The sequence below is a fragment of the Kribbella sp. NPDC048915 genome, assembly GCF_040649595.1.
Classification (GTDB): Bacteria; Actinomycetota; Actinomycetes; order Propionibacteriales; family Kribbellaceae; genus Kribbella.
In genome coordinates, this window is the sequence record NZ_JBEZFT010000029.1 from 31,352 (window position 1) to 76,973 (window position 45,622).

Genomic DNA, 45,622 nt, shown 5'->3' on the forward strand with positions numbered 1-45,622 from the left:
GCACGGTCAGCGCGGCACGGTCAGCGCGGCACGGTCAGCGCGGCACGGTCAGCGCGGCACGGTCAGCGCGGCACGGTCAGCGCGGCACGGTCAGCGCGGCACGGTCAGCGGCGGCGCGCGGCGGGGCGAGGGTGGGGTGGTCAGTGGGTGGTCGGGGGTTGGGCGAAGGGGTGGCGGCGGATCCAGGCGTGCATGGCGATCGCGGCGGCGGCGCTGGCGTTGATGGAGCGGGTGGAGCCGTACTGCGCGATCGACAGGACGGCGGTGCAGATCTTGTGTGCCTCGTCCGTGAGACCCGGGCCCTCCTGACCGAAGAGGAGGACGCACTCGCGCGGCAGGTCGTAGGTCTCCAGCGGTACGGAGCCCGGGAGGTTGTCGATGCCGATGACGGGCAGGTCGTGGGCGGCGGCGTACGACGCCAGGTCGGCCAACGTCGGGTGGTGGCGGACGTGCTGGTAACGATCGGTGACCATCGCGCCACGGCGATTCCACTTGCGGTTGCCGACGATGTGGACTTCCGCGGCGAGGAACGCGTTCGCCGTCCGGACGACCGAGCCGATGTTGAGGTCATGCTGCCAGTTCTCGATCGCCACGTGGAACGGGTGCCGTTGCCGGTCCAGGTCCGCGACGATCGCCTCGAGTTTCCAGTACCGGTACTTGTCGACGACGTTGCGCCGGTCGCCGCCCGCGAGCAGCTCGGGATCGAGCCGCGGGTCGTCGGGCCACTCGCCCTCCCACGGGCCGACGCCGACCTCGTTCGGGCCCACCATGTCTGCTCCCCGCAGGTCGCTGTTCAGCTCACGCACAGGTTGGGACGCTACCCTGTCGGCGTGCTTCCTCTTGTCGCGATGCTGATGCCCAGCTGGATGGACCCGGAATACCTGCTGAACTGGCTGGGTGACTGGGCGCTGTGGGGCACGCTACTGGTGGTGTTCATCGAGTGCGGGGTGCTGTTCCCGATCCTGCCCGGTGACTCGCTGCTGTTCGCGGTCGGGCTGTTCATCGCGCGAGGCACGATCGACGTGCCGCTCTGGCTGGCCTGTGTCCTGCTGACGGTGGCCGCCTTCCTCGGCAACGTGTCCGGTTACTACATCGGGCGATTCCTCGGTACGTCGTTGTTCACCAACCCGAACGCCCGCTTCCTGAAGCCGAAGTACATCGAGCAGACGCACGAGTTCTTCGCCCGGTACGGCGCTCGCGCGCTGGTGATGGCCCGCTTCGTGCCCATCGTGCGGACGTTCATCACGATCGTGGCCGGCGCCGGGCGGATGGATCCGAAGAGGTTCTTCCTGTGGACCGCGATCGGCGCGGTGATCTGGGCGCCGGGGATCACGCTGCTCGGGCATGCGCTCGGCAACGTGCAGTTCATCCACGATCACCTGGAGTCGGCGCTGATCCTGCTCGTGGTGGTCTCGCTGGTGCCGATGGCGGTCGAGTATCTGCTGGCCCGCCGGCGCAGTCGCGCCGCGGGCGCCGACGCCAAGCACGGCGCCCCGAAGCACGCCGCCACGAAGCACGCCGCCACCCGCGACTGAACCACGCCGACCGCGAGCTCAGAACGGATCAGTGCCCGAACGGGAAGTGCGGCTCGGACCAGACCCAGTCGGTGCCGAGCTGAGCGACGTCGGCGACCTCCACCGGCCCGGTCGGCAGTGGGCCGACCACCCGGCCGGATCCGAGTGAACATGCCACCCGGATCCGGTCCGCCGCCTGGTACCAGACCAGCGCCCCCCGTGGCGCCGCCCCTTCGCGGAGCAGGGTGTGGTGGTCGAGCCAACGAACCGCGTCGGCGGAGTCGTGCCAGCCGCTGTCGTGCGCGTAGCCGAATGCCATCCGCTGGAACTTCAGCGGCCAGTCCAGCCAGGCCGCCGAGCCGACACGCTCCAGCTGCCAGTTGAGTGCTGCCTCGGTGTCCCGCGGGTTCGAGACCCGCGGGACATTCCGGCGTTCCACGACAACCTCCCGCCAGGCCATAGGTCCTCCCCGTTCCCCCGTCCTCGGCCTGAGCGCCGTGGCATGGTGTCAGACTGCCCGCTCGCGATACAGCCGCCGTACATTCCCCCGATGTCCACGGCCCCGGCAGCCCAGCGCCTCAGCTGACGGCCGCGTCCGCCGCGGTCTCGGCGAGCAGGCTGCGGCAGCGCGCCACGGCGTCGGCGTTCCCGGCCTGGTGCCACACCCGCGCCGCCCGCTCGAGCGTCCGGCGCGCGTTGTCCAGACTGCCCGTGGACAAGTAGAGCTCGCCCAAGTGCTGCGCCGCCTCGCCCTCGACGCTCCGGTCGCCCAGCCGGTGACCGATGTCGATCGCATCCAGCAGGGTCTTACGCGCCGCAGCCACCTCGCCACGCTCCATCAACGCACGCCCGAGCAGCGCCCGTGTGTACGCCGCGCAGTGGTCGTCACCCATCCCGTCGAAGATCGCCAGCGCCGTACGCAACTGCCGAACGGCTTCGTCGTGCCGCCCCTGCCGGACCCGCAGACCGGCGATCCGCCGGCGCACCTTGGCTTCGCGGTGCGCGTCCGCTCGGCGGACCGCGATCAGGAAGGCCTGCGCCAGGTACTCCCGAGCACGCGTCAGCTCACCGCGGGCCATGTAGACGTTCCCGGCAGCCGTCCGCGCGAGAGCTTCGGCGTTCGCGTTGCCGCCCTCGACGAACGCCTCGATCGCCTTCTCGTACTGCTCGAGGCCCTTGTCCCGCTCGCCACGCTCCCGCAGCCAGGTGCCCAGACCGACGGCGGTGATGCCTTCGCCGAGCCGGTCGCCGATCTCCGCGAACGTCCGCGCGGCCGCGTCGAGGTGCCGGCGGGCGACCTCCCAGTCGTCCTGGTACAGCGCCAACTGACCGAGGTTTCGGTGCATGATCGCCTCGCCGCGCCGGTTCCCGCAGGCGATCGCGCTCAGCAGGCCCTGCTGGTGCGAACCGTTCCAGTCGTCGAAGCCGGCCCGCAGGTCGAGGTACGGCCCCCAGGCAGCGGCGATCCGCCACGCGTGCTCGTGCAACCCGTTCTGCGCCGCGGCCCGGATGGCCGGCACGAACGTACTGCGCTCACTGTCGAACCACGCGATCGCATCGGTCTCGGTGAACGGCGCCGGATCGGGCGCGGTCAGCGGACCGGTGTGCTCCAGTACGCCGAAGTACTCGAACGACAGCGCGTTGTTCGCGCGCCGGATCTTGTTGAGGATCGCCTCGACCACGGTCTCGACGTCGCGGACCGCCTGTGCCTTCTGCTCCTCGGTGCCGACGCCGAGCGCGTGCAACCGCAGCAGGTCGTGGACGCGGTACCGCGCCGTACCGCGGTGGTCGACGGAGCTGATTCGAACCAGGTTGACCTCGATCAGCCGGTCCAGAGCGCGTCGAACGGCGGCCGGCGACGCGACGGCCTCCAACGCGCGCGCGGAGAAGACGCCGACCGCGAAGTGGCCGATCAGCCGGTACAGCCGGGCTTCTTCGGGGCTCAGCGCGTCGTAGCTCAGGTCGGCACTGGACCGGACGGCGAGCTCGCCGATGCTCAGCTCGTCCAGCCGGGACGCCTCGTCCCGCAACCGGCGCGCCAGCTCGCGCGGACTCAGGTCGGGCCGCTGGGCGAGCCGGCTGCCGACGATCCGAATCGCCAGCGGGAGGTTCGCGCAGGCAGACAGGATCTCTTCGATCTCAGGTGAGGTCGGGTCGATCCGGTCGGGGCCGGCGACCGACGACAGCAGGCCGGTTGCTTCGTGGTCGTCGAACGTGTCGAGCGGCGTGCTGTCCGCACCGGCCAGGTCCATCAACCGGTTGCGGCTGGTGACCACCACGGCCGACGCGCCGGTTCCGGGCATCAGCGGGGTCACCTGACTCGCGCCGGCGACATCGTCGAGGATGATCAGCACCCGCCGGCTCGCCAGCTCGGACCGCAGCATCGCGGACCGGCGCTCCGGGTCCGTCGGGATGGCTGTGTCGGGCAGGTTGAGGCTGAGCAGCAGATCGGTGAGCGCAGCCGCCGGATCGCGCGGATGTGTCGCGCCGTGCATGTCCAGGTAGATCTGCCCGTCCGGGAAGTATTCCCGAACCAGATGGCCCAAGCGAACGGCCAGCGAGGTCTTGCCGGTCCCCGGTGCACCCGAGATGACGGCGACGGGCGGCCGGACCGGGTCACGGCCGCACACGAGGTCACGCAGCCGCTCCAGTTGCTCCTCGCGACCGCTGAAGTCGGGGAGGTCCAGCGGCAGCTGGCTGGGCGGCCGCGGCGGGTCGATGAGCTCGGGCGCAGCCATCGGCCCTGGCGAAGCAGCCGGCTCCGCACGGTCCTGGCGGTCAGCTGGGTCGGTCGGAATGCCGGGATTGGGCCAGTTGGCCGAGCGACCGTTCTCGGCGCGGGCACCGGCGGCCTCCAGCTCCGGACCGGGTTTGACGTCCAGCTCGTCCGCCAGCGTCTGCACCGCCCGCGCGTACGCCGCGCGCGCCTCACCCACCCGGCCCGCAGCGAGCAACGCGTCGATCAGCCGTCGCCAGAGCTGCTCGTCGTACGGGTCCTCGGTGAGCCGTGCACTCAGCAGTACGGCGGCACCGCTCGCGTCGCCGTACTGGAGCCGCAGGTCCAGCAACGTGTCGACGAGGCCGCGGTGCTGCGCCTCCAGCCGCGAGATCGAGCCCTCCCACGCCGCGGGCATCGGCAGGTCCTCGAGCGGACGGCCGCGCCACAGCGAGTACGCGCGGGACAGCACCTGCATCGCCTGGCGGCCCTCACCCGCGTCGCGCAGATGACCGCCCTCGGCGAGCAGCGACTCGAACAGGCTGGCGTCGAGCTGGTCGACGCCGACCTCGATGCTGTAGCCGGCCGCCGACGTGTCGATCGGCGCGGGCAGGCCGGCGTCCTGCAGCACACCCCGCAGCACCCGGACGTAGGTCCGGATGTTCGCGGTGGCAGAGCGTGGCGGGCTGTTCTCCCAGAGCGCGTCCGCGATCAGATCGGTCGAGACGAAACGGTTCGGGTGCAGCAGCAGGGTGGCCAGCAACTGACGTGGTTTGGCCGCCTTGAGCGGCTGCCCCTGGACGTGAACCAGGCGCAGAGGTCCGAGGATCCCGTACCTCAGACTGTCCACTCGTCAGACCTTCCCTTGCTGGAACCGCCCTATCGTGGCATCCGGCCGCACCCGTTCGGAAGGCCGATGTACGCCGGATGTATCTCCGTCCGGCAGTGTTGGTCGTAGGTACCGGGGGGAGGCAGGCCCGGCGGTGGCGACCTGACCGCCGTCACACCGGGCCTGGCACTGGAGGAGAGTCCGGGGTCGGGGGTCCTGGACTACGGGGACCGGTGCCTACTGGCCACCGGTGAATGGCGGCTGTCCGTCCTGTGGCGCGGGGGAACCCGCAGGCGGCCCGCCCACCGGTGGCTCTCCCTGATGCTGCTGCGGCGGCTGCTGCCCTTGGTACTGCGGCTGTCCTTGATAAGGCTGGCCCTGGTACGGCTGCTGGTAGCCCTGCTGGTACCCACCCGGAAGCTGCTGCTGATAGTTGCCGTCGCCCGGCATCTGCGGGTGGATCTGCCCCGAGGACGGCGCTCCCGGGTGCATCTGCGGCGGCGCCTGCTCACCGGCGACCTGGCCGATGGTGCCGAACGACACCTGCGGCACCGCGCGGACCTGCTCGTCGTTGACCTCGAAGTAGCCGGCCTTCTCGAACTTGAACATGTTCGCGATGACGTTCGACGGGAACGCCTCGATCCGGGTGTTGTAGTCGCCGACGTTCGCGTTGTAGAACCGGCGGCCGGCCGCGATCCGGTCCTCGGTGTCGGTCAGCTCGCGCTGCAGCCCGAGGAAGTTCTGGTTCGACTGCAGCTGCGGGTACTGCTCGACCGAGATCATCATCTGACGCAGCGCGCCGGACAGCTGACCCTCCGCAGCGGCCCGCTGCTCGGGGTTGGCGCCCTGCACGTTCACCGCCTGGGTCCGCAGCCGGGCGACCTCTTCGAAGACGTGCCGCTCGTGCGCGGCGTACGCCCGGACCGTCTCGACCAGGTTCGGGATCAGGTCGTACCGCCGGTGCAGCTCGACGTCGATCTGCCGCCAGGACTCCTGAATCAGGTTCCGTTGCTTGACGAACCTGTTGTACGACGTGACCAGCGCGATCGCCGCGACAGCGACGACCAGCAGGATCACGATGATGATCCAGACCATCATTTCCCAGCTCCCGAGTCATTGGCAGTGCTGGGCCCGACTCTACGGGTACGTCGGTCCGTTGGGCGGCTGTCCGACGCGGGGGTCGACGCCCGCGTAGTCGCGCCAGACGTACCCGGGGACGTTCAGCACGACCTGTTCGAGCAGGGCCAGCCGGTTCAGCACCTCGGCCGGGTCGTGGGCACCCTTGTCCCAGCCGACCAGCGAGTTTCCCTCGATCCGCCAGCCGATCTCGCCGCGTTGCAGCAGCAGCTCCATCATCCGCGGGGTGATCAGCGCGTGGCCGAACCGCTCGTCATCGGCCTTGACCCGAAAGGCCCGGTTGAACTGGTCGCTCTCGAATTGGATGTCGCGGAAACCGAGCGCGTTCGCGACCGCGCCACCGAAGATCCCCTCGTGGGTCACCTCGAGGTGCGGCAGCGGGCCCGGCAACTGCAGCACGACCACACCGAAGTGGTGGGTCGTCGTCCGCCGTTGGCCTTTCCCGTTGCTGGTGTGGGTCTGGAAGCTGTAGTCGAAGGCAACCATCGGATGACCGTTGTACGCGCCGGACAGCACGTTCCGGACGCGCCAGTTGTCGCCGGTACCGAACGGCGTACCCATCCATTGCCGCGCCAGCGAGTTGTCCGCGGGCAGGTACGACCAGCCGTGCTGCGCGGCGAACCCGGCGAACAGCTCCCGCCGCTTCTTCGCGCGGTAGTAGTTGAAGTAGAAGAGACCGACGCCGACGACGATCGCCAGTAGGACGGCCAGCAGCGTGCTGCTCTGCATCAGCCGAGGCCCAGGTCCTCGAGACCGAACACCGCGCGGTACTCCAGTCCCTCGGCCTCGACCCGCTCCTTCGCACCGGTCGACCGGTCCACGATCACCGCGACCGCGACCACCTCGGCACCGGCCTCCCGCAACGCCTCGACCGCGGTCAGCACCGAACCGCCGGTCGTCGAGGTGTCCTCGACCGCCAGCACCCGCCGGCCCTTGACGTCCGGACCCTCGATCCGGCGCTGCAGGCCGTGCGTCTTCTCGGCCTTGCGGACGACGAACGCGTCGAGGGTCCGGCCCTGCTGGGCGGCGGCGTGCAGCATCGACATCGCGACCGGGTCCGCGCCGAGGGTCAGTCCGCCGACCGCGTCGTACGCCAGGTCCTTGGTCAGCTCGAGCATCGCGGGACCGATCAGCGGCGCCGCGGCCGCGTCCAGGGTGATCCGGCGCAGGTCGACGTAGTAGTCGGCTTCCTTACCCGACGCCAGCGTCACCCGGCCGTGCACGATCGCCTTGCTCTTGACCTGCTCCAGCAGTTCGTCCCGGTCGTAGCTCATGAGCCTTGAGCTTAGATCACGGCCGGACCGCCGCTCACTCACCAGTTCCGGCCACGATCCCGAGTCACCCGGCTACGCTCCGCGCAGGTCGAGTGTGCAGTTCGGCTGCAAAGGCTGTGCACGACGTGTCGATGGACGCCGATGGTTGCCGCGGACGACGATGTGGGCATGAAGGCGCTCGTGAAGGCCGAGGCGAAGCCCGGCCTGTGGTTGCAGGACGTACCGGTGCCGAAGATCGAGGCCGACGAGGTCCTGATCAAGGTGCTCCGGACCGGGCTGTGCGGTACCGACCTGCACATTCAGAGCTGGGACCACTGGGCGCAGAAGAACGTGCCGGTGCCGATGGTAACCGGGCATGAGTTCTGCGGCGAGGTTGTCGAGATCGGCGTCGGTGTCCGCGACGTCGCGGTCGGTGACCTGGTCAGCGGCGAGGGTCACCTGGTGTGCGGCCGCTGCCGCAACTGCCGGGCCGGTCGCCGGCACCTGTGCATCAAGACGCGCGGACTCGGCGTCCACATCCCGGGCGCTTTCGCGGAGTACGTCGCGCTGCCCGCCGGCAATGCGTGGGTTCACAAGGAACCGGTCGACCTCGACGTCGCCGCGATCTTCGACCCGTTCGGCAACGCCGTACACACCGCACTGTCGTTCCCGCTGGTCGGCGAGGACGTCCTGATCACCGGCGCCGGCCCGATCGGCGTGATGGCGGCCGCGGTCGCACTGCACGCCGGCGCGCGGAACGTGGTGATCACCGACCTGTCGGAGTACCGCCTCGACCTGGCCCGCAAGATCGGCGTGACGCGCGCCGTGAACGTCGCCGAGGAGTCGATCGCGCAGGCCCAGCAGACCCTCGGGATGCGGGAGGGGTTCGACGTCGGCCTGGAGATGTCCGGGCAGCCGGCCGCGCTGCGGGACATGATCGCGAACATGACCCACGGTGGGCGGATCGCGATGCTCGGTCTGCCGTCGGACGAGATCGCGATCGACTGGAGCACCGTGGTGCTGAACATGCTGACCATCAAGGGCATCTACGGCCGGGAGATGTTCGAGACCTGGTACTCGATGTCGGTCATGCTGGAGCGCGGACTCGACCTGACGCCGGTGATCACCCACCGGTTCGGGTACGGCGACTTCGAGCGCGCCTTCGACGTGGCGCGGCAGGGACAGTGCGGCAAGGTGATCATGGACTGGACGACTGAGACGCTGGAGGAGAAGCACTGATGTTCGGGCGGATGCGGGACGACCTGACGGCGACCATCGGCGAGATCCGGGACGCCGGGCTGTACAAGTCCGAGCGGGTGATCACCTCACCGCAGCAGGCGTTGATCTCGGTTGCCACCGGCAACGAAGTACTGAACTTCTGCGCCAACAACTACCTCGGCCTGTCCGACCACCCCGAGGTCGTGGCGGCGGCGAAGGACGCGCTCGACCGCTGGGGGTTCGGCCTGTCCTCGGTCCGCTTCATCTGCGGTACGCAGCAGATCCACAAAGACCTCGAATCGGCCCTGAGCACCTTCCTCGGCACCGAGGACACCATCCTCTACAGCTCCTGCTTCGACGCGAACGGCGGACTCTTCGAGACACTGCTCGGCGCCGAGGACGCGGTCATCTCCGACGAGCTCAACCACGCCAGCATCATCGACGGGATCCGGCTGTCGAAGGCCCGCCGGTACCGGTACAAGAACCGCGACATGGCCGACCTCGAGGCGCAGCTCAAGGACGCGGCGGACGCGCGGTACCGGCTGATCGCCACCGACGGCGTGTTCTCGATGGACGGGTACGTCGCGCCGCTCGACGAGATCTGCGACCTGGCCGAGGCCTACGACGCGCTGGTGATGGTCGACGACTCGCACGCGGTCGGGTTCGTCGGGCCGGACGGGGCGGGTACGCCGTCGCTGTTCGGCGTGAAGGACCGCGTCGACATCGTCACCGGCACACTCGGCAAGGCGCTCGGCGGCGCGTCCGGCGGGTACGTGTCCGCGCGCCGCGAGATCGTCGAGTTGCTCCGGCAGCGCTCCCGCCCGTACCTGTTCTCGAACTCGCTCGCCCCGGCGGTGACCGCCGCGTCGCTGAAGGCGCTCGAGCTGATCGAGGGCTCCAGCGACCTGCGCGACAAGCTCGCCGCAAACACCAAGCTTTTCCGGACCAAGATGACCGAAGCCGGCTTCGACGTCCTCCCCGGCGACCACCCGATCTCCCCGGTGATGATCGGTGACGCCGCCGAGGCCGGCCGCCTGGCCGACAAGCTCCTCGACCTCGGCATCTACGTGATCGGCTTCTCCTACCCCGTCGTCCCGCAAGGCAAGGCCCGCATCCGCGTCCAGCTCTCCGCCGCCCACTCCACCGAGGACGTCGAACGAGCCGTCCAAGCCTTCACCGAAGCCCGCGCCGCCCTCGCCTGACCCGTGACTTCGCCTGGGCGCGACTGGTAGGGGTCGGGCGACGCCGCTAGGGTTGGGCGGTTCGCGCGCTGGGTGAGGAGCTTTATGCGTCAGGTGGCGGCCGTTGTTGTGGTGCTGGGATTCTTGGGTGTCGCGGGATGTGGGGCTGACGACGGGCCTGGGGTGACGGCGCCTTCTCCGATGGCCTCCGCGCCCGCCTCGGTGACGCCGTCCGCGCCGGATGGGGCGTACGGGCCGCCGTCTTCGGCGCCGAGCGCTCCCGTGGTGCGGGCTTCGGCGCCGCCCGCGTTGACAGTGGCTGCTGCCGGGGCGAAGTACCTGCAGATCACCCGGCCGTACAACGTCGCGCTGGAGCGGTTCGAGCAGGCGGCGAACGAAAACATGTCGCTGACCACCCTGCAGAACAGGGCCAAAGCGGTCGCCGCCGCCAACCTCGCCGAGTACACCGCGCTGAGGTCGGTCGTCTGGCCGGCCAAGGTCTCGACGCAGATGCGGGCGCTGGCGAAGGCGGACCTGGCCGCGCGCCCGCACTGGCTCGCGGTCGCCGCGAGCAAGAGCAACGACGAGATGGCCGACCACCTCAAGCGCGCCACGGCCGCCGGCGGCAAGGCGCCGTCCGCGCAGATCCGCAAGCTCCTCGGCCTCCCGAAGTACGACGAGAAGGACTACAGCTGAACTTGTCGGCGCCGTACGCGAAGATGCGTGCATGGCGGTGATGAGCGGACGGGCGGTCAACCGGGCGACGTTGGCGCGACAGGGGTTGCTGGCGCGCGAAGCGGTGCCGGCCGTCGAGGTGATCGAGCGGCTGGTGGGGATGCAAGGGCAGGAGCCCAAGCATCCGTACGTCGGGTTGTGGACGCGGATCGACGGGTTCGAGGAGGCCGAGCTCGACCGTGCCGTCACGGCGAAGACCGTGGTGCGGGCGACGATGTTCCGCGGCACGCTGCATCTGCTGACCGCGGCGGACTACCTGCGGTTCCGGGTGACGATCGCGCCGGTGCTCGAGGCAGGGCTGCGCGTGCTCGGCGATCGCGGTCAGGGCCTCGAGCCGGAGAAGGTCGTGGTCGCCGCCGAGAAGCTACTGGCGAAGGAGCCGCTGACCTTCACCCAAGTACGGGACGCGCTGCAGGAACAGTTCCCCGACGTGAACGAGCGCGCCCTCGGGTTCTGCACACGGATGCTGGTCCCGTTGGTGGTGTACCCGACGGACGTCCGATGGTCCTGGACGGCCAATGCCCCGTTCACCCCGGCCGAGCAATGGATCGGTAAGAAGCTGCACCGGCGTAACGAGCTCAAGGAGCTGGTCACCCGCTACCTGGCCGCGTTCGGCCCGGCCACCCCGCAGGACTTCCAGACCTGGTCCGGTCTGCAGAAGGCGAAGCCGGTGTTCGACGAGCTGGACCTCGAGACGTTCACCGACGAGGACGGCAAGCCGCTGTACGACGTACCGGACGCGCCACGCCCCGACGCGGACACGCCGGCGCCGGTGCGCTTCCTCCCGGAATTCGACAACGTGCTGCTGTCGCACGCGAAACGGCAGCGGATCATCGCCGACGAACACAAACCGGCCGTCTTCACGAAGAACCTGCGCGTCAAGGCGACGTACACCGTCGACGGTCGCGTCGCCGGTCTGTGGACCGCCGCGAAGAAGCGTGCTGTGGCGACTCTCACCCTGACGCCGTTCGGCCGCACCACCAAGAAGTCGCTGGCTGAGCTCGAGCGGGAAGGCGACGGGCTGCTCCGGTTCCTCGAGCCCGATGCGACCACCTACGAAGTGGTTACGTCCGGTTAATGAGGTAGTTGTCACACGTCGGATGACTGGGCCAGCAAGCCTTTCCCGGGTGGAATGGGTAGATGAGCACAGTCCCCACCATCACTCTGGACAACGGCGTCGAGATCCCGCAGCTGGGCCTGGGGGTCTGGCAGGTCGAGAACGACATCGTGACCGACGTGGTGACGACCGCCTTCGAGACCGGCTACCGGCACATCGACACCGCCGCGATCTACGGCAACGAGGAGGGCGTCGGACGCGCCATCGCCGCGGCGGACATCCCGCGCGACGAGCTGTTCATCACCACCAAGCTGTGGAACTCCGACCAGGGCTACGACAGCACACTGAAGGCGTTCGACACCAGCCTGGGCAAGCTCGGCCTCGAGTACGTCGACCTGTACCTGATCCACTGGCAGTCGCTGCAGCGTGATCTGTACGTCGAGACCTGGAAGGCGTTCGAGCAGCTGTACGCCGACAAGCGGGTGCGCGCGATCGGCGTCTCGAACTTCCACGAGCCCGCGCTGCGGCGGATCTTCGAGGAGACCACGATCCGGCCCGCGGTGAACCAGATCGAGCTGCACCCGGCGCTGCCACAGGACGATCTGCGCGCGTTCAACGCCGAGAACGACATCGTCACGCAGGCATGGAGCCCGCTGGCGTCCGGTCAGCTGATCAAGCACCCGGTGCTGGCGGCGATCGGCGAGAAGTACGGCAAGTCGCCGGCGCAGGTGATGATCCGCTGGCACCTGCAGCTCGGCAACGTGGTGATCCCGAAGTCGGTGACACCGAGCCGGATCAAGGAGAACTTCGAGGTCTTCGACTTCCAGCTCGACAACGACGACATGGCGCAGATCGCCGATCTGGAAACCGGTCAGCGCACGGGCGGCGACCCCGACATCTTCGGGTGAGCGTGTCAGGTCGACAGGACGTGTCGGTCGGTGGTTGGTGCAGCTGAGCGTGAATCGGTCGGGCGGACAGCGTTTCGGCGGTAGACGTCCTGTCGAGAGTGCACACCACCGCCCTGGATCGGCCCTGGATCAGCCCTGGATCGGCCCTGGATCAGCCCTGGATCGGCCCTGGATCAGGGCTGAATCAGGGCTGAATCAGGTCCAGGAAGCGGGCCAGGACGGGTGAGCGGTTGTCCGGCGACCAGGCGACGGAGAGTTGCCAGGGTGGAAGGTCGTCGGACAACTCGCGGTAGACGACGGCGTCCGGGTTGGACGGCGGGGTCGGGGCGATCAGCAACGAAACGCCGAGCCCGGCCGTGACCAGCGAGATGATCGTCTGCACATCGGCGGCCTCCTGCTCGATCCGCGGAGTGAAGCCGGCCGCCCGGCAGAAGCCGACAATTGTGTCATGCACGGCCGGCCCGCTCGGCCGCGAGTAGAACACGAACGGCTCCTCCGTCAGGTCGGCCAGCCGCAGCCGTTTGCGCCGCGTCAACCGATGCCGCGCCGGTAGCACGGCCACCAAGGCATCCTCGGCGACGACCCGCGACGCCAGCTTCGGCTCCAGTTGTACGACGGTATTCGCACCGGCCGGCGTACTGGGCCGGAGCAGGCCGACGTCGATCCGTCCGTCGAGCAACGCCTCCGTCTGACGCAGTGTCGTCCACGACTCCAGGTCGAGCACCACCTCTGGGTACGCGTCCCGGAAGGCACCGAGCAACCGCGGCAGCGTCTCGAACGTCGCCGACTGCACGAACCGCAACCGCAGTGTCCCGAGCTCACCGCGCTGCGTGCGCTGCGCCGTACGCACCGCCTCCTCCGACCGACGCAGCAGGTCGCGCGCCTCGGCCAGGAACGTCTCCCCCGCCGCCGTCAGCACGAAGCGGCGCTTCACGCGCGCGAACAACTCGACACCGAGATCGCGTTCGAGCGCGGCGATCTGACGACTCAACGACGGCTGGGTCAGGTGCAGCCGCGTCGCCGCCCGGCCGACGTTCAGCTCCTCGGCGACCACCACGAACGACCTGAGCTGCCGGAGTTCCATGACACCTATCATGCACCAGACACATCAACTCTGCGCAAAACTTTCATTGGACGTATCAAGCCACGGTTCTTAGTGTCGAAGTGTCGAAAGGAAACACCGTGATTTACGTCCCGTACAACGTGCTCAAGACGATCCACGAAGAAACCCACTCCGCGATGCCGGACGCGCCCGTGCGTCCGTGGGTGCCCAAGCGGCACCCGATCCGGGACGCCGTCCGCCGGTGGCGCGAGCGCCGTACGCCGGAGCCCGCCACCACCGCCGCGACCACCGCCCGGGGGCACCAGGTCGCCACCCGCAGCACCGGCCCGACCGCCGCCCGGACCGCAAGCGTCGTCGCACTCAAGCCGGTCGCGAACAACGTGTGCGAAGCTGAGGCTCGTGATCGAGGTTCGGCGCCTGAGGGTGTTGCGTGCGCTAGCTGACCACGGCACCGTGACCGCGGCCGCCGAGGTGCTGCATCTGACGCCCTCGGCGGTCTCGCAGCAGCTGGCGGCCCTGGAGTCCGAGGTCGGCCAGGAACTGCTCGAACGCCGCGGCCGCCGGGTCGCGATCACCTCGGCCGGCCGCCTCCTCCTCGCGCACGCGGACACCATCCTCGCCGACGTCGAGCGGGCCGAGGACGCGATGCGGCTGCACGCGAACGGCGCGAACGGCGAGGTCCGCGTGGTCGCGTTCGCGACCGCGATCACGCTGCTCGTCGCGCCGGCACTGACCCGGTTACGCGAGACGTCCCCGGGCCTCGACCTCGTGGTCCGGGACGCCGAGGGACCGCAGGGCATCACCGCTCTGCTCGACGGCGACGCGGACCTCGCGATCGCCGTCGAGCACCGCGGGTCACCGCGTCCCGACGACCGGCGGCTGGCCCGGATCCCCTTGTACGCCGAGCCATTCGTCGCCGTTCTGCCGCCGGCGCATCCGGCCGCGGACCGCGACACGATCGAGCTGTCGATGCTCGCGGACGACGACTGGGTGACGACCTCGCCCGGTAACCCGATCCGCGACGTCGTCCTGCTCGCCTGTGAACAGGCGGGCTACCAGCCGCGGATCGTGCACCAGTCCGACGATTTCCGCGCCGTCGCCGCGTTGGTCGCGGCCGGTGGTGGCGTCTCGCTCGTCCCACGTCTCGCCGTGCCGGAATCGACGCTCGCGCTCACCCGTCCGCTGTCCGAGCCGGCTCCGGCACGTCGCGTGTACGCCGCCGTCCGGGCGAGCCGCGCCGACCATCCACTCATCACCGCAACCCTCGGCGTTCTCACCGAAGTCGCCGAGAAGCTGTAGGTCTCAGTTCGCGATCACGACCGTCTTGCGCACCAGCGCTGCGTCCGGTCAAGCGCGGCGGCGCGGGTCCAGGCCCATCGTCGAGACGCGGGCGATCAGCGCCCGCGGGGTGAAGCGGGCCGCGAGAACGATGAGTTTGTAACGCCGGCTCGGGACCGAGATCGCCTTGCCGCGCTGCAGATCCTTCCAGGCCGCTTCGACGAGTTCGTCGGCGTCCAGCCACATGAACGACGGGATGAGCGACTTGTCCATGCCCATCCGCTCATGGAACTCGGTGTGCACGAAGCCGGGACACAATGCCATCACCGCGACACCTTTGGCGTGCAGCCCGGTCGCCAGCCCGGCGGAGAAAGTCGTCACCCAGGCCTTGTGCGCGCTGTAGATGTTGCGCTGCAGGAATCCGGCCACCGACGACACGTTGACGACCGCGCCCGATCCACGCTCGATCATCGGCTGAATGGCCGCATGGGTGAGCCGCAGTACGACGCGAACCAGCAGATCGAGCTGCTTCTCCTCGACGTCGACCGGGTTCTCCCAGAAGGGTTTCTTCTGCCCGAAGCCGGCGTTGTTCACCAGCACTTCGATCGGCCCGGTCCGGAACCGTTCCTCGACGCGGGCCAGCTCGACCGAGTCGGTCAGGTCGGCGGCCAGCACCTCGCAGTCGACGCCGTACCGCCGAGTGATGTCGGCGGCGGTTTCCTTCAGGCGCGCCTCGTCCCGCGACACCAGGACCAGGTCGTAGCCCTCACGCGCCAGCTTGTTCGCGAACGCCCGGCCGATCCCGGTCGTCGGCCCGGTGACGAGCGCAGTCGGCATTCCGCAGTCCTCCCCTCGGTGACGACCCCAGTGTGTCACCTACGCTCGTCGCATGCTCGCGGACATCGACGCCTAGGACATGTCTGACGATCCAGCGCCGTCGCGAGGGGGCGCCGGATGTGCCGGGATTCCTGCAAGCCGTGGCAAACGTCTGATGAATCGTCACACCGGAGGCCGCGCCACCGGCGACCTCATGGCAAGATGGCCGAAATTGGTCTGATGACTTACGCTGCGGCGGGAGGTGAGGGAATGGCTGCCACAGACAAGGCGCTGGCCGGGTTGCGGCAGATGATCGCATCCGGGGAGCTCGGGCCGGGGGCGAAGTTCCCGCCGGAGCCCGAGCTGTGCGACCACCTGGGCGTGTCCCGCAGTTCGCTGCGGGAGGCGGTCCGGTCGCTCGGCGCGCTCGGTGTGATCGAGTCACGGCACGGCTCGGGCACGTACGTCTCGGCGCTGGACCCGGCTGCGATCATCAGCAGGTTCTCACTGTCGGTCGAGCTGATCCCGCTCGAAGGCGTGCTCGAGCTGCTCGAGGTACGGCGGGTGCTCGAGGCGCATGCCACCGCCGCCGCGGCCGCCAGGCAGGACCCCGAGCTGGCTGAGCGCCTCGGCGCGATCCTCGACCAGCTTGAATCCACCACCGAAGCGGCCGAGATTCAGCACCTGGACGCCGAGTTCCACAACGCGATCTGCACCGCCGGCGGGAACCCGACGGTCACCGCGCTCACCGACGTCATTCGCGGTCGCGGCGGGCACTACCGGATCTTCGAGCCCGGCGCCGACTTCGACGCGATCAAACGGACCAGCGACCGCGGTCACCGGGAGATCCTCGGCGCCATCACCAGTCGCGATCCGGCCGCCGCGGCGACCGCGGCGTCGGCCCACATCGCCCAGACCGAGCACTGGCTCCGCGCCCTCCGCCCCAACCCTCAACCCGCCCTGCCGTGACCCAACCGCACCCCGCCACCGCGAGCCACTCGCCGACGAGCCGCCCAGCCGGCTGGGTGCTGCGCCCGGCGACCGACGCGGACGACGACGTTCTCGCCGAGCTGCGCGCCGTCGTCCTGCGCCCCGATCTCGAACGGCTCGGAAGGTACGACGAGCACCGGGTCCAGCAACGCTTCCGCGACTCGTTCTCGGCCGAGCACACGCGCATCATCGAGCTCGGCGGTGCACTGGCGGGCTCGATCACTCTCCGACCGGACGGCGACGCCCGGTTGCTCGAGCACTTCTACCTGGACCCGCGCTACCAGGGGCAAGGGCTCGGGACCGCGATCCTGAAGACCGTGCTGGCCGAGGCCGACGCGCACAAGGCGACCGTCCGGCTGAACGTCCTGCAGGGCAGCCCGGCTCGCAGGTTGTACGCACGACACGGCTTCAGGCTGGAGCGCGAAGATCCGATCGACGTCTTCATGGTTCGAGAATTTCTCTAACCTGTCGAGATCTTGCGCGCCGATCGCCCGGTGCATAACCTCCTGACACCGTCTGTCCGGGAGGGGATCCGCCGATGTCCCGTTCACGCTTGGTCGCAGTCGCTGTCAGCACCGCGCTCCTCGGAGCCGTCCTCGTACCGCAAACCGCCGCCGCAGGCCCCGCACCGCGCATCACCCGGGCCGGACTCGATCCGGCGCTGACCGCCGGCCGCGGAGCCGACGTACCGTTCGTCGAGCAGGAGGCGGAGAACGCCGCCTTCACCGGCGAGCGGATCGGGCCGTCGCGCGAGGCGTACACACTTCCGGCCGAGGCGTCCGGGCGTACCGCCGTACGGCTGCAGCCCAAGCAGTACGTCGAATTCACGCTGACCGAGCCTGCGAACGCGTTCACGCTGCGGTACAGCATCCCGGACGCAGCGGGCGGCGGCGGGATTACCGCGCCGCTCGACGTGACCGTCAACGGCAAGCGCAAACAGACCATGACGCTGACGTCGCAGTACGCCTGGCTGTACGGCATGTATCCGTTCTCGAACGACCCGAACGTCGACCCGATCCCGGGCTGGTGGAAACCCGAGCCGGACCCGGTGGCCAAGCCGTTCCGCCCGAACCACTTCTACGACGAACAGCGCGTACTGCTCGGCCGGACGTACCGTGCCGGCGACCGGATCCGCTTCACCGTGCCACGCAAGACGCCGGCCGCGTGGACCGTGCTGGACGTCGCCGACTTCGAACTCGTCGGCGCACCGCTGAAGCAGCCGAAGCGCTCGCTCGACGTCCGCCTCTTCGGCGCCGACCCGACCGGGCGACGGGATGCGGCGCCCGCAATCGAGCGCACGATCGCGGCCGCGAAGAAACTCCGCTGGTCGGTGTTCATCCCCGCCGGGACCTTCCAGGTGAACCGGCACATCGTCGTCGACAAGGTGACGATCCGCGGCGCCGGCAACTGGTGGACGATCATCAAGGGCCAGGTGCTGCCACTCGCCGAACCCGCACCTGACAAGTCCGTCCACAGCGCGCCCGGCTTCTATGGCAAGTACGCCGCCGACGGCGGGAGCACCGACGTACACCTGTCCGACTTCGCGATCGAGAGCGACGTCCGCGAGCGCATCGACACCGACCAGGTGAACGGGATCGGCGGCGCGATCGGCGGCGGTTCGACCATCGAGCGCCTGTACCTGCACCACACCAAGGTCGGCATCTGGCTGGACGGGCCGATGGACGGTCTGCTGATCCGCGACAACGTCATCACCGACGCGATCGCCGACGGGATGAACCTGCACCTTGGCGTCTCCAACGTTCGGGCCACCAACAACTTCGTCCGCAACAGCGGCGACGACGGGCTGGCGATGTGGTCGGAGTCGAACCCGGAGGGGCTGGTCAACCACCACAACATCTACGACCACAACACCGTGCAGACGCCGGTGCTGGCGAACAACATCGCGATCTACGGCGGCCGCGACAACGCGGTCACCGACAATCTGGTCGCCGACCCGATCCGCGAGGGCAGCACGTTGCACGCGGGATCGCGGTTCACCTCGACGCCGTTCGAAGGCACGCTGACCTTCGCCCGCAACACCACGGTCCGCGGCGGCCCCCGCGACCTCAACTGGGACCTCGGCCTCGGCGCGATCTGGCTGTACGCGTTGCAGTCGACGATGTCTGCGTCGATCGAGATCTCCGACAGTTCGTTCCTGGACTCGACGTACAACGCGATGATGTTCGTCGTCGACTGGCCGGTGAAGGACGACTACGCGATCACCGACGTCACAGTGCGCGACGTCAAGGTCGACGGCACCGGGACCAACGTGGTGAACGCGCGGGTCGGCGGCTGGGCGACGTTCGAGAACGTCGACGCACGCAACGTCGGGGCGCCGTTCGTGAACAACTGCGGCACGTTCCACTTCGACGGTCCACCCGAGTTCGACGTCCGGCTGCTCGGCGGGAACGACGGCGGGTGGACCGACGCAACCTGGTGCGAGGACCGCCCGGCCGTCGTACCACCGCCGCCGCCGTCGCCGTGGAACTGAGCGCGCGCCTGGCTTGCGCAGAGCGGCGCGGCCGTTGAGGGTTGAGGGATGCGTGCACATGCTGAGCGGTTGACCGGCCTGGGGACGACGATCTTCGCGGAGATGTCCGCCCTCGCGGTGGCCACCGGATCGGTGAATCTCGGGCAGGGCTTCCCGGACCGCGACGGCCCGGATTCGCTCCTCGAGGACGCGATCGCGGCGATCCGCGCCGGGGCGAACCAGTACGCCCCGGCCCGCGGCGTACCCGCCTTGCGGCAGGCGATCGTCGATCACCAGAAGCGCTTCTACGACCTCTCGTACGACCCGGACACACAGGTACTGGTCACCACCGGCGCCACCGAGGCAGTTGCGGCCGCGCTGCTCGCGTTCGTCGAGCCCGGTGACGAGGTCATCGCCCTCGAGCCGTACTACGACTCGTACGCTGCCGGCATCGCCTTCGCCGGCGGCCGGCGGGTACCGGTCACGCTGCGCGCCCCGTCGTACCGGCTGGACCTCGACGAACTGCGCGCCGCGGTCACCCCGCGGACCAAGGTGCTGCTGATCAACTCACCGCACAACCCGACCGGCACCGTCCTCACCGACGAGGAGCTGCGCGGGATCTGCGAGGTCGCGATCGAGCACGACCTGGTCGTCATCACCGACGAGGTCTACGAACACCTCGTGTACGACGGGATGCACCGGCCGCTGGCGTCGTACGACGGCATGGCGGACCGGACCGTGTCGATCAGCAGCGCCGGCAAGACGTTCGCGGTGACCGGGTGGAAGATCGGCTGGGTGACCGGATCGCCGGAGGTGGTGACCGCGGTGACCACGGCCAAGCAGTTCCTCACGTTCACCTCCGGGTCGCCGTTCCAGCCCGCAGTCGCGAACGCACTTGCCCTGGGCAACGACTACTACGACGCGCTGTGCGCCGACCTGAAGTCCCGCCGTGACCTGCTCGCCGACGGCCTCGCCGGCCTCGGCTTCGAGGTGCACCGCCCGGCCGGTACGTACTTCGTCACCACCGACATCCGCCCACTCGGTCACACCGACGGCATCGAGTTCTGCCGCATGCTCCCGCAACGCGCCGGCGTGGTCGCGATCCCCCACCAGGTCTTCTACGACAACACCGAAGCCGGCCGCCCGCTGGTCCGCTGGGCCTTCTGCAAACAGCCCGACGTCCTGCAAGTGGCGCTGGACCGGCTGCAGAAACTCAGGGGCTGAACGGTCCGGCGACTGATGTATGGGTTTCGGAGTCGGCGGTGCAGGGTCGGCGAGCCCGTCGAGCAGCACCGGCCGGCGTGACCCGGCATGATCACACGAGCCCACGGTGCGTAAACCCTGCGCCCGGGACCTTGCACAGCCACCCGAGACCTTGCACACCCCCCCGGGCCGACGACCAGGAACGCCGCGCTGACGCCGTCTTGGACACTACCCGGGACCTTGGACACCTACCCGGGACCTTGCACAAGCAATAACCAATCCACAACAACCACAACCTGTTCAAGCCCCCATCTCCAGCGCACAGGACCACCGGCGCAGCCAGCCTCGTGCGAGCGGATAACCCGCCTGTGGGGGGTTCTTCGCTCGTACGCCTGCCGCGGATCAGCCGGCGGTGATCCAGCCAGCGGTGATCCAGCCAGCGGTGATCGAGCCAGCGGTGATCTGGTTGGAGATGTTCGGCACGCGGTGACGGTGCGACGCGGTGACGGTGCGACGCGGTGACGGTGCGACGTGGTGGCGTGGCGTGGCGTGGTGGCGTGGCGGGGTGTGCTCTCGTCGTAGGGGCTTCCGGATTTCCGCCCCACGGTGGGTTCACCCACCGTGTTGTGGGTTCCGCACCCTTCAGACGGGTCAGGAACCCACAACACCGTGGGTGAACCCACCGTGTGGGGATGCGCGGTCGTCCAGCGCGCGGTCGTCCAGCGCGCGGTCGTTCAGCGCGGGCGCCGACACAGTCGCCCCGGACCCACCGACGGGTCGGTCACGAGGGCTGGATGAACTTGCTGAGGGTTTCGGGGTCGCGGGCGACGGCGGTGGTGCCGTCGTCGGCGGTGATGATGGGGCGCTGGATGAGGATCGGGTCGGTGACCATGGCCTGGATCCAGTCGTCGCGGTGGGCCGGGTCGCGAGGCAGTGTCTTCAGCGGCTTCGCGGCTGCTTCGTTGTGGCGGACGATGTCCCACGGCTCGAGGTTGAGGCGGGTCAGGACCTCGGACAGTTCGGCCGCGGTGGGCGGGTCGTCGAGGTAGCGCCGTACGGTGTAGTCGATCCCGGCCTCGTCGAAGGCCTTGGTGGCGGCCCGGCATTTCGAGCAGGCAGGGTTGATCCAGAGTTCCACAGGGTCTCCCGGCGTCAGCGGTGGTTGAACCACAGTCTGGTAGGTCGCTGCAGCATGAGGATCAGCAGGGCCGCGTGGATGCCGAGCCCGAGGAGGCTGGACGGCAGCGCGACCACGCCGCCGGCAACGCCCATCGAGGCGACGCCGATCAGGACGTACCGCGCCCAGGCGCGCCGTTTGCGGAGGTAGAGGGCCGGCACCAGGTAGGCGACCGCACAGACGAGCGCGGCCGCGACCGCGACCGGTGCGTTGCCGCGGGAACCGGTGAGGACCTCGGAGATCTGTTCGCCGGCGGAGGTCAGCGTGAGTCCGGCGAGGAGCAGGCAGAGCGCACCGAGCCCGATCGCGATCACGGAGGCGACCTTGACCTGCTTCGGTGCCGTCGGCTGGTACGTGTAGTCCCCGGGCACAGCGCCGAACAGCCCGCTGTACGGTCCTGGCCCGTCTCGCCGCGGCTCGCCGCCACGCTGCTCAGTCATCCACGTCCTTCCACGACCCCCCGTCCCCGATCCTCCCAGATCCCCCAAACGCCGAGCCTCAGCCGAGCGTGATGTCGAGATGTGGGTACGCCGGCACGGCCTCAGTCAGGGCCGCCGGCCCGGCGGACGGGAGGAAATGCACCGTCGTCCCGGTCGTACCGTCGGACGCGATCGGCTCGAGATCGGTGACCGGGACGCCGCGCTCGTAACGCTGCGTCCACGAGCCGTTGACCCGCCGGTTCGTGTGCACCAGCCAGTCGCTCAGCGCAGCCACGACGGACATCCCCCGCCGCGGAAATCCGTCCGGCAGCAGCGGCGCGGCCGGGTCGTCGAAGAACCGCAGATCCTTCGTCGCCATTACCGGCTTCTTCACCACCCGCCCGTGGTCGTCGACCCGGGTGTCGGTCCCGCGGCCGTCGTCGGCGATCGCGATCGAGCCGTCGCCGTACCGCGTCACCGAGCACCGCCCGCGCCGGCCGCGCGACTCGGCCTCGTCGTCCGGGTACGCGAGCACTTCGAGGACCAGGTGCAGTACGCCGCCCGGTGCGTACCGGTCGGGGTTCGCGCGGATCTTCGCGAGATGCCGCTCGTCGACGGAGGCCGCCCAGTCGTGGGTGGTGTTGATCCAGCCGGTCACCACGCCATTGTCCCGGACACAGCGAAAGGGCCCGGTCCTGGGACCGGGCCCTTCGCAGCAAGGGGTCAGGAAGAGATTTCCAGTGCGTCCTTCGCCTCGTTGAGGGTGACCTTGACGGTGTCGCCGTCGCGGATCGAGCCGTCCAGCAGGCCGCGGGCGAGCTCGTCGCCGATCGCCGACTGCACCAGGCGGCGCAGCGGACGGGCGCCGTACACCGGGTCGTAGCCGGTCATCGCCAGCCACTCCATCGCGCCCTCGTCGACCTCGAGCGTGATCCGCCGGTCGGTCAGCCGGCGTTGCAGCGCCGCGATCTGCAGCCCGACGATCTGCGTCAGCTCCTCGCTGCCGAGCGCGTCGAACAGCACGATCTCGTCCAGCCGGTTGATGAACTCGGGCTTGAACGACTGCCGCACCACGGCCATCACCTGGTCGCGCTTGACCTGGTCGTCCAGTGTGATGTCGGCCAGGTACGCCGACCCCAGGTTGCTGGTCAGGATCAGGATCACGTTGCGGAAGTCGACCGTACGGCCCTGGCCGTCGGTCAGCCGGCCGTCGTCGAGCACCTGCAGCAGCAGGTCGAAGACCTCGGGGTGCGCCTTCTCCACCTCGTCGAGCAGGATCACCGAGTACGGACGGCGGCGGACCGCCTCGGTCAGCTGACCGCCCTCTTCGTAGCCGACGTAGCCGGGCGGCGCACCGACCAGGCGGGCGACGCTGTGCTTCTCGCCGTACTCCGACATGTCGATGCGGACCATCGCCCGCTCGTCGTCGAACAGGAAATCCGCGAGCGCCTTCGCGAGCTCGGTCTTACCCACACCGGTCGGACCGAGGAACAGGAACGAACCAGTCGGCCGGTCCGGGTCGGAGACCCCCGCGCGCGCCCGCCGTACGGCGTCGCTCACGGCCTTGACGGCCTCGCGCTGACCGATCAGCCGGCGACCCAGCTCCTCCTCCATCCGGAGCAGCTTGCCGGTCTCGCCCTCGAGCAGCCGGCCGGTCGGAATGCCGGTCCACATCGCGATCACTTCCGCGATCTCGGTCGGGCCGACCTCCTCGTTGACCATCGCCTCGGGGCCTTCGGCCTCCTCCTGCGCGTCGGCCTCCTCGAGCTCCTTGGTGAGCTGCGGAATCTCGCCGTACAGCAGCCGGGACGCGGTCTCCAGGTCGCCGTCGCGCTGGGCGCGCTCGGCCTGGCCGCGCAGCTCGTCGATGCGCTCCTTGATCTCACCGACCCGGTTCAGACCGGACTTCTCCCGCTCCCAGCGGGCCTCGAGGGCACGCAGCTCCTCCTCGCGGTCGGCGAGGTCGGCCCGCAGCCGCTCCAGCCGCTCCTGCGACGAGGCGTCCTCCTCACGGGACAGCGCCAGCTCCTCCATCTTCAGCCGGTCGACGGTACGGCGCAGCGAGTCGATCTCGACCGGGGACGAGTCGATCTCCATCCGCAGCCGGGACGCGGCCTCGTCGACCAGGTCGATCGCCTTGTCGGGCAGCTGCCGGCCGCTGATGTAGCGGTTCGACAGGGTCGCCGCGGCGACCAGCGCGGAGTCGGAGATCGCGACCTTGTGGTGCGCCTCGTAGCGCTCCTTGAGGCCGCGCAGGATCGCGATCGAGTCCTCGACCGACGGCTCACCGACGAACACCTGCTGGAACCTGCGCTCCAGTGCGGGGTCCTTCTCGATCCGCGTGCGGTACTCGTCGAGCGTGGTCGCGCCGATCATCCGCAGCTCACCACGGGCCAGCATCGGCTTCAGCATGTTGCCGGCGTCCATCGCGCCCTCGCCGCTGGCGCCTGCGCCGACGACGGTGTGCAGCTCGTCGATGAACGTGATGATCTGACCGTCGGACTCCTTGATCTCGGTCAGCACCGCCTTCAGCCGCTCCTCGAACTCACCGCGGTACTTCGCACCCGCGACCATCGCGCCGAGGTCCAGGCTGATCAGCCGGCGACCGCGCAGCGACTCCGGGACGTCACCCGCGACGATCCGCTGGGCGAGGCCCTCGACCACCGCGGTCTTCCCGACGCCCGGCTCACCGATCAGGACCGGGTTGTTCTTGGTCCGACGAGACAGCACCTGCACCACGCGGCGGATCTCGGTGTCCCGGCCGATCACCGGGTCGAGCTTGCCGTCCCGGGCACGCTCGGTCAGGTCGACGCCGTACTTCTCCAGGCTCTTGGTGGTGCCCTCGGCCTCCGGCGAGGTGATCCGGCGGTTGCCGCGCATCTTGTCGAATGCCTGCAGCAACGCGTCCGGCGTGACGCCGAGCGCACTCTGCGCGGGGCCCTCCACGGTGGCGAGCGCGATCAGCAGGTGTTCGGTGGAGACAAACTCGTCGCCGAGCCCGAGCGCGCGCTGCTCGGCCTGGTTCAAGACGTCGCCGGTCTTCGGCGACAGACTCGGTGCCTGCACGCTTCCGCCGCTCGCCTTCGGCAGCCGGGCGAGCTGCTCAGCGGTCTTCCGGCGTACGGCGTCCAGGTCGCCGCCGGCCGCTTCGAGCAGACCGGCCGTGGTGCCCTCGGGCTGCGCGAGCAGCGCGGACAACAGGTGAATCGGTTCCACGGTCGGGTTGCCCGCCGCGGAGGTCTGACGGATCGCGACCGACAGGGTTTCCCGGGCCAGCGTCGTCAACCGCTGAACATCCATCTGGTTCCAGCCTTTCGAGTTCCAGCAACAACAGTCACTGGGTACAACTTATCCAAAGTTGAGTCCATTCCACTCAACTCTGGGAAATCTCGGGGAGAAATCAGGGTTCCCGGCACGATTCCGGGCATGACACAGGGGTGGTGCGCCGCAGTCGGGCACCACCCCTCGGGTCCGGATCTCGTCAGTCGGTGAATTCGGGGGCGCGGATCCGGTACACCTGCAGGTTGAGGTCGTAGTACTTGTCGGTCTCGCCGACCCACACCATGCCAAGCCGCTGCGCAGTCGCAATCGCGCGCCGGTTGTGCGGCCGGGCGACCGCGAACAGTTCGTCGACCTCGCCAGTACTGAACGCCCAGCGCATCAACGCGCGGCTGGCCTCGGTGGCATACCCGTGCCCCCACGCGCTCGGAGCCAGTTGCCAGCCGATCTCCAGATCCTCCTCGTACGGCGGCAGCAGGCGGATCAGCAACCCGCCGACAACCTCGCCGTCCGCCTTGCGTTCGACGGCCCAGCGGCCCGCCGGAACGACGAAGTTCGGCTGTGCCTCGATCCACGACTGCAGGATCATTCGCATCGTGGCCACATCCGGCACCTTCTCGATGGCCGGTGACAGCCAGGGCGCCACGTCCGCGGATCCGAAGATCTCCAGTGCGGCCTCGGCGTCGTTTTCCTCCCAGTCCCGGATCAGCAGCCGGTCCGTCTCCAGCTTGAGGGTCACCCTGCCAGCGTAGGCGGCCGCGGAAACCGGCGACAGCCTCGCGACCCGGGCGAGCGGCCGAAGCGCGAGCCGCAGGGCGGTCCTGGAACGGACCACCCTGCGGGGGGCCGATGGGCGCCGGGGGGGACAGCGCACCAACGACCTGGCGGAGTGTCGTGGGGGAACGACGACCTCCGCCCCAGCCGGGGGCTCCGAGGGGTGGGTTTCGGAACGCCTCCGGCAGCTATGGGGTGGGGGATCAGCGAGAGCCGAGTTCCAGAGGCTGGGTGCGGATCCACCGGGTCGTGGTCTGCTGCCGGCCCATGGCGATCACGTCGCCGGCTGGACCCGCGGAGAAGACCCGACTCGCGGCGGGGCGTCGCGAGACGCCGACACCGCGCTGGACCTCTGCCAGGAGCTGGTTGACCCGCTGCCGCAGGTCCTCCACTTCGGACTGTAGCGCGAGAATGTGCCGAATACCCGCCAGGTTGACGCCCTCTTCCTGGCTGAGGTGCTGCACGTACCGCAGCTTCGCCACGTCGTACGCCGAGTACCGCCGGCCACGGCCGGACGCCCGGCTCGGCACCACGAGGCCGAGCCGGTCGTACTGGCGCAACGTCTGCGGATGCATGCCGGCCAGCTGGGCCGCCACCGAGATCACGTAGATCGGCGTACGGTCGTCCCAGGTCGGCACCTGATTGAACGGAACACCCATCATGAACTCCCGAACAACCCGGCCCGCAGATCCGGCTGGTCGGACGCGGAACTGAACTCGCGGAGCTTCTCGCGCTGCTCCTCGGTCAGTTCGTGCGGCACCTGCACCTCGATGGTGAGCAGCAGGTCGCCCTTGGTCCCGTCCCGGCGGACCGAACCCTTGCCACGGACGCGCAGCTTGCTGCCGTTCGCCGTACCGGCCGGGATCCGGACCGTGACGGGCATACCGTCCAGGGTCGGGACCTTGATCTCCGCACCCAGCGCCGCCTCGGTGAAACTCACCGGGACGTTCAGCGTCAGGTGTTCGCCCTGACGGCCGAAGATCCGGTGCGGCTTGACGTGCACAGTGACGTAGAGGTCGCCCGCGGGGCCACCTCGTTCACCGGCCGCGCCCTTGCCCTTGAGCCGGATCCGCTGACCGTCCTGCACACCCGCCGGAATGCGGACCTGCATGGTCTTGCTGGACTGGCCACGGCCGGAGCCGTGGCAGGTCTCGCACGGCTGGTCGACGACCAGGCCGCGCCCCTTGCACTCGGTGCACGGCTCGGTCATCGCGAACACGCCGCCCTGCACCGACGTCTGCATTCCGGTGCCTTCGCACTTCAGGCAGACCTTCGGCACCGTGCCGTACTTCGCGCCGGTTCCTCGGCAGGTCGGGCACGGTGCGTCGCTGGTCATCCGCAGCCCGACCGTGACACCGTTCACGGCCTCGGCGAACTCGATCGTCGCCTCGGTCTCGATGTCCTGGCCGCGCCGCGGACGGGCGGTGGTGCTGGTCGTGGTCCGGCCACCACCGCCGAACATGCCGCCGAGGATGTCGCCGAGACCGCCGCCGGCGCCCTGACCGCCGCGGTTGAACAGGTCGCCGACGTTGAAGTCGAAGCCACCCTGACCGCCGCCGCCGGGCATCCGGAAGCCACCGCTGCCGAACAGCCGGCGCGCCTCGTCGTACTCCTTGCGCTTCTTCGGGTCGCCGACGACGTCGTACGCCTCGGAGACCTCCTTGAACTTGGCCTCCGCCTTGCTGTCCCCCGGATTGGAGTCCGGATGGTACTGCCGGGCCAGCTTGCGGTAGGCCTTCTTGATCTCGTCGGCTTCGGCGGTCTTGGAGACGCCGAGGACCTTGTAGAAGTCCTTCTCGATCCAGTCCTTCGTACTCATCGGGCGCCTCCCCTCCCGTCGCGTCGGCGATTACTCCGCGGAGTTGTCCGCGGCCTTGTCGTCATCTGTGTTCTCCACCGGTACGTCGGCCTTCTCGGCGTCGGCCGGCAGTTGTTCCGTGGGCTCCGACACCGCCACCCGGGCCGCCCGCAGGATCCGATCACCGTGCCGGTAACCCGGCTGCATGATCATCGTCGCGGTCGGTCCGTCGACCTCGTCGGAGTAGTTGTGCAGCAGGGCCTCGTGGATCCGCGGGTCGAACGGGTCGCCGACCTCACCGAACTTCACCAGGCCGAGCTTCTCGGTGACCCGCTCGAGCGACTCCGCGACGGCCTTGAACGCACCCTCGAGCTCGCCGGCTTCCCGGGCCCGGCCGATGTCGTCCAGGATCCCGAGCAGCTCGGTCAGCACGCTGCCGATCACGACCTCGCGGGCGGCTTCCCGCTCGCGGTCCACCCGGCGCTTGTAGTTCACGTACTCGGCCTGCAGTCGCTGCAGGTCCGCCGTACGCTCCGCAAGCGCCTCGGTGAGCAGTGCCTCCTGGGCCGACGGGCCGATCAGATCGGACGGGTCCCGCGGCGGCTGGCCGCTCGGACCACCGCCCGGACCGCCCTGCTGACCGCCCGCGTGAGTGCCCGGCGGGGCGCTCACCGGAGCGCCCCCCGTGCTGTCGGGAGTGCCCGCCGCGGGCGCCGCGGACTGGTCCGCAGGCTCCCGCAGCTTGCCGGTTTCCGGGTCGATCCGGCGCTTGTCGCGGATGACGGGCTCGCCGTCACCGAACTCGCTACCAGTCGGTCGATCCGTCACTTGTCCTCCGTCTTGTCCTGCGGCCGGTCCTCGTCCACGATCTCGGCGTCGACGACGTCGTCCTCGCTGCTGGTCGTGTCACCGGCGGTCGCACCGTCGTCGGTCGTGCCGCCGGCGGCCTGCTGGGCGTTCGCGTACATCGCGGCACCCATCTTCTGGCTGGACTGCGCGAGCTTCTCCGACGCCGCCTTGACCGCGTCGGCGTCGTCACCCTCGAGCGCCTTCTTCAGCTCGGCGATGCCGTCCTTGACCTCGGTCTTGACGTCGTCCGGGACCTTGTCCTCGTTCTCCGACAGGAACTTCTCAGTCTGGTAGAGCAGACCCTCGGCCTGGTTGCGCTGCTCCACGGCCTCGCGGCGCTTGCGGTCCTCCTCGGCGTACTGCTCGGCGTCGCGGACCATCTTCTCGATGTCCTCCTTCGGCAGCGCGGACCCGCCGGTGACGGTCATCCGCTGCTCCTTGCCGGTGGCCAGGTCCTTGGCGTTCACGTGCACGATGCCGTTCGCGTCGATGTCGAAGGTGACCTCGATCTGCGGCACGTTCCGCGGCGCCGGCGGCAGGCCGGTCAGCTCGAAGTTGCCGAGCGACTTGTTGTCGCGGGCCATCTCGCGCTCACCCTGGTAGACCTGGATCATCACCGACGGCTGGTTGTCCTCGGCCGTGGTGAAGATCTCCGAACCCTTGGTCGGGATCGTGGTGTTGCGCTCGATGATCTTGGTGAACACGCCACCCTTGGTCTCGATCCCCAGGCTCAGCGGGGTCACGTCGAGCAGCAGGACGTCCTTGACCTCACCCTTCAGCACACCGGCCTGCAGGGAGGCGCCGACCGCGACGACCTCGTCGGGGTTCACGCCCTTGTTCGGGTCCTTGCCGCCGGTCAGCTCCTTGACCAGGTCGGCCACCGCGGGCATCCGGGTCGAACCGCCGACCAGGATCACGTGGTCGATCTTCGACACGTCGATACCGGCGTCCTTGATGACCGCCTTGAACGGCGCGCGGGCGCGCTCGAGCAGGTCGTTGGTCATCTTCTGGAACTCGGCCCGGGAGAGCTTCTCCTCCAGGTGCAGCGGGCCCGACTCGGTCAGGCTCAGGTACGGCAGGTGGATCGTGGTCTCAGCGGCGCTGGACAGCTCGATCTTCGCCTTCTCGGCGGCCTCGGTGAGGCGCTGCATCGCCATCTTGTCGCCGGACAGGTCGGTGCCGTTCTTGTTCTTGAACTGGGTCACCAGCCACTGGACGATCCGGTTGTCCCAGTCGTCACCACCGAGGTGGTTGTCACCGCTGGTCGCCTTCACCTCGAAGACACCGTCGCCGATCTCCAGCAGCGAGACGTCGAACGTACCGCCGCCGAGGTCGAAGACCAGAATGGTCTGCTCGGCGCCCTTGTCCAGGCCGTAGGCCAGCGCGGCCGCGGTCGGCTCGTTGACGATCCGGTGCACCTTCAGGCCGGCGATCTCGCCGGCCTCCTTGGTCGCCTGGCGCTGCGCGTCGGAGAAGTAGGCCGGCACGGTGATGACCGCGTCGGTGACCTGCTCCCCGAGGTACGCCTCGGCGTCCCGCTTCAGCTTCTGCAGCACGAACGCGCTGATCTGCTGCGGGGTGAACTTCTTGCCGTCGATGTCCACGCTCCAGTCCTCGCCCATGTGGCGCTTGACCGAGCGGATGGTGCGGTCGACGTTCGTGGTGGCCTGGCGCTTCGCCACCTCGCCGACCAGGACCTCGCCGTTCTTGGCGAAGGCCACCACCGAGGGCGTCGTACGCGCTCCCTCGGCGTTGGGGATGACGGTGGGCTCGCCACCTTCCAGTACGGCGATGACGGAGTTCGTCGTACCGAGATCGATACCGACCGCGCGGGCCATGCTGTTACCTCCACAGAGTTGAGTGATGCAGACTCAATGGTGCCGTTCGTCCGCCTCGGCTTCAAATCCGTGACTGAACAAACTTGAGTTCACTGGACTCAACATTGCACGACGACCGGCTCATTCCCAAGGGCACCCCCCGATTTCGGGGGCCCGGCCAGGGTGCGGCCAGGGTCACCCCTCGCTTGGCAAGCGTTTACCGTGGTAGGCCTGGCCAGCGTGAAGCTTCGCCCGATGACCGCCGCCGACGACGCCGCGATCCTCGCGCTGAACGCCACCGCCGAGGGTGTCGTCGAGCCCCTGACCCTGGACCGCCTGGACTGGCTGCGGCTGATCGCCGCCCATGCCGTGGTGGTCGACCTGGACGGTACACCGGCCGGGTTCGTGCTCACCTTCACCCCGGGATCGGCGTACGACGGCCTGGCGTTCGAGACCTTCGCCCGTAAGTACGCCGACCGGTTCCTGCTCGTCGAGCGGATCGTGGTCGCGCCCGAACACCGCCGGACCGGGATCGCCTCGAAGGTCTACCGCGCGATCGAACGGGCCGCCGAGCCGTTCGACCGCGTAGTCGCGGCCGTACCCGTGGACAGCACGGCCCTGGCTTTCCATACGGCCCGCGGGTACGTCGAGGTCGACCGCCAAGACCTCCTCGACGGCACCACCTCAGCACTCCTCACCAAGGAACTGACGTAGCTCGCGATCAGAGCTGGTGGATGTTGAGCAGGGAGCGGACCGGGAGATCGTGACGTAGGCGTGGGTCGGTCAGGCCGTCGACGATGCACGCGGCACCGACCCAGGCCGCTCCGCAGTCCGCGACCAACGCCCGGGCCGTCCGCGCCGTTGCGCCGGTGTCGATCCAGTCGTCGACCATCAGCACCCGGTCACCGGCCCGGATCAGCTCCCGCCGGAACCCGAACACGACGTGCCGGTCCTGATAATCAGGTGCCGACGTCCGCCGCACCCACCGATCGCTGTCGATCGACGACCCGGAAGCCTTCCGCATCTCGACGAACCCGACGCCGAGCGCAGCCGCCGTCAACGCCCCGACCAGCGACCCCCGCGACACCGGCCCCAGCACCACCGTCGGCGCAGCATCCGCATACAGCTCCGCGAGCGCGGGCCCAACGGCACGCAACAACTCGGCGTCCCGCCACCACCCGGTGAGGTCCGCGTAACTACTTCACACGCCCCGATCCGTGCGCCACGAAAACGCCGCCCGAAGCCGCCTCTTGGTGTCCATACGTCCCATGGTCCCGGTAATGCGCGGTTGGTGCATGTGGTTTGCGGACGCCCACCACCCACCAAGGTGCCGAAACTCGGCCCGGGCGCCTAAGTCTGAGCGTGCGGACCGCGCGGCCGGCCTGCTTACTGAGTGGTGGAGGTCCGCCTGTGGATGACGCCCGACCCGATCCGCGCGAAATCGCCATCATCGAGGCATGGCAGATGTCGTTGAGGTGATCGGCAGGCGCGGCGGGTCCGCGACGTTCGCGGAATTGCGCGCGGTCGTGTCCGCACGCGCGATCCGCACCGCGCTCGCGGCGGGGGTGATCAACAGGGTGGCGAAGGGGGTCTACTCGCTGCCGGCCGCGCCGCCGGCGCTGATCGCGGCACGGAGCCAGGGTGGCGTCGTATCGCATCTCAGCGCCGCCCAGCACTGGGGCTTCGGGGTGCTGAACCCGCCCGACCTGCCGCACGTCACCCTCCCACCCGGCCGAGCCCGGCGCCGCGCCGGACTGCCGTGTGTCCTGCATTGGGCGGATGCGCCTGCCCTCGACGACGTCACGACCCCGTTGCGGACCGTCCTGGACTGCCTTCGCATCGCGCCACCCGCCGAAGGGCTCGCGATCGCGGACTCGGCCCTGCGGTCGGGACGCGTCGACCACGACCTGCTGCTGGACGCGGCGAACCGCCTCAAAGGACCGCATCGACGGAGGATCCAGCAGCTTGTCGCCTTCGCGGACGCTCGCGCGGAGTCCGTGCTGGAGTCCGTGCTGCGTTACCTGCTCATCGCGCGCGGCATCGAGGGTTTCGTACCGCAGCTGCAGGTGCGGGACGGGGAGTTCTCCGCGCGCCTCGACCTCGGTCATCCCCGGCTCCTCCTCGGACTCGAGGCCGACGGATTCGCCTTTCACGGCACCCGGCGCGCCTTGGTCAAGGACTGTCGCCGCCAAGCGAACCTCACCATCCGCGGCTGGCGAGTGCTCCGCTTCAGCTGGGAGGACATCATGTACGACCCGGACTGGGTGATCGCCACCATCGAACGCGCCGCCGGACTCCCACCACTCACCAACCGCCTCCTGCAGGCCGCCTGACGCTGGAACTGAGCGTGGGCCGCGCAGGCGAAGCGAGGTTAGTGAGTGGTGGCGGTCCGCCTAAACCACAGTCCGGCCGGCGATGAACGTCTGCGTCACCAGCGGCACGCCGGGGCGGTAGGCGAGGTGGAGGTAGGAAGGGGCGTCGAGGACGGCCAGGTCGGCGCGGGCGCCGGGAGTCAGGTGGCCGATGTCCGTGCGGCGGAGGGAGGCGGCACCGCCGGCGGTCGCGGACCAGAGGGCTTCGGCCGGGGTCATGTGCATCTCGCGGACCGCCAGCGCGATGCAGAACGGCATCGACGACGAGTAGCCCGAGCCGGGGTTGCAGTCGGTCGCCAACGCAATCGTGACGCCCGCGTCGAGGAGGCGGCGGGCATCGGGGTACGGCGACCTCGTCGAGAACTCGATCGCGGGCAGCAAACCGGCGACGACACCGCTCGCGGCGAGAGCGTCGACGTCCGCATCGGTGAGGTGGGTGCAGTGATCGGCCGCGGCAGCGCCGACCTCGGCCGCGAGCTGCGCCCCGGGCCCCTCGCCGAGCTGATTCGCGTGGACCCGCGCCTGCAACCCGCGCGCGATCCCGGCCTGGAGAATCGCCCGCCCCTGGTCGGCATCAAAGGCGCCACGCTCGACAAAGACGTCAACCCACCTGGCGTCCTTCGCGGCGGCGTCGAGCATCGCCCCGGTCACCAGCTGCACGTACCCGGCAGGATCGTCCGCGTACTCGGCCGGTACGACGTGGGCGCCGAGGTACGTCGTCTCCTCGGTGAACTGCCGCGCGATCCGCACCGCCCGCGCCTCGTCGGCGACGCTCAACCCGTACCCGGACTTGATCTCGACCGTCGTCGTGCCCTGCCGCCGCATCTCGGTGACCAGCCGGGCGACGTTGGCGGTCAGCTGTTCGTCGGTGGCCGCCCGGGTCGCGGCGACCGTGGTGCGGATCCCACCGGCGGAGTACGGCGTACCGGTCATCCGGGCCGCGAACTCCTCGGCGCGATCACCCGCGAACACCAGATGCGAGTGCGAGTCGACAAATCCCGGGATCACCGCCCGCCCACCGAGATCGAGCGCGGAATCCGCGGCCGGCGCATCCTGACGCCGACCGGTCCACGCCACCGTGCCGCCGTCGAGAACGATCGCCGCGTCCTGGATCTCGCCGAGCGGGCCGCCGTGCGCGGGATCGTTCGTCACCAAGGACCCGATGTTGGTCAGCAGCACCGAGGTCATCCGGTCACCGCCGCGATCGAGGACGCCAACGCGGCGCCGACGTCCAGCCGAACATGCTTGCCATCAGCAACCAGATGCTCGCCGCCGACCACCACATCGGTTACGTCGGAGGCCGACGCCGCGAAGACTGCGGTCTCGAGCGAACCCCCGGTGCCCGCCGTCCGGACGCTGTCCGACCGCACCGCGACCAGGTCGGCACGCGCACCCACGGCGATCGCGCCGGCATCCGGGAAGCCGAGCGAACGATGTCCGTCGACAGTCGCCGCCCTCACCAACTCGGCCGCCGACCAATGACCGCGCTCCTGTGCGGCCAGTCGCTCGTTCAGCTCGACCGCGCGCATCTCCTCGAACAGATCGATCACGGCATGGCTGTCGGAGCCGAGCGTCAACGGCGAACCCGCGTCGCGCAGGGCCACCGACGGACCGATCCCGTCGGCCAGATCGCGTTCGGTGGTCGGGCAGAAGCAGGAGTACGTCGCCGCGCTGCCGAGCAACCCGATGTCGACCGGTGTCAGATGCGTCGCGTGCACCGCACTGGTCCGCCCGCTGAGGAACCCGGTCTCGTCGAGGATCTGTGCCGGCGTCCGTCCGTACGCCTCGAGGCAGGCCGCGTTCTCGGCGACCTGCTCGGACAGGTGGATGTGCAGCGGTACGTCGGGGAACGCCGCCGCGACCGCACCGAGTTGCTCCTGCGGTACGCCGCGCACCGAGTGCGCTGCCGCCCCGATCACCACGTCGTCGCCACCTTTGAGTGCGGCCACCCGCGCGGCCCACGCGGTCGCATCGCCGTCGCTGAAGCGTTGCTGGACCTCGTTGAGCGGCTGGTCGATGCCACCGGCGACGTAACAGGTGTCGAGCAGCGTGATCCGGATGCCCACGTCACGGGCGGCCGCGATCAGCGCTGTACCCATCGCATTCGGGTCGGCATAGGCCCGCCCACCCGCAGCGTGGTGCAGGTAGTGGAACTCACCGACAGCGGTCACGCCGGCCAGCAGCATCTCGCCGTACACCGCGCGAGCGAGGTCGTAGTAGGTATCGGGCGTGAGCGCGGCGGCGACGGCATACATCTGGTCGCGCCAGGTCCAGAACGTGCCGCGCTCGGTCTGCGTCCGCCCGCGCAGCGCGCGATGGAACGCGTGGCTGTGACAGTTCGCGAGGCCGGGGATCACCAAGCCGGAGAGCACGTGGGCGTCGCCCGGATCCACACCCGTCTCCACCGCCGTGAACCGGCCGCCCGTCACGGTCACCAAGACGCGCGACGCGAGGCCGGTCGGCAGCAGAGCGGTCGAGCACCAGTACGACGTCATGCGGCGAGATCCTTCAGTACGGCGGCCAGCGCGTCGACGCCGGCCAGACAATCGTCCAGCTCCGCGTACTCCGCCGGCGAATGCGAAACGCCCGTGGGATTGCGAACGAACAGCATCGCGGTCGGGATCCCCGCGTCCGCGAACACGCCCGCGTCGTGACCGGCACCGGTCGGCAGCACCGGCGCGCCGTTCAGCACGTTCACCAACCGGTCCCGCAGCCCCGGGGGGAAGTCGACGATCGGCGACACGGACTCCGGCGTGACCTCGAGCGTCGTACCGTCCCGCTCCGCCCGCTCGGTCGCCTGCTTGGTGATTGCCGCCAGCAACGATTCGAGCGTCGCGGTGTCGGCGGCCCGGGCATCGAGCCATGCGGTGACCTGCGACGGTACGGCGTTGGTGCCGTTGGGCTCCACCGCCACCCGGCCGAACGTCGCCCGGGCGCCCGCCAACCGGGCCTGCTTGTTCGCGGCCAGTGCGGTCATCGCGTAGGTCAGCATCGGGTCGCGACGGTCCTCCATCAACGTCGTCCCCGCGTGGTTCGCCTCACCGGCGAAGGTGAACCGGTACCGTCCGTGCGGCCAGATCGAGCTGGCCACGCCGACCGGTGCGGTCAGCCCTCGCCCCTGCTCCACGTGCAACTCGACGAACGTCCCCATCCGCGCGAGCAGCGGTGACGGCCCGACGCCGGCGGGGTCGATGCCCGCGCCGGCGAGGGCCTCAGCCAGTGACACACCGTCGCGATCGGTCAGCGCGAGTGCTTTCGAGGCAGGCAGCACGCCGGCCGCGATCCGGGAGCCCAGGCAGGGCATCCCGAACCGGGATCCTTCTTCTTCGACAAAGGCGCCGATACCGATCGGCACCGCCGGCTCGAACCCCTCCGCCCGCAACTTGTCCACAGCCGCGAGCGCCGACACCACCCCCAGCGGCCCGTCGAACGCCCCGCCGTCGATCACCGAGTCCAGATGGCTGCCGGTCACCACGCCCGGGCCGGCACCGGCACCCCACCACGCGATCAGGTTGCCGATGCCGTCGCGTTCGACGGTGAGCCCGCGAGCGGCGCACTGGTCCAGGAACCAGTGCGTCGCCTCGCGTTCGGCGGGCGTCCAGCCGCCGCGGGTGTAGCCGCCGGTGCCGGGGTCACGGCCGATGGCGGACTCGTCGGCCCACAGGGATTCGAAACTCAAGGCTCAGGCCAGCGGGTTCTTCGACAGCCAGTCCTTGGCGACCGCCTCCGCGCTCTCCTTGCCGACGTCGATCCGCTTGACCAGCTCGGTCAGCGTGTCGGTGGTGAGCTTGGCGTCGACGGCGTTCAGCGTCGACACCACGTCGTCGGACTTGTGGTCGGTCCGGATCAACGGAACGATGTTGTTCGGCGGCAGGATGTTCTCCGGGTCGTCGAGCTGCACCAGGCCCTCGTCCTTGATCACGGACTGGGTGGTGAACAGGTTCGTCACCTGGATCTGGTTGTCCAGCAGCGCCTTGATGCTCAGCGGGCCGCCCGCGTCCAGCGTCTTGTACTCCTTGAACTCGACGCCGTACTTCTCCTTGAGGCCCTTCAGACCCGCGGACCGGACCTTGAACTCCGAGCTGCCGCCGGCGACCAGGTTCTTGTCCTTGAGGTCACCGAGCGACTTCAGGCTGTACTTGTCCGCGGTGGCCTTGGTGACGACGATCGTGTCCTCGTCGGTGGCCGGCGACTTGTCCAGCACCTCGAGCCCGGACGGCAGCGCCGCCTTGAGCGCGTCGTACGTCTTGTCCGGGTCGGTCTCGGTGGAGTTCTTGTCGAAGTACGCCAGCGCGGCGCCGGTGTACTCCGGCACCAGGTCGACGGACCCGTCCTTGATCGCGGCCATGTAGGTCTCGCGGTTGCCGATGTTCGGCTTCTTCTTCACCTCGATGCCCTTGCCGGCGAGGGCCTGGCCGTAGATCTCCGCCAGCAGTTGGCTCTCGGAGAAGTCGGCGGACCCGACGGTGATGCTGCTCACCTTCGACGGCGCGGGCGAGGAGCCCGCGTCGCCGTCGCCGAGCTGGTCGCCCCCACCCCCACAGCCGGCCAGGCCGAGCACCGCCAGCCCGGCGATCGCAGTACGGATGAGTGTGGATCTCAACACGAGAGCCTCCAGTGTTCTCGTTCAGCCATCGGCCGGTGCCGATGGATGTAGCTCAAGTTCATCAGGTCGGTCGGACAGTTCATCCGAGTTTCAGGCCGGGTGACACCGTGATCCGGCCGATCAGCGCGAACAGTGCGTCGAGCAGCAGCGCCAGCAGCGCCACCAGCAGCGCGCCGGTGAACATCTGCGGGAAGTCGCGCAGCTTCAGCCCGTCGATCACGTACCGGCCGAGGCCACCGAGCGACACCAGCGCCGCGATCGTCGCGGTCGACACGATCTGCAGGGTCGCGCTGCGGACACCGGAGATGATCAACGGCATCGCGATCGGGATCTCCACCTTCGTCAGGATCTCGCGCCCGGTCATTCCCATCCCCCGCGCGGCGTCGATCGTGGCCGGATCGACACCCGAGATCCCGGCGTACGTCGAGGCGAGGATCGGCGGGACGCCCAACGCGACCAGCGCGATCAGCACCGGCAGGAAGCCGATCTGGTCGGTCAGCAGCACCGCCAACATCAGCAGGCCGAGGCTCGGCAGCGCGCGGGCCGCGTTGCCGGCGTTGATGGCGAGGAACGCGCCGCGCCGGGTGTGACCGATCCGCAGGCCGATCGGCAACCCGATCAGCGTCGACAGGCCGAGCGCAGCGAACGTGTACCAGAGGTGTTCGAGGATCCGGGCCCAGATGCCTTCGTTGCCGGACCAGTTGAAGGGATCGGTCAGGTACTCCCACATGTCACGCCACCTCCGCGACGGGCCTGGTCACGCGAGCCCACGGCGTCAGCACGCGTTGCAGGGTGACCAGGATGAGATCGGCGAGCAGAGCCAGCGCCAAGGACAGCACCACTCCGACCACGACAGGGGTCAGGAAGTCCTTCTGGAAGCCGAGGGTGAACAGCTCCCCCAGGCCGCCGATGCCGATCACCGCGCCGACGCTGACCATCGAGATGTTGGCGACGGTGACGACGCGGAGGCCGGTGAAGATGACCGGTACGGCGATCGGCAGGTCGATCGCGACGAGACGGTGCAGCGACCCGTACCCGACGGCGACCGCGGACTGCCGGACGTCCGGTGGTACGGAGCGGAGTCCGTCGATCACGTTACGGATCAGCAGGGACACCGTGTAGATGGTCAGCGCGACGATGATGTTGACCGTGGACAGCACCTTGGTCCCGAGGATCGCCGGCAGCACGATGAACAACGCGATCGACGGCAGCGAGTAGAGGATGCCGCCGAACGCGATCAGCGGGTTCGCGAGCCAGGAGTAACGCGTCGCGACGTACCCGAGCGGCACCGAGATGAGCAGCCCGAGCACCACCGGCACGATCGCCAGGTACAAGTGCTCCCGCAACTGCTCCCCGATCAGCCCGAGGTTGTCTCCTATCCACGTCATAGGGCCTCCCGGTCCGGACTGCGGAGCGCGGCATTCAACACCGTCATGACCGTAGGGCCTCTGCGACGGTGGCCTGGTCGATGACGCCGATGGCCTTGCCGTTCTCGTCGACGCAGACACCGCGGCCGGTCGGTGAGGTGAGGACGGCGTCGAGGGCCGCGCGCAACGAGTCGCCGCGGGCGAACACCGCGCCGAGCGGCAGCAGTTCGGCCGCGCCGTTGCGCCAGCCGATCGGTACGCCGTCCTGCAGCGCGAGCTCATCCGGCAACGGGGCGACCGGCAACTGTTCGGGATGAACAAATGTCAGCGCCCGGTAACCGCGGTCGCGGCCGACGAAGTCACGGACGAAGTCGTCCGCGGGCTCGGCGAGCAGCTCGGCCGGCGGGGAGAACTGCGCGAGCTTGCCGCCGACCCGCATCACCGCGATCGTGTCGCCGAGCTTGATCGCCTCGTCGATGTCGTGGGTGACGAAGACGATCGTCTTGCCGATGTCACGCTGCAGGCGGAGCAGCTCCTCCTGGAGCTGGTTGCGCACGATCGGGTCGACGGCGCTGAACGGCTCGTCCATCAGCATGATCGCCGGATCGGCTGCCAGCGCACGCGCGACGCCGACTCGTTGCTGCTGGCCCCCGGACAGTTGCGCCGGGTACCGCTTGGCCAGCTTGAGGTCCAGGCCGACGCGCTCGAGCAGCTCCATCGCGGTGCTGTGCGCCTTGTGCTTGTCCCAGCCGAGCAGTTTCGGCACGGTGCCGACGTTGTCGACGACGGTCTTGTGCGGGAACAGGCCGGCGTTCTGGATCACATACCCGATCCCGCGGCGCAGTGCCACCGGGTCCTTGCCGTTGATGTCCTCGCCGTCGATCGAGATCGTTCCGCTGGTCCGCTCGATGGTGCGGTTGATCATCCGCAACGAGGTGGTCTTCCCGCAGCCGGACGGGCCGACGAACACGGTGATCTGGTTGTTCGGGATCCGCAGGGACAGTGTGTCGACGGCGACGGTGCCGTCCGGATACCGCTTGGTGACGTCCTCGAACTCGATCATGGCGCCCCTTCGCGCTCCTCGTCCGCGAGATCCCCGGCACGAGATCCCCAACAGCCCAATCGACCCTAGCGGAACGGGCAACCGATGCCACGCGATCACGCGCTGTCCCGCTCCGTGAGAAAGTGCACCGTAGCACTACAGATTCTCGTCGTCGCGGGCTGTGACTTCGGCCGCTCGTTCCGCCGGTCTCCTCGGGTCGCCGGGTTGTCCGGAGTCTTTCGGGCGTCAGGATTCCCGCATCGGAACCCTGACGCCCTTGTCCGCCGCCACCTCGTCGGCCTTGTCGTAGCCCGCGTCGACGTGGCGGATCACGCCTGTCGCCGGGTCGTTGGTGAGCACCCGCTCCAGCTTCTGCCGGGCCAGGTCGGTGCCGTCGGCAACCGATACCTGTCCGGCGTGGACGGACCGGCCGATACCGACGCCGCCGCCGTGGTGGATCGACACCCAGGAGGCGCCGCTGGCCACGTTGACCATGGCGTTGAGCAACGGCCAGTCCGCGATCGCGTCCGAGCCGTCGAGCATGCCTTCGGTCTCCCGGTACGGCGACGCGACGCTGCCGGTGTCCAGGTGGTCGCGACCGATCACGATCGGCGCCTCCAGCTCACCGGCGGTGACCAGTTCGTTGAACTTCAGGCCGGCCTTGTCCCGCTCGCCCTGTCCGAGCCAGCAGATCCGGGCCGGGAGGCCCTGGAACGCGACCCGCTCGCCGGCCATCGTGATCCAGCGCCGCAGGTGCTCGTTGTCCGGGAACAGTTCGAGGACGGCCCGGTCGGTGCGCGCGATGTCGGCCGGGTTGCCGGACAGCGCCGCCCACCGGAACGGGCCCTTGCCCTCGCAGAACAGCGGCCGGATGTACGCCGGGACGAAGCCGGGGAACTCGAACGCGCGCGCATACCCGGCCTTGCGGGCCTCGTCGCGGATCGAGTTGCCGTAGTCGAACACCTCGGCGCCGGCGTCCTGGAAGCCGACCATCGCCTCGACGTGCCGCGCCATCGACTCCTGCGCTCGCTGGGTGAACCCGGCCGGGTCCTTCTCGCGTGCGGTCGCCCAGTCCTCGAAGTCGATGCCGATCGGCAGGTACATCAGCGGGTCGTGCGCCGAGGTCTGGTCGGTGACCACGTCGATGGGCGCGCCGCGGCGGAGCAGGTCCGGTACCAGCATGGCCGCGTTGCCCAGAACGCCGATCGACAACGGTTTGCGCGCCGCCTTGGCTTCTTCGGCCAATTGAAGCGCTTCATCGACCGAGGATGCCTGGACGTCGAGGTAGCGGTGCTCGATCCGGCGCTGGATGCGCGACGCGTCGACGTCGATGCAGATCGCGACGCCGTCGTTCATGGTGACCGCGAGCGGCTGCGCGCCGCCCATCCCGCCGAGCCCCGCGGTCAGCGTGACGGTTCCGGCCAGCGAGCCGCCGAACTTCTTCTCGGCGACCGCGCCGAACGTCTCGTACGTGCCTTGCAGGATCCCCTGCGTGCCGATGTAGATCCACGAGCCGGCCGTCATCTGGCCGTACATCGTCAGGCCCATCGCCTCGAGCTTGCGGAACTCCTCCCAGGTGGCCCAGTCGCCGACCAGGTTCGAGTTCGCGATCAGGACCCGCGGCGCCCACTCGTGCGTCTGCAGCACGCCGACCGGTCGGCCCGACTGCACGAGCATCGTCTCGTCATCCTTGAGCGTGGTCAGGGTGCGCACCATCGCGTCGAACGAGTTCCAGTCCCGGGCGGCCTTGCCGGATCCGCCGTACACGACCAGTTCGTCGGGGTGCTCGGCGACCTCGGGGTCGAGGTTGTTCTGGAGCATCCGCAGCGCGGCCTCCTGCTGCCAGCCACGGGCGGTCAGGGTGGTGCCGCGGGGTGCGCGGACAGGACGTGGTCCGGACATGGGTGATCCAGCCTTTCTGTACTTCTAGGAGAGCGGGCCGGTGACGGCCTCGGCGGCGGTGATATAGGTGCCGTTGGCAACAAGCCGGACGGAGTGTTCGATCTCGGGCGCGAGGAAACGGTCGGTGGCAGGCCCCTCGACCTGCGCCCGCAGGGCGGTCCGGACCGCGGCGGTGGCCGGGGCCGGCGTGAGCGGGGCGCGCAGGTCGAGGGCCCGCGCGGCCGTGAGGATCTCGATCGCCAGTACCCGCTGCAGACCGTCGATCGCCCGGCGCAGCTTGCGTGCGGCCGACCAGCCCATCGCGACGTGGTCCTCCTGCATCGCGCTGCTCGGGATCGAGTCGACGCTCGCCGGTGCCGCTAAGCGCTTCAATTCGGAGACGATCGCGGCCTGCGTGTACTGCGCGATCATGTGGCCGCTGTCCACGCCCGGATCGTCGGCGAGGAACGCGTTCAGCCCGTGGTTGCGGGCGACGTCGAGGAAGCGGTCGGTGCGGCGTTCGCTGATCGAGGCGAGGTCGGCGACGGCGATCGCCAGGAAGTCCAGGACGTAGCCGACCGGAGCGCCGTGGAAGTTCCCGTTCGACTCCACGCGACCGTCCGGGAGGACGACGGGATTGTCGATCGCGGCCGCCAGCTCGCGACCGGCCACGGACGCAGCGTGCGCGGCGGTGTCGCGGGCGGCGCCGTGGACCTGCGGCGAACACCGCAGTGAGTAGGCGTCCTGCACCCGGTTGCAGTCCGGACCGCGGTGACTCGCGACGATCGCACTGTCCTTGAGGATCGCCCGCAGGTTGGCCGCCGACGCGGCCTGACCCGGATGCGGGCGAAGCGCCTGAAGGTCCTCGGCGAACACGCGGTCGGTGCCGAGCTGCGCCTCGACACTCATCGCCGCGGCGAGGTCGGCGGTCCTGAACAGGCGGTCGAGATCGGCGAGCGCGAGGACCAGCATGCCGAGCATGCCGTCGGTCCCGTTGATCAGCGCGAGACCTTCCTTCTCGGCCAGCACGACGGGCTGCAGGCCGTGAGCTTGAAGCGCTTCAGCGGCGTCCCGGAGGTTCCCATCGGCGTCGCGGACCTGGCCTTCGCCCATGATCGCGAGCGCGACATGGGACAGCGGCGCCAGGTCGCCCGAGCAGCCGAGGCTCCCGTACTCGTGGACCACCGGGGTCAGGTACGCGTTGAGCAGACCCGCGTACGCCTGGGCTGTCTCAACCTTCACGCCGGTGCGGCCGGTGGCGAGCGTCGACAGCCGCAGCAGCGCCAGCGCCCGCACGACCTCGGTCTCCACCTCGGGCCCGGAACCGGCGGCGTGCGAGCGAATCAAGCTGCGCTGCAACTGGGCGCGCAGTTCCGGGGCGATGTGCCGGGTGGCGAGTGCACCGAAGCCGGTCGAGACCCCGTAGTGCGGGGTGTCCGCGTGGGCAAGCGCTTCAATCGCGGCGCGTGACTTCGCGATCTCCTCGAGCGCCTGGTCGTCGATCCGTACCTGGGCGCCGTACCGCGCGACCGCGACCACCTCGTCCGGGGTCAGCGGTCCGGTCCCGACATTCACTGTGTGTTCCACCCGATCATTGCACCGCGCCGGACCGCCCGCCGGCAGCAGCAGCGCCGGACTTTCCGTCTCGGATCTGAGACAACCTCGGCGACCCTTCGCGGCCGTAGGGTTCTGCCATGGTGTTCGAGATCCGGACGGCGCGCCCAGGGGACGCGGCCGGGATCGCGCGGGTCTGGTCCTCGACCATGCCGCACCTGGTGAAGACCGCGCGGGCGGTCGAGGTCGAACTGACCGAAGGCCACAGCCGCGAAATGCTGGTCGCCGCCGACGGTCCGGAGGTCGTCGGGTACGCGAACCTCTACCTGCCGCCGCCGGACGCCGAGGCGCCCCGGATCCGGATCACGATCCAGGTACCGCCGGAGCAGCGCCGCCACGGCATCGGCAGCGCACTGACCGGCACGATCGTCACGCGGGCCGTGGAGCTCGGCGCCGGCCGGCTGCTCACGGCGGTCGCCGACACCGACGAGGCCAAGGCGTTCGCCGCCAAGCAGGGGTTCACCTCGCAGCGCCGGATGACGCATGCGCGCGCGGACCTGAGCACGCCGCGTGAAGCGCTTCAACCACCCGACGGGCTGCGCGTCGCGACGTACGACGACCTCGACCCGCGGCAAGTGTTCGACGCCGAGATCCAGGTCCGCGACGACGACCCGAGTGGGCTGTCGGGCGGACCGGCGTACGAGGAATGGGTTCGCGTCGTGTGGGCGAACCCGGACGGCCGGCGCGACCTGAGCGTCGCCGTCGTCGACGGTGACCGGGTGCTGTCGTTCGTGACCACGACCGCGGACCCGGACCGCAAACTGATCTGGTCGAATCTGACCGGCACGATCCCGTCGGCGCGTGGCCGCGGGCTGGCGAAGGTGGTGAAGTCTGTGGCGCTCGCCCGGGCACGGGACGCCGGGTTCACGGTCGCATCGACCGGGAACGATGCGGCGAACGAGCCGATGCTCGCGGTCAACCGGTGGCTCGGCTACCGGGAGGCCGCCGGCGCGTGGACCGCGGAGAAGACGCTGTGAAGCGGCTGGCGAAGTCGCTCACGTTCTTCCTGATGCTGTCGCTCGTCGTCGGCTACCTGGTCTCGGGATCGGCGTTCATGGACTGGGCCGTCGCCGGCGGACTGTTCGCGGTGGCCGTCGTCGGCGAGGGCCTGCGGTACTGGTTGCGCCGGACCCGGGCGAAGAAGCGGGACTCGTCGCACGTGTGAGGTTACGCTGCCGTTGTGAGCGGCAACGTTCCCGCCTCGACCCGCACGCTGCGGGTGCTGACGTTCCTGGCCACGCAGCCGGGGCCGGTACCGATGGAGCGCATCGCGTCCGCGGTCGGGCTGCCGCGCTCGTCGACGTACCACTTGCTCCGGGCAATGATCGGTGAGGGCTTCGTCGTCCATCTCCCCGAGGAGAAGCGGTACGGGCTCGGCGTCGCGGCCTTCGAGATCGGGTCCGCCTACCTGCGGCACGACCCGCTGGAGCGGCTGGCGCGGCCGTTGCTCGTGCAACTCGTGCACGAGGTCGGGTACACGGCACACCTCGGCGTACTGCACGGGCGTGAGCTGGTCTACCTGCTGAAGGAACAGCCACCCCGGCCGGTACCTCTCGTGACGGACGTCGGCGTACGGCTGCCCGCCACCCTCACCGCGTCCGGGCGCGCACTGCTGGCGGAGCTGCCGCCGGCTCAGGTACGCGCGCTGTTCCCGACGCCGGAGTCCTTCGTACGACGGACCTCGCACGGACCGCAGACCCTGACCCAACTACGCCGCCTGCTCGCCGAGGAGAAGCGGCAGGGATACGCGATGGAGGACTCCTTCATCACCCCCGGCGTCGCCTCCGTCGCCAGCGCCGCCCTCGACCACGCCGGCCACCCGGTCGCCGCCATCAGCGTCACCTTCCGCACCGACGCAGTCCCCACCTCCGAACGCCCCCACCTCGCCCACAAAATCCGCCAAGCCGCCAAAGCCCTGACCCGCCGTCTGCACGGCTGACCTCACGCGACCCCGGTCGACCGCGACGAAGCGCGTGAGCCCCGGCCGGTACGACGAGCACGACAGCAACGACGGGGTCTGCCGGAGGTGTGGTGATTGATGGCTCTCGGGGTGAGCGACAGCTGAGGCCATGAGGGCGTGCGGGGGTGCGGGTGGCGTGGCGGTGCGGCGGTGGCGCGGTGCCGCGGCGCGGTGGCGTGGCGGTGCGGCGGTGGCGCGGTGCCGCGGCGCCGCGGCGCGGTGGCGTGGCGGTGCGGCGGTAGCGCGGTGGCGCGGCGCGGTGGCGTGGCGGTGCGGCGGTAGCGCGGTGGCGCGGTGCC

44 protein-coding genes are annotated in these 45,622 nt (G+C 69.4%); 17 read left to right on the forward strand and 27 right to left on the reverse strand.

Features of this window, described 5'->3' with window-relative positions:
- Positions 1–140 precede the first annotated feature (140 nt).
- Positions 141–770: an RNA methyltransferase gene (locus AB0B82_RS17235; RefSeq protein WP_360168758.1), complete on the reverse strand. Its 630-nt coding sequence runs from the start codon at positions 768–770 to the stop codon at positions 141–143.
- 60 nt (positions 771–830) lie between these two features.
- Between AB0B82_RS17235 and AB0B82_RS17240 the strand changes: the two genes are divergently transcribed.
- Positions 831–1,535, forward strand: coding sequence for a DedA family protein (locus tag AB0B82_RS17240; protein WP_360168634.1), 705 nt, complete (start codon positions 831–833; stop codon positions 1,533–1,535).
- A 28-nt stretch (positions 1,536–1,563) separates the two neighbouring features.
- Here the strand turns inward: AB0B82_RS17240 and AB0B82_RS17245 are convergent, their stop codons facing one another.
- The 5 genes from AB0B82_RS17245 to pyrE form a co-directional block, all read right to left on the reverse strand.
- Positions 1,564–1,953 (reverse strand): hypothetical protein, encoded by a 390-nt coding sequence (locus AB0B82_RS17245; RefSeq protein ID WP_360168637.1) that lies wholly within the window; start codon positions 1,951–1,953, stop codon positions 1,564–1,566.
- Between the two features lie 139 nt (positions 1,954–2,092).
- Entirely contained in the window at positions 2,093–5,080 is a 2,988-nt protein-coding gene (locus tag AB0B82_RS17250) for a BTAD domain-containing putative transcriptional regulator (RefSeq protein ID WP_360168640.1), read from the reverse strand.
- Positions 5,081–5,296: 216 nt separating this feature from the next.
- Positions 5,297–6,157, reverse strand: coding sequence for a LemA family protein (locus AB0B82_RS17255; protein WP_360168643.1), 861 nt, complete (start codon positions 6,155–6,157; stop codon positions 5,297–5,299).
- 39 nt (positions 6,158–6,196) lie between these two features.
- Positions 6,197–6,925: a hypothetical protein gene (locus tag AB0B82_RS17260; protein WP_360168646.1), complete on the reverse strand. Its 729-nt coding sequence runs from the start codon at positions 6,923–6,925 to the stop codon at positions 6,197–6,199.
- The gene (pyrE, locus tag AB0B82_RS17265) at positions 6,925–7,470 is read right to left on the reverse strand and encodes an orotate phosphoribosyltransferase (protein WP_360168649.1); all 546 of its coding nucleotides are present in this window, start codon (positions 7,468–7,470) and stop codon (positions 6,925–6,927) included. The genes AB0B82_RS17260 and pyrE overlap by 1 nt, the downstream gene beginning before the upstream one ends.
- A gap of 168 nt (positions 7,471–7,638) precedes the next feature.
- Here pyrE and tdh point away from each other — a divergent pair, with 168 nt between their 5' ends.
- From tdh to AB0B82_RS17290, 5 genes are all read left to right on the forward strand, one after another.
- Complete coding sequence (tdh, locus tag AB0B82_RS17270) at positions 7,639–8,688, forward strand: L-threonine 3-dehydrogenase (RefSeq protein WP_360168652.1); 1,050 nt, start codon at positions 7,639–7,641, stop codon at positions 8,686–8,688.
- On the forward strand, positions 8,688–9,869 hold the full coding sequence (locus tag AB0B82_RS17275; protein ID WP_360168655.1) for a glycine C-acetyltransferase: 1,182 nt from the start codon (positions 8,688–8,690) through the stop codon (positions 9,867–9,869). The genes tdh and AB0B82_RS17275 overlap by 1 nt, the downstream gene beginning before the upstream one ends.
- 180 nt (positions 9,870–10,049) lie before the next feature.
- Positions 10,050–10,544, forward strand: a complete 495-nt coding sequence (locus AB0B82_RS17280) for a hypothetical protein (RefSeq protein ID WP_360168658.1) — start codon at positions 10,050–10,052, stop codon at positions 10,542–10,544.
- A 31-nt stretch (positions 10,545–10,575) separates the two neighbouring features.
- Positions 10,576–11,661, forward strand: a complete 1,086-nt coding sequence (locus AB0B82_RS17285) for a winged helix DNA-binding domain-containing protein (RefSeq protein WP_360168661.1) — start codon at positions 10,576–10,578, stop codon at positions 11,659–11,661.
- 62 nt (positions 11,662–11,723) lie between these two features.
- Complete coding sequence (locus tag AB0B82_RS17290) at positions 11,724–12,548, forward strand: aldo/keto reductase (RefSeq protein ID WP_360168664.1); 825 nt, start codon at positions 11,724–11,726, stop codon at positions 12,546–12,548.
- A gap of 184 nt (positions 12,549–12,732) precedes the next feature.
- Here AB0B82_RS17290 and AB0B82_RS17295 read toward each other — a convergent pair whose 3' ends face one another.
- Entirely contained in the window at positions 12,733–13,632 is a 900-nt protein-coding gene (locus AB0B82_RS17295; protein WP_360168667.1) for a LysR substrate-binding domain-containing protein, read from the reverse strand.
- A gap of 98 nt (positions 13,633–13,730) precedes the next feature.
- Here AB0B82_RS17295 and AB0B82_RS17300 point away from each other — a divergent pair, with 98 nt between their 5' ends.
- The gene (locus tag AB0B82_RS17300) at positions 13,731–14,054 is read left to right on the forward strand and encodes a hypothetical protein (protein ID WP_360168670.1); all 324 of its coding nucleotides are present in this window, start codon (positions 13,731–13,733) and stop codon (positions 14,052–14,054) included.
- A complete protein-coding gene (locus AB0B82_RS17305; RefSeq protein WP_360168761.1) occupies positions 14,035–14,910 on the forward strand; it encodes a LysR family transcriptional regulator in 876 nt (291 codons plus the stop codon). The genes AB0B82_RS17300 and AB0B82_RS17305 overlap by 20 nt, the downstream gene beginning before the upstream one ends.
- 48 nt (positions 14,911–14,958) lie before the next feature.
- Here AB0B82_RS17305 and AB0B82_RS17310 read toward each other — a convergent pair whose 3' ends face one another.
- Entirely contained in the window at positions 14,959–15,726 is a 768-nt protein-coding gene (locus tag AB0B82_RS17310; RefSeq protein ID WP_360168673.1) for an SDR family oxidoreductase, read from the reverse strand.
- Between the two features lie 249 nt (positions 15,727–15,975).
- Between AB0B82_RS17310 and AB0B82_RS17315 the strand changes: the two genes are divergently transcribed.
- The 4 genes from AB0B82_RS17315 to AB0B82_RS17330 all read left to right on the forward strand — a co-directional run bounded on the left by AB0B82_RS17315 (position 15,976) and on the right by AB0B82_RS17330 (position 20,389).
- Positions 15,976–16,674 carry an FCD domain-containing protein gene (locus tag AB0B82_RS17315; protein WP_360168676.1) on the forward strand — a complete coding sequence of 233 codons (699 nt, stop codon included), beginning with the start codon at positions 15,976–15,978 and terminating at the stop codon, positions 16,672–16,674.
- Positions 16,671–17,159: a GNAT family N-acetyltransferase gene (locus AB0B82_RS17320; RefSeq protein ID WP_360168679.1), complete on the forward strand. Its 489-nt coding sequence runs from the start codon at positions 16,671–16,673 to the stop codon at positions 17,157–17,159. The genes AB0B82_RS17315 and AB0B82_RS17320 overlap by 4 nt, the downstream gene beginning before the upstream one ends.
- A 74-nt stretch (positions 17,160–17,233) precedes the next feature.
- Positions 17,234–19,186, forward strand: coding sequence for a glycosyl hydrolase family 28-related protein (locus AB0B82_RS17325; RefSeq protein WP_360168682.1), 1,953 nt, complete (start codon positions 17,234–17,236; stop codon positions 19,184–19,186).
- Positions 19,187–19,234: 48 nt separating this feature from the next.
- Complete coding sequence (locus tag AB0B82_RS17330) at positions 19,235–20,389, forward strand: pyridoxal phosphate-dependent aminotransferase (RefSeq protein ID WP_360168685.1); 1,155 nt, start codon at positions 19,235–19,237, stop codon at positions 20,387–20,389.
- 760 nt (positions 20,390–21,149) lie between these two features.
- Here AB0B82_RS17330 and AB0B82_RS17335 read toward each other — a convergent pair.
- The 9 genes from AB0B82_RS17335 to dnaK all read right to left on the reverse strand — a co-directional run bounded on the left by AB0B82_RS17335 (position 21,150) and on the right by dnaK (position 30,502).
- Entirely contained in the window at positions 21,150–21,506 is a 357-nt protein-coding gene (locus AB0B82_RS17335) for an ArsC/Spx/MgsR family protein (protein ID WP_360168688.1), read from the reverse strand.
- A gap of 14 nt (positions 21,507–21,520) precedes the next feature.
- Positions 21,521–21,985, reverse strand: a complete 465-nt coding sequence (locus AB0B82_RS17340; RefSeq protein WP_360168691.1) for a hypothetical protein — start codon at positions 21,983–21,985, stop codon at positions 21,521–21,523.
- 58 nt (positions 21,986–22,043) lie between these two features.
- A complete protein-coding gene (locus tag AB0B82_RS17345; protein ID WP_360168693.1) occupies positions 22,044–22,622 on the reverse strand; it encodes a hypothetical protein in 579 nt (192 codons plus the stop codon).
- A gap of 65 nt (positions 22,623–22,687) precedes the next feature.
- On the reverse strand, positions 22,688–25,264 hold the full coding sequence (gene clpB / locus AB0B82_RS17350; RefSeq protein WP_360168696.1) for an ATP-dependent chaperone ClpB: 2,577 nt from the start codon (positions 25,262–25,264) through the stop codon (positions 22,688–22,690).
- A gap of 181 nt (positions 25,265–25,445) precedes the next feature.
- Complete coding sequence (locus AB0B82_RS17355) at positions 25,446–25,982, reverse strand: GNAT family N-acetyltransferase (RefSeq protein WP_360168699.1); 537 nt, start codon at positions 25,980–25,982, stop codon at positions 25,446–25,448.
- Between the two features lie 238 nt (positions 25,983–26,220).
- Entirely contained in the window at positions 26,221–26,676 is a 456-nt protein-coding gene (locus tag AB0B82_RS17360; protein WP_360168702.1) for a helix-turn-helix transcriptional regulator, read from the reverse strand.
- Positions 26,676–27,836 carry a molecular chaperone DnaJ gene (dnaJ, locus tag AB0B82_RS17365; RefSeq protein ID WP_360168705.1) on the reverse strand — a complete coding sequence of 387 codons (1,161 nt, stop codon included), beginning with the start codon at positions 27,834–27,836 and terminating at the stop codon, positions 26,676–26,678. The genes AB0B82_RS17360 and dnaJ overlap by 1 nt, the downstream gene beginning before the upstream one ends.
- A 30-nt stretch (positions 27,837–27,866) precedes the next feature.
- Positions 27,867–28,643 (reverse strand): nucleotide exchange factor GrpE, encoded by a 777-nt coding sequence (gene grpE / locus AB0B82_RS17370; RefSeq protein WP_360168708.1) that lies wholly within the window; start codon positions 28,641–28,643, stop codon positions 27,867–27,869.
- Positions 28,640–30,502, reverse strand: coding sequence for a molecular chaperone DnaK (gene dnaK, locus AB0B82_RS17375; RefSeq protein WP_360168711.1), 1,863 nt, complete (start codon positions 30,500–30,502; stop codon positions 28,640–28,642). Before dnaK ends, grpE begins: the two co-directional genes overlap by 4 nt.
- A 234-nt stretch (positions 30,503–30,736) precedes the next feature.
- On the opposite strand from dnaK, the gene AB0B82_RS17380 reads away from it, so the two are divergent.
- Positions 30,737–31,195: a GNAT family N-acetyltransferase gene (locus tag AB0B82_RS17380; protein ID WP_360168714.1), complete on the forward strand. Its 459-nt coding sequence runs from the start codon at positions 30,737–30,739 to the stop codon at positions 31,193–31,195.
- 7 nt (positions 31,196–31,202) lie between these two features.
- Here AB0B82_RS17380 and AB0B82_RS17385 read toward each other — a convergent pair whose 3' ends face one another.
- Complete coding sequence (locus AB0B82_RS17385; protein ID WP_360168717.1) at positions 31,203–31,640, reverse strand: phosphoribosyltransferase family protein; 438 nt, start codon at positions 31,638–31,640, stop codon at positions 31,203–31,205.
- A 298-nt stretch (positions 31,641–31,938) separates the two neighbouring features.
- Here AB0B82_RS17385 and AB0B82_RS17390 point away from each other — a divergent pair, with 298 nt between their 5' ends.
- The gene (locus tag AB0B82_RS17390) at positions 31,939–32,814 is read left to right on the forward strand and encodes a DUF559 domain-containing protein (protein ID WP_360168720.1); all 876 of its coding nucleotides are present in this window, start codon (positions 31,939–31,941) and stop codon (positions 32,812–32,814) included.
- Positions 32,815–32,874: 60 nt separating this feature from the next.
- On the opposite strand, the gene hutI is transcribed toward AB0B82_RS17390, so the two are convergent.
- The 9 genes from hutI to hutH form a co-directional block, all read right to left on the reverse strand.
- On the reverse strand, positions 32,875–34,041 hold the full coding sequence (hutI, locus tag AB0B82_RS17395) for an imidazolonepropionase (protein WP_360168723.1): 1,167 nt from the start codon (positions 34,039–34,041) through the stop codon (positions 32,875–32,877).
- Positions 34,038–35,348, reverse strand: a complete 1,311-nt coding sequence (locus AB0B82_RS17400; protein WP_360168726.1) for a formimidoylglutamate deiminase — start codon at positions 35,346–35,348, stop codon at positions 34,038–34,040. Before AB0B82_RS17400 ends, hutI begins: the two co-directional genes overlap by 4 nt.
- Complete coding sequence (locus AB0B82_RS17405) at positions 35,345–36,532, reverse strand: allantoate amidohydrolase (protein WP_360168729.1); 1,188 nt, start codon at positions 36,530–36,532, stop codon at positions 35,345–35,347. Before AB0B82_RS17405 ends, AB0B82_RS17400 begins: the two co-directional genes overlap by 4 nt.
- Before the next feature lie 3 nt (positions 36,533–36,535).
- Positions 36,536–37,459 carry an ABC transporter substrate-binding protein gene (locus AB0B82_RS17410; RefSeq protein WP_360168732.1) on the reverse strand — a complete coding sequence of 308 codons (924 nt, stop codon included), beginning with the start codon at positions 37,457–37,459 and terminating at the stop codon, positions 36,536–36,538.
- Between the two features lie 79 nt (positions 37,460–37,538).
- Positions 37,539–38,189, reverse strand: a complete 651-nt coding sequence (locus AB0B82_RS17415; protein WP_360168735.1) for an ABC transporter permease — start codon at positions 38,187–38,189, stop codon at positions 37,539–37,541.
- A 1-nt stretch (position 38,190) separates the two neighbouring features.
- Entirely contained in the window at positions 38,191–38,847 is a 657-nt protein-coding gene (locus AB0B82_RS17420; protein WP_360168738.1) for an ABC transporter permease, read from the reverse strand.
- A gap of 43 nt (positions 38,848–38,890) precedes the next feature.
- The gene (locus AB0B82_RS17425) at positions 38,891–39,889 is read right to left on the reverse strand and encodes an ABC transporter ATP-binding protein (protein WP_360168741.1); all 999 of its coding nucleotides are present in this window, start codon (positions 39,887–39,889) and stop codon (positions 38,891–38,893) included.
- Positions 39,890–40,114: 225 nt separating this feature from the next.
- On the reverse strand, positions 40,115–41,770 hold the full coding sequence (gene hutU / locus AB0B82_RS17430; RefSeq protein WP_360168744.1) for a urocanate hydratase: 1,656 nt from the start codon (positions 41,768–41,770) through the stop codon (positions 40,115–40,117).
- Between the two features lie 24 nt (positions 41,771–41,794).
- Positions 41,795–43,336 carry a histidine ammonia-lyase gene (gene hutH, locus AB0B82_RS17435; protein WP_360168746.1) on the reverse strand — a complete coding sequence of 514 codons (1,542 nt, stop codon included), beginning with the start codon at positions 43,334–43,336 and terminating at the stop codon, positions 41,795–41,797.
- 107 nt (positions 43,337–43,443) lie between these two features.
- Here hutH and AB0B82_RS17440 point away from each other — a divergent pair, with 107 nt between their 5' ends.
- Genes AB0B82_RS17440 through AB0B82_RS17450 form a run of 3 tightly spaced genes read left to right on the forward strand, consistent with a single transcriptional unit; the run spans position 43,444 to position 45,302 of the window.
- Positions 43,444–44,340: a GNAT family N-acetyltransferase gene (locus AB0B82_RS17440; protein WP_360168749.1), complete on the forward strand. Its 897-nt coding sequence runs from the start codon at positions 43,444–43,446 to the stop codon at positions 44,338–44,340.
- Positions 44,337–44,528, forward strand: coding sequence for a hypothetical protein (locus AB0B82_RS17445; protein ID WP_360168752.1), 192 nt, complete (start codon positions 44,337–44,339; stop codon positions 44,526–44,528). The genes AB0B82_RS17440 and AB0B82_RS17445 overlap by 4 nt, the downstream gene beginning before the upstream one ends.
- 15 nt (positions 44,529–44,543) lie before the next feature.
- Positions 44,544–45,302, forward strand: coding sequence for an IclR family transcriptional regulator (locus AB0B82_RS17450; RefSeq protein ID WP_360168755.1), 759 nt, complete (start codon positions 44,544–44,546; stop codon positions 45,300–45,302).
- The last annotated feature ends 320 nt before the right edge of the window (positions 45,303–45,622 follow it).

Excerpts from the sequence above, each read along its gene's own strand:
- AB0B82_RS17325 (WP_360168682.1), top strand. The coding sequence starts at position 17,234 with ATGTCCCGTTCACGCTTGGTCGCAGTCGCTGTCAGCACCGCGCTCCTC.
- AB0B82_RS17260 (WP_360168646.1), bottom strand. The coding sequence starts at position 6,925 with ATGCAGAGCAGCACGCTGCTGGCCGTCCTACTGGCGATCGTCGTCGGC.
- tdh (WP_360168652.1), top strand. The coding sequence starts at position 7,639 with ATGAAGGCGCTCGTGAAGGCCGAGGCGAAGCCCGGCCTGTGGTTGCAG.
- AB0B82_RS17340 (WP_360168691.1), bottom strand. The coding sequence starts at position 21,985 with ATGACTGAGCAGCGTGGCGGCGAGCCGCGGCGAGACGGGCCAGGACCG.
- AB0B82_RS17285 (WP_360168661.1), top strand. The coding sequence starts at position 10,576 with ATGGCGGTGATGAGCGGACGGGCGGTCAACCGGGCGACGTTGGCGCGA.
- AB0B82_RS17280 (WP_360168658.1), top strand. The coding sequence starts at position 10,050 with ATGGCCTCCGCGCCCGCCTCGGTGACGCCGTCCGCGCCGGATGGGGCG.
- AB0B82_RS17290 (WP_360168664.1), top strand. The coding sequence starts at position 11,724 with ATGAGCACAGTCCCCACCATCACTCTGGACAACGGCGTCGAGATCCCG.
- AB0B82_RS17295 (WP_360168667.1), bottom strand. The coding sequence starts at position 13,632 with ATGGAACTCCGGCAGCTCAGGTCGTTCGTGGTGGTCGCCGAGGAGCTG.
- clpB (WP_360168696.1), bottom strand. The coding sequence starts at position 25,264 with ATGGATGTTCAGCGGTTGACGACGCTGGCCCGGGAAACCCTGTCGGTC.
- AB0B82_RS17400 (WP_360168726.1), bottom strand. The coding sequence starts at position 35,348 with ATGACGTCGTACTGGTGCTCGACCGCTCTGCTGCCGACCGGCCTCGCG.
- AB0B82_RS17380 (WP_360168714.1), top strand. The coding sequence starts at position 30,737 with ATGACCGCCGCCGACGACGCCGCGATCCTCGCGCTGAACGCCACCGCC.
- AB0B82_RS17330 (WP_360168685.1), top strand. The coding sequence starts at position 19,235 with ATGCGTGCACATGCTGAGCGGTTGACCGGCCTGGGGACGACGATCTTC.
- dnaK (WP_360168711.1), bottom strand. The coding sequence starts at position 30,502 with ATGGCCCGCGCGGTCGGTATCGATCTCGGTACGACGAACTCCGTCATC.
- AB0B82_RS17310 (WP_360168673.1), bottom strand. The coding sequence starts at position 15,726 with ATGCCGACTGCGCTCGTCACCGGGCCGACGACCGGGATCGGCCGGGCG.
- AB0B82_RS17390 (WP_360168720.1), top strand. The coding sequence starts at position 31,939 with ATGGCAGATGTCGTTGAGGTGATCGGCAGGCGCGGCGGGTCCGCGACG.
- AB0B82_RS17415 (WP_360168735.1), bottom strand. The coding sequence starts at position 38,189 with ATGTGGGAGTACCTGACCGATCCCTTCAACTGGTCCGGCAACGAAGGC.
- AB0B82_RS17420 (WP_360168738.1), bottom strand. The coding sequence starts at position 38,847 with ATGACGTGGATAGGAGACAACCTCGGGCTGATCGGGGAGCAGTTGCGG.
- AB0B82_RS17315 (WP_360168676.1), top strand. The coding sequence starts at position 15,976 with ATGGCTGCCACAGACAAGGCGCTGGCCGGGTTGCGGCAGATGATCGCA.
- AB0B82_RS17360 (WP_360168702.1), bottom strand. The coding sequence starts at position 26,676 with ATGGGTGTTCCGTTCAATCAGGTGCCGACCTGGGACGACCGTACGCCG.
- hutU (WP_360168744.1), bottom strand. The coding sequence starts at position 41,770 with ATGTCCGGACCACGTCCTGTCCGCGCACCCCGCGGCACCACCCTGACC.
- dnaJ (WP_360168705.1), bottom strand. The coding sequence starts at position 27,836 with ATGAGTACGAAGGACTGGATCGAGAAGGACTTCTACAAGGTCCTCGGC.
- AB0B82_RS17425 (WP_360168741.1), bottom strand. The coding sequence starts at position 39,889 with ATGATCGAGTTCGAGGACGTCACCAAGCGGTATCCGGACGGCACCGTC.
- AB0B82_RS17235 (WP_360168758.1), bottom strand. The coding sequence starts at position 770 with ATGGTGGGCCCGAACGAGGTCGGCGTCGGCCCGTGGGAGGGCGAGTGG.
- AB0B82_RS17255 (WP_360168643.1), bottom strand. The coding sequence starts at position 6,157 with ATGATGGTCTGGATCATCATCGTGATCCTGCTGGTCGTCGCTGTCGCG.
- hutI (WP_360168723.1), bottom strand. The coding sequence starts at position 34,041 with ATGACCTCGGTGCTGCTGACCAACATCGGGTCCTTGGTGACGAACGAT.
- AB0B82_RS17275 (WP_360168655.1), top strand. The coding sequence starts at position 8,688 with ATGTTCGGGCGGATGCGGGACGACCTGACGGCGACCATCGGCGAGATC.
- AB0B82_RS17440 (WP_360168749.1), top strand. The coding sequence starts at position 43,444 with ATGGTGTTCGAGATCCGGACGGCGCGCCCAGGGGACGCGGCCGGGATC.
- pyrE (WP_360168649.1), bottom strand. The coding sequence starts at position 7,470 with ATGAGCTACGACCGGGACGAACTGCTGGAGCAGGTCAAGAGCAAGGCG.